The organism is Pseudomonas sp. P867 (assembly GCF_019891455.1).
GTDB classification, from domain to species: Bacteria; Pseudomonadota; Gammaproteobacteria; order Pseudomonadales; family Pseudomonadaceae; genus Aquipseudomonas; species Aquipseudomonas synxantha_A.
Genome location: NZ_JAFLXB010000023.1, coordinates 1 through 50773, shown reverse-complemented (window position 1 = coordinate 50773; position 50773 = coordinate 1). Strand labels below are relative to the sequence as shown.

At 57.9% G+C, this 50773-nt stretch carries 47 protein-coding genes and 5 pseudogenes; 27 read left to right on the top strand and 25 right to left on the bottom strand.

Translation table 11 applies throughout. The features are described 5' to 3' along the window. Nucleotides 1-143: 143 nt before the first annotated feature. Complete coding sequence (locus J1G33_RS27235; protein ID WP_223019133.1) at nucleotides 144-659, bottom strand: GNAT family N-acetyltransferase; 516 nt, start codon at nucleotides 657-659, stop codon at nucleotides 144-146. Between the two features lie 119 nt (nucleotides 660-778). Here J1G33_RS27235 and J1G33_RS27230 point away from each other — a divergent pair, with 119 nt between their 5' ends. Continuing rightward, nucleotides 779-1273 (top strand): GNAT family N-acetyltransferase, encoded by a 495-nt coding sequence (locus J1G33_RS27230; RefSeq protein ID WP_223019132.1) that lies wholly within the window; start codon nucleotides 779-781, stop codon nucleotides 1271-1273. Between the two features lie 6 nt (nucleotides 1274-1279). On the opposite strand, the gene J1G33_RS27225 is transcribed toward J1G33_RS27230, so the two are convergent. Next, a complete protein-coding gene (locus J1G33_RS27225) occupies nucleotides 1280-1513 on the bottom strand; it encodes a hypothetical protein (RefSeq protein WP_003192651.1) in 234 nt (77 codons plus the stop codon). Nucleotides 1514-1673: 160 nt separating this feature from the next. Between J1G33_RS27225 and J1G33_RS27220 the strand changes: the two genes are divergently transcribed. From J1G33_RS27220 to J1G33_RS27215, 3 genes and pseudogenes are all read left to right on the top strand, one after another. After that, nucleotides 1674-2216, top strand: coding sequence for a GNAT family N-acetyltransferase (locus J1G33_RS27220; RefSeq protein ID WP_223019131.1), 543 nt, complete (start codon nucleotides 1674-1676; stop codon nucleotides 2214-2216). Nucleotides 2217-2248: 32 nt separating this feature from the next. Further along, nucleotides 2249-2504: pseudogene (locus J1G33_RS28020) on the top strand (hypothetical protein). Nucleotides 2505-3169: 665 nt separating this feature from the next. Then, a complete protein-coding gene (locus tag J1G33_RS27215; protein ID WP_223019130.1) occupies nucleotides 3170-3535 on the top strand; it encodes a hypothetical protein in 366 nt (121 codons plus the stop codon). Between the two features lie 35 nt (nucleotides 3536-3570). On the opposite strand, the gene J1G33_RS27210 is transcribed toward J1G33_RS27215, so the two are convergent. Continuing rightward, nucleotides 3571-4287 (bottom strand): class I SAM-dependent methyltransferase, encoded by a 717-nt coding sequence (locus J1G33_RS27210; RefSeq protein ID WP_223019129.1) that lies wholly within the window; start codon nucleotides 4285-4287, stop codon nucleotides 3571-3573. 184 nt (nucleotides 4288-4471) lie between these two features. On the opposite strand from J1G33_RS27210, the gene J1G33_RS27205 reads away from it, so the two are divergent. From J1G33_RS27205 to J1G33_RS27190, 4 genes are all read left to right on the top strand, one after another. Beyond that, nucleotides 4472-4852, top strand: a complete 381-nt coding sequence (locus J1G33_RS27205; RefSeq protein ID WP_148852540.1) for a cupin domain-containing protein — start codon at nucleotides 4472-4474, stop codon at nucleotides 4850-4852. Between the two features lie 89 nt (nucleotides 4853-4941). Next, nucleotides 4942-5448 (top strand): sigma-70 family RNA polymerase sigma factor, encoded by a 507-nt coding sequence (locus J1G33_RS27200; protein WP_198716551.1) that lies wholly within the window; start codon nucleotides 4942-4944, stop codon nucleotides 5446-5448. Further along, nucleotides 5445-6407 carry a FecR domain-containing protein gene (locus J1G33_RS27195; RefSeq protein WP_223019128.1) on the top strand — a complete coding sequence of 321 codons (963 nt, stop codon included), beginning with the start codon at nucleotides 5445-5447 and terminating at the stop codon, nucleotides 6405-6407. The genes J1G33_RS27200 and J1G33_RS27195 overlap by 4 nt, the downstream gene beginning before the upstream one ends. A gap of 96 nt (nucleotides 6408-6503) precedes the next feature. Further along, nucleotides 6504-9341: a TonB-dependent receptor gene (locus J1G33_RS27190; protein WP_223019127.1), complete on the top strand. Its 2838-nt coding sequence runs from the start codon at nucleotides 6504-6506 to the stop codon at nucleotides 9339-9341. Between the two features lie 19 nt (nucleotides 9342-9360). On the opposite strand, the gene J1G33_RS27185 is transcribed toward J1G33_RS27190, so the two are convergent. From J1G33_RS27185 to J1G33_RS27155, 7 genes are all read right to left on the bottom strand, one after another. Beyond that, nucleotides 9361-10446, bottom strand: a complete 1086-nt coding sequence (locus tag J1G33_RS27185) for a GlxA family transcriptional regulator (protein ID WP_032880201.1) — start codon at nucleotides 10444-10446, stop codon at nucleotides 9361-9363. A 22-nt stretch (nucleotides 10447-10468) separates the two neighbouring features. Continuing rightward, entirely contained in the window at nucleotides 10469-11875 is a 1407-nt protein-coding gene (locus tag J1G33_RS27180; protein ID WP_032880200.1) for an amino acid permease, read from the bottom strand. A 138-nt stretch (nucleotides 11876-12013) separates the two neighbouring features. Next, nucleotides 12014-12754 (bottom strand): BPL-N domain-containing protein, encoded by a 741-nt coding sequence (locus tag J1G33_RS27175; RefSeq protein ID WP_078821881.1) that lies wholly within the window; start codon nucleotides 12752-12754, stop codon nucleotides 12014-12016. Nucleotides 12755-12864: 110 nt separating this feature from the next. Continuing rightward, on the bottom strand, nucleotides 12865-14595 hold the full coding sequence (locus tag J1G33_RS27170) for an OPT family oligopeptide transporter (RefSeq protein ID WP_223019126.1): 1731 nt from the start codon (nucleotides 14593-14595) through the stop codon (nucleotides 12865-12867). Nucleotides 14596-14781: 186 nt separating this feature from the next. Then, the gene (locus J1G33_RS27165) at nucleotides 14782-15408 is read right to left on the bottom strand and encodes a glutathione S-transferase (protein ID WP_223019125.1); all 627 of its coding nucleotides are present in this window, start codon (nucleotides 15406-15408) and stop codon (nucleotides 14782-14784) included. Between the two features lie 67 nt (nucleotides 15409-15475). Further along, a complete protein-coding gene (locus J1G33_RS27160; RefSeq protein WP_223019124.1) occupies nucleotides 15476-16171 on the bottom strand; it encodes a tRNA (adenine(22)-N(1))-methyltransferase TrmK in 696 nt (231 codons plus the stop codon). Between the two features lie 10 nt (nucleotides 16172-16181). Then, the gene (locus tag J1G33_RS27155; RefSeq protein WP_223019123.1) at nucleotides 16182-16895 is read right to left on the bottom strand and encodes a FadR/GntR family transcriptional regulator; all 714 of its coding nucleotides are present in this window, start codon (nucleotides 16893-16895) and stop codon (nucleotides 16182-16184) included. A 328-nt stretch (nucleotides 16896-17223) separates the two neighbouring features. Here J1G33_RS27155 and J1G33_RS27150 point away from each other — a divergent pair, with 328 nt between their 5' ends. Continuing rightward, nucleotides 17224-18585, top strand: a complete 1362-nt coding sequence (locus J1G33_RS27150) for an MFS transporter (RefSeq protein WP_223019122.1) — start codon at nucleotides 17224-17226, stop codon at nucleotides 18583-18585. 20 nt (nucleotides 18586-18605) lie between these two features. After that, on the top strand, nucleotides 18606-19931 hold the full coding sequence (gene gudD / locus J1G33_RS27145) for a glucarate dehydratase (protein WP_032880193.1): 1326 nt from the start codon (nucleotides 18606-18608) through the stop codon (nucleotides 19929-19931). A 197-nt stretch (nucleotides 19932-20128) separates the two neighbouring features. On the opposite strand, the pseudogene J1G33_RS27140 reads toward gudD, so the two are convergent. The 3 genes and pseudogenes from J1G33_RS27140 to J1G33_RS27130 all read right to left on the bottom strand — a co-directional run. Continuing rightward, nucleotides 20129-21130: pseudogene (locus tag J1G33_RS27140) on the bottom strand (chitinase); the annotation flags it as partial. 40 nt (nucleotides 21131-21170) lie between these two features. Then, on the bottom strand, nucleotides 21171-21806 hold the full coding sequence (locus tag J1G33_RS27135; protein WP_032880191.1) for a lytic polysaccharide monooxygenase auxiliary activity family 9 protein: 636 nt from the start codon (nucleotides 21804-21806) through the stop codon (nucleotides 21171-21173). Nucleotides 21807-22127: 321 nt separating this feature from the next. After that, nucleotides 22128-22502 carry an addiction module antidote protein gene (locus tag J1G33_RS27130; RefSeq protein WP_032880190.1) on the bottom strand — a complete coding sequence of 125 codons (375 nt, stop codon included), beginning with the start codon at nucleotides 22500-22502 and terminating at the stop codon, nucleotides 22128-22130. A gap of 361 nt (nucleotides 22503-22863) precedes the next feature. Here J1G33_RS27130 and J1G33_RS27125 point away from each other — a divergent pair, with 361 nt between their 5' ends. From J1G33_RS27125 to J1G33_RS27110, 4 genes are all read left to right on the top strand, one after another. Continuing rightward, nucleotides 22864-23475, top strand: coding sequence for a transferase (locus tag J1G33_RS27125; protein WP_223019121.1), 612 nt, complete (start codon nucleotides 22864-22866; stop codon nucleotides 23473-23475). 336 nt (nucleotides 23476-23811) lie between these two features. After that, entirely contained in the window at nucleotides 23812-24117 is a 306-nt protein-coding gene (locus tag J1G33_RS27120) for a DUF6124 family protein (RefSeq protein ID WP_046071914.1), read from the top strand. A gap of 176 nt (nucleotides 24118-24293) precedes the next feature. Continuing rightward, nucleotides 24294-25322: an alpha/beta fold hydrolase gene (locus tag J1G33_RS27115; RefSeq protein ID WP_032880185.1), complete on the top strand. Its 1029-nt coding sequence runs from the start codon at nucleotides 24294-24296 to the stop codon at nucleotides 25320-25322. A 134-nt stretch (nucleotides 25323-25456) separates the two neighbouring features. After that, nucleotides 25457-26848, top strand: coding sequence for a PLP-dependent aminotransferase family protein (locus J1G33_RS27110; protein ID WP_223019120.1), 1392 nt, complete (start codon nucleotides 25457-25459; stop codon nucleotides 26846-26848). Here J1G33_RS27110 and panB read toward each other — a convergent pair. Then, on the bottom strand, nucleotides 26836-27651 hold the full coding sequence (panB, locus tag J1G33_RS27105; protein ID WP_223019119.1) for a 3-methyl-2-oxobutanoate hydroxymethyltransferase: 816 nt from the start codon (nucleotides 27649-27651) through the stop codon (nucleotides 26836-26838). The two genes, J1G33_RS27110 and panB, sit on opposite strands and share 13 nt — an antisense overlap. Before the next feature lie 154 nt (nucleotides 27652-27805). On the opposite strand from panB, the gene J1G33_RS27100 reads away from it, so the two are divergent. Beyond that, a complete protein-coding gene (locus J1G33_RS27100; protein WP_078821893.1) occupies nucleotides 27806-27976 on the top strand; it encodes a DUF2986 domain-containing protein in 171 nt (56 codons plus the stop codon). On the opposite strand, the gene J1G33_RS27095 is transcribed toward J1G33_RS27100, so the two are convergent. From J1G33_RS27095 to J1G33_RS27075, 5 genes are all read right to left on the bottom strand, one after another. Continuing rightward, complete coding sequence (locus J1G33_RS27095) at nucleotides 27948-28943, bottom strand: helix-turn-helix domain-containing protein (RefSeq protein WP_223019118.1); 996 nt, start codon at nucleotides 28941-28943, stop codon at nucleotides 27948-27950. The two genes, J1G33_RS27100 and J1G33_RS27095, sit on opposite strands and share 29 nt — an antisense overlap. Nucleotides 28944-28947: 4 nt before the next feature. Further along, entirely contained in the window at nucleotides 28948-29490 is a 543-nt protein-coding gene (locus tag J1G33_RS27090) for an isochorismatase family protein (protein WP_223019117.1), read from the bottom strand. 91 nt (nucleotides 29491-29581) lie between these two features. Next, a complete protein-coding gene (locus J1G33_RS27085) occupies nucleotides 29582-30115 on the bottom strand; it encodes a GNAT family N-acetyltransferase (protein WP_223019116.1) in 534 nt (177 codons plus the stop codon). Then, a complete protein-coding gene (locus J1G33_RS27080; RefSeq protein ID WP_078821897.1) occupies nucleotides 30105-31316 on the bottom strand; it encodes a YeeE/YedE family protein in 1212 nt (403 codons plus the stop codon). The genes J1G33_RS27085 and J1G33_RS27080 overlap by 11 nt, the downstream gene beginning before the upstream one ends. A gap of 528 nt (nucleotides 31317-31844) precedes the next feature. Continuing rightward, complete coding sequence (locus J1G33_RS27075; protein ID WP_032880176.1) at nucleotides 31845-32462, bottom strand: TetR/AcrR family transcriptional regulator; 618 nt, start codon at nucleotides 32460-32462, stop codon at nucleotides 31845-31847. 135 nt (nucleotides 32463-32597) lie between these two features. Between J1G33_RS27075 and J1G33_RS27070 the strand changes: the two genes are divergently transcribed. Continuing rightward, on the top strand, nucleotides 32598-33038 hold the full coding sequence (locus J1G33_RS27070; protein ID WP_005789870.1) for a hotdog fold domain-containing protein: 441 nt from the start codon (nucleotides 32598-32600) through the stop codon (nucleotides 33036-33038). Between the two features lie 23 nt (nucleotides 33039-33061). On the opposite strand, the gene J1G33_RS27065 is transcribed toward J1G33_RS27070, so the two are convergent. Both J1G33_RS27065 and J1G33_RS27060 read right to left on the bottom strand, forming a co-directional pair. After that, nucleotides 33062-34123, bottom strand: coding sequence for an NAD(P)-dependent oxidoreductase (locus tag J1G33_RS27065; protein ID WP_032880175.1), 1062 nt, complete (start codon nucleotides 34121-34123; stop codon nucleotides 33062-33064). Nucleotides 34124-34154: 31 nt separating this feature from the next. Continuing rightward, a complete protein-coding gene (locus J1G33_RS27060; RefSeq protein ID WP_164699537.1) occupies nucleotides 34155-34307 on the bottom strand; it encodes a hypothetical protein in 153 nt (50 codons plus the stop codon). A 252-nt stretch (nucleotides 34308-34559) separates the two neighbouring features. Between J1G33_RS27060 and J1G33_RS27055 the strand changes: the two genes are divergently transcribed. Continuing rightward, nucleotides 34560-36422 (top strand): DUF3857 and transglutaminase domain-containing protein, encoded by a 1863-nt coding sequence (locus tag J1G33_RS27055; protein WP_223019115.1) that lies wholly within the window; start codon nucleotides 34560-34562, stop codon nucleotides 36420-36422. Between the two features lie 128 nt (nucleotides 36423-36550). Here the strand turns inward: J1G33_RS27055 and J1G33_RS27050 are convergent, their stop codons facing one another. Then, complete coding sequence (locus J1G33_RS27050; protein WP_032880173.1) at nucleotides 36551-37861, bottom strand: HAMP domain-containing sensor histidine kinase; 1311 nt, start codon at nucleotides 37859-37861, stop codon at nucleotides 36551-36553. Next, nucleotides 37854-38528 carry a response regulator transcription factor gene (locus J1G33_RS27045; protein ID WP_103733734.1) on the bottom strand — a complete coding sequence of 225 codons (675 nt, stop codon included), beginning with the start codon at nucleotides 38526-38528 and terminating at the stop codon, nucleotides 37854-37856. Before J1G33_RS27045 ends, J1G33_RS27050 begins: the two co-directional genes overlap by 8 nt. 136 nt (nucleotides 38529-38664) lie before the next feature. On the opposite strand from J1G33_RS27045, the gene J1G33_RS27040 reads away from it, so the two are divergent. Further along, nucleotides 38665-38838: a hypothetical protein gene (locus J1G33_RS27040; RefSeq protein ID WP_164365968.1), complete on the top strand. Its 174-nt coding sequence runs from the start codon at nucleotides 38665-38667 to the stop codon at nucleotides 38836-38838. Nucleotides 38839-39115: 277 nt separating this feature from the next. Here J1G33_RS27040 and J1G33_RS27035 read toward each other — a convergent pair whose 3' ends face one another. Beyond that, on the bottom strand, nucleotides 39116-40321 hold the full coding sequence (locus tag J1G33_RS27035; protein WP_223019114.1) for an MFS transporter: 1206 nt from the start codon (nucleotides 40319-40321) through the stop codon (nucleotides 39116-39118). 276 nt (nucleotides 40322-40597) lie between these two features. Between J1G33_RS27035 and J1G33_RS27030 the strand changes: the two genes are divergently transcribed. The 3 genes from J1G33_RS27030 (at nucleotide 40598) to J1G33_RS27020 (ending at nucleotide 42517) form a co-directional block, all read left to right on the top strand. Next, nucleotides 40598-41482, top strand: a complete 885-nt coding sequence (locus J1G33_RS27030) for a LysR family transcriptional regulator (protein ID WP_103733732.1) — start codon at nucleotides 40598-40600, stop codon at nucleotides 41480-41482. A 384-nt stretch (nucleotides 41483-41866) separates the two neighbouring features. Beyond that, on the top strand, nucleotides 41867-42148 hold the full coding sequence (locus J1G33_RS27025; RefSeq protein WP_194438812.1) for a BrnT family toxin: 282 nt from the start codon (nucleotides 41867-41869) through the stop codon (nucleotides 42146-42148). Nucleotides 42149-42151: 3 nt separating this feature from the next. Further along, a complete protein-coding gene (locus J1G33_RS27020) occupies nucleotides 42152-42517 on the top strand; it encodes a BrnA antitoxin family protein (RefSeq protein WP_103733730.1) in 366 nt (121 codons plus the stop codon). A 60-nt stretch (nucleotides 42518-42577) separates the two neighbouring features. Here the strand turns inward: J1G33_RS27020 and J1G33_RS27015 are convergent. After that, nucleotides 42578-42745 (bottom strand): annotated as a pseudogene (locus J1G33_RS27015) (DDE-type integrase/transposase/recombinase); the annotation flags it as partial. A 12-nt stretch (nucleotides 42746-42757) separates the two neighbouring features. Here J1G33_RS27015 and J1G33_RS27010 point away from each other — a divergent pair. From J1G33_RS27010 to J1G33_RS26985, 6 genes and pseudogenes are all read left to right on the top strand, one after another. Continuing rightward, a pseudogene (locus tag J1G33_RS27010) lies at nucleotides 42758-43219 on the top strand (TIGR03747 family integrating conjugative element membrane protein); the annotation flags it as partial. Nucleotides 43220-43506: 287 nt separating this feature from the next. Then, nucleotides 43507-45309: an N-6 DNA methylase gene (locus J1G33_RS27005; protein ID WP_223019113.1), complete on the top strand. Its 1803-nt coding sequence runs from the start codon at nucleotides 43507-43509 to the stop codon at nucleotides 45307-45309. Then, nucleotides 45306-46940 (top strand): restriction endonuclease subunit S, encoded by a 1635-nt coding sequence (locus J1G33_RS27000; RefSeq protein ID WP_223019112.1) that lies wholly within the window; start codon nucleotides 45306-45308, stop codon nucleotides 46938-46940. The genes J1G33_RS27005 and J1G33_RS27000 overlap by 4 nt, the downstream gene beginning before the upstream one ends. Before the next feature lies 1 nt (nucleotide 46941). Continuing rightward, entirely contained in the window at nucleotides 46942-48795 is a 1854-nt protein-coding gene (locus J1G33_RS26995; protein ID WP_223019111.1) for an AAA family ATPase, read from the top strand. Continuing rightward, nucleotides 48788-49897, top strand: a complete 1110-nt coding sequence (locus J1G33_RS26990) for a hypothetical protein (protein ID WP_223019110.1) — start codon at nucleotides 48788-48790, stop codon at nucleotides 49895-49897. The genes J1G33_RS26995 and J1G33_RS26990 overlap by 8 nt, the downstream gene beginning before the upstream one ends. Nucleotides 49898-50397: 500 nt before the next feature. After that, nucleotides 50398-50664 (top strand): annotated as a pseudogene (locus J1G33_RS26985) (TraC family protein); the annotation flags it as partial. Nucleotides 50665-50773: the final 109 nt, after the last annotated feature.

Here is a 50773-nt window from a genome sequence, read left to right as displayed (position 1 = left end):
GGTCACCGAAGGGCCGAAAAACCACTCAATGTGGTGAGTAGGTTCTCCAGTGGTGGTCGCGCTTGAGTTCAGGCAATCTGAAAATCCGACTTTTTCAACAGAATCGGCCGAAAGCAGGCCTCCGACCAACCTGATACCCAGAGTTAAACCACCGGTATCTGATACACAACCGACTCATATTTTTCCGACATCCGCCTCTCAATGACAACTCCCCCCAAAGTTTCGGCAATACGCCGACTCGCACGATTCTGCGTCGCAACAGGGTAGATAAAGTGCTTTGCCGCAAACCGTTTGTTAGCCCACTGAACAACCGCCCGCACCGCTTCACCACCAAACCCCAACCCATGTTTATCTTCACGGATCCAGATGCCCAACTCCGGTGTTTCACTGCCGGTATGGTGCAGCCCGACCAAGCCGGCAAAACGAGCATTCACCCGCTCCCTGACCGTAAACACAATATCGCTGCCATCCGCTATCGCAGGCAGCCACCGTCCCCAGACTTGCGCGTACTCTTCTAGCGAGGCAGGCGGTTCCCAGGACATGTAGCGAGTCAGAGTCGGCGTGATACAAGGGAAGGACTCAACAGCGTCCTGCTCGCAGAAGGGCTCGATGCTCAGGCGTTGCGAGAGAATGCGGATTGGGTGGGTGTCCACTGGCATTGCAATTTCCTTCCTGGGGGCCGTTACTCCATTTATGCCGTGAACATACCATGCGGGTCGCTTCATCAGTATCAGGCTCTCTATACTGGGCCCCCAGGATGGTAGTTGGAGCACACAATATGCCCGTCGCACCCAATCAAAATTCCCCGATCATTTTGGCCCCAGTTCAACAAAGCGACTTGGATAATCTTGTAGCCATTCGAATTGAGGCCATGCGCGAAAGTCTGGAGCGTGTTGGGCGATTTGACCCTGTGCGTGCGCGGGAGCGGTTTCTTGGTGGCTTTGAAGCTCGCGACACACGCTATATCGAGGCAGCTGGAGAGCGGGTGGGTTTCGTAGTGGTCAAACATCACCGCAATGAACTCTTGCTCGACCACTTGTATGTCAGGCCGAGCGCGCAAGGGTCAGGGGTAGGGTCCGCTGTTCTCACTCAGGTTTTCAAAGAGGCGGATGCGGCTGCGCTTCCTATTAAGGTGGGGGCTCTCAAGGAAAGCGCTTCGAATCGCTTTTATACCCGCCATGGCTTCCAGTTCATCGAAAGCAGTGAATTCGACAATTATTATGTTCGTCAGCCTATTCCGGCGATTGGCGCTCATTCCGGAACCATGGGCTGACTTGTACTAGCCCTTCAGTTCACCAGCCCGATTGCTCGCCGCGTCGTCATACGCCACGTACAACGACTCTGCAATTTGGCTTTTGATCGCCTTGGTGGCCTCCAGCCCCAGCACAAAGCCCTCGGCTTTACCGCCAGCACGGTTAAGTTCTTCATGGGTGGAGGCGCCAGTAATAGCGTCAAGCAGCTTGGCGGCGTGGGGGCCGACGCCTTTGGGGAGGGAGATCTGGTCGATGGACATTATCGCTACCTTGAAAAATGGAGTTCGGGAGCGAGTGGAACCACTGCCGGGGCTGGCATGGTAGACCTGTTTGCCATGAAAGGGGTCGCTTTACGCGCAACGGCGCTATTCTTTGCGGCTATGCAGTCAGATTGGGGAATTGATAAATCTGGAGCGGTTTATGGAGTATTGCATTGAGGGCTACTGCCTTCGGCCATTGTGCCGCGACGATTTCGAGAGGATCAGCCGTTACGAAAGCGTCAACCGCAGGCATCTGCAACCCTGGGAGCCGCTCAGGGACGAGGAATACTTCACCACTGGCAACGCCAAGGCCAGGGTCGAGCAGCAGGTAAACAATATGCAGGCTGGCAACGCTCTGTGTTTCCTCTTGCTTGAACCCGAGAGCGGAGAGGTTCTAGCGCGGTGTAACTACACGAACATTGTGAGGGGCGTTTTTCAGGCCTGTCATCTCGGCTTCTCGTTGGCGGAATCTGCCCAAGGCCGTGGCCTGATGAAAAAAACACTTCAGGTCACTAACCGGCATTGCTTTGAGCAGTTGGGGCTTCACCGGATCATGGCCAATCATTTGCCCCGCAATGTGCGAAGTGAACGCCTTCTGGAGTCGCTGGGGTTTGAAAAGGAAGGTTATGCGCGAGCCTATCTGAAGATTGCTGGCGTTTGGGAGGACCATACGTTGAGATCGTTGATCAACCCTGAAGAATAAGCGCACCACCCACCCTACTCAGGAAAAAGCTGATGTCTACCGAGCCCCTCTGCCTGGTTTTTGTCCCCGCCCTTGCCGCCGTGCTGACGGCCGCCGAATCGAAAAAAGGCGCCCCCCTAAACAGAAGTCGAAGTCTGCGATCTCCGCGACCAGGCCACTTGCATTGCGGTAACCTTCTCCACCGCGTTGGCGATGGAACAAGAACGGGGTTACCCGGATATCGTTGCCGAGGACTGCTGGAATGAGTGGCAACGCTTGCGTCCCTCGCTTCAATCGCGCCCGCTCTGATCAGCATAGGTATCTACACAACTCTGTAGCGCTCAGCGGTAACCACGATGCGAAGCGAGCCGCTGTTGATCTTGATCTGCTTTTGATCTTGATCTTAGGCGCCCCGTTAAACCACGCTGGCCGAACGCAGGCTTGAATTCGTGGGTAACCCGGCAGGACGCCGGGTTAGCCGCCCCGCGCCATGGATGGCGCGTGGCGGCGGCCCACGGATTCAAGCCTGTGTTCGGGCACACCGAGCCTAAGCGAGGTGCCGAGTGGTGGGGCAAGAGCGTTTTGCTTACTTTTGCGCTTTTCAAAAGTGAGCCGCTGTCAGAGCGGAACCCTAGGTGGCCGTTACCGCAGGAATGGATATGTACTCGGTATCACGGTGTCGAATGTAAGGCCGTCTTCGCAGGCAAGCCAGCTCCCACAATTGATCGTGGGGTGTCAGGTAGATTGGCGTCGGCTGTCAGGCCGTCTTCGCAGCGATGCGGCGACCCGACAAGCCAGCTCCCACATTTGTATTTCGGAGCGTCAGATGGACATGCATCGGCTGTCAGGCCGTCACGGGAGCAAGCTCCCTCGCCACAGATTTAGCGTCGTGCCGAAGTTGTGTAGATACCTATGCTCTGATCAGCCTCTCGCCTGCCCCCCCAACCCACTCCCAGAATTCACGGATTTCCCTTATGCCGCCTGCCTCACGCGACCACGCCCGTATCGAACGCCGTCTCATTGCAGCCCTGACCGACGCCTGCGAGATCGCAAAGGCGGAAATCCCGGGCTTCGACTGGTTGACCCACACAGTCGACTACCGCGCCTTCCCCCAAAGCCTGCGGGTGATCTGGGTATTCGACAGCCTTGCGAGTAAGGCTCACGCCCTCGCAACCGGGGCAGACGCCCGTATGCGCGAGCTGACCACCGCCGCGCTGGATGACTCTGACGTGCACGTCCCGAACATCGCCCGCTGCGTCAGTTTCGACTCCGAAGAGGAATGCCACCTTCGGCATGGCGGCGATTGGCGTCGGCGGCTGGCTACTCTCCGAGCGATCTGAATCGCGCCACGGGTTGTTGAGCAAGGGGAACATCGCTACCCCACCTTGCACGTCAACCAAGCCCCCCAGAAAAGGCTGCTGAAGAAACGGGTCGCGTCGCCGAAGCCGGCGTCGTGCAACAGCTTCTGAACCGCGGCCTCGGAATGGGGCGGGTCAGCGCCTTGAAGGATTTTGCCGAGCTTGGCCTTTACTTCGTCCGAGCTGGCGCCATGCTGACGCCACCGTTGCCCCCACGCCGCCAGCAGCAACGGCTGGCTGGCATACGCATAATGATTGCCCGCGACGATCAGCGGTGCCCCCGGTTTCAGGTGCGCCCGAATCGATCGCAGTATCCGGTCCTTGGCGTCGTCACCCTCCAGATGGTGGAGCACACCGATCAAGGTGGCGGCGTCGTATGACGCGTCTGCTGGCAGGTCTTCGAGCTGCCCGAGATGCAGGGTGGTTCTATCAAGCAAGTGGTTGGCTTCCAACTGCTGCCTTGCCGCGTCCAGCATCGGCTGGGAGGGATCAACCGCCATAAAACGCCAGCCCGGTTCAAGGCTGGCCATGGCGATGATCTCTTGCGCCGTACCGCCAGCGCCGACCACAAGTACCTTGGCCGAAGGGGTATCGCCAAGGCTTGCCGCCAGCATGCACGCTGCCAGGTCCTGGCACGCGTCATAGCCCGCCAATGCGATACGGCTTTGTCGTGCGTACTCGTTGGCTCTTGAGGTATCGAATTTGTCAGCAGGGTTGGGTGAGGATGAGTTCAAGGCGGTTCTCCGTGGCCTTGACGCAAATTACGTTAACCGTGGCAGCAAGAAAAATTCATTAATGTTATGTGCTGCATTCCCATGGGGAATGCGGGGGCGTGCGAGTGGAGGGGTTGCAGGATCGTACAAGCCTCTGACCTGTCGCCCGGATAGTCTGGCCTTCTCACCGACAGGAAGGCTCAGCATGACTCACCTACAGCAACCCGCCCAACCGATAAACCTCGCGCACAAAGCCTCGCTCATCGACCAACAATGGAGCCCAAGAGTGGTTGCCGAAATGAACGACTACCAGTTCAAGGTGGTGCGCATCGAGGGCGAGTTCATCTGGCATTCGCACCCCGAAACCGATGAAGCCTTCCTGGTGCTCGAAGGCACGCTGCGTATCGACCTGCCGGATGGCCCGGTGTATGTGAAGCCGGGTGAGTTGTATGTGGTGCCGCGTGGCATTGAGCACAGGACCGCCGCCGAGGGAGAAGCCAGGCTGATGATGATCGAGCCAAGGGGCATCTTGAACACCGGACACGAAGGCGGAGAGCGGACGGCAGTCAACGATCAGTGGATTTGAGCGCAGGCGTACGCTGCTTAGCGCTGTACAACCCTTAACCAAAACCCATAAGATGAGAAGAGTTATCATTTAAGCCAAGCGAATCTCACATGTTCAACGACAGCACCGCCTCGCCGGTCGAGCAGTTGTATATCCGCCACCGCACCTGGTTGCGGGGCTGGTTGCATCGACGTCTGGGGCACCGTGCCGATGCCGAGGACCTGGCCCACGACACCTTCGTGCGCGTGTTGTGCTCGCGCCAGGAGGTGGGCGAGCTGCGCCAGCCCATGGCGTTTCTGGCCAAGATTGCCAATGATTTGCTGATAAATCGCTGGCGGCGCCAGGCGATTGAACGCGCTTACCTGGAGGCACTGGCCGCTCGGCCCGAAGCGTTGGAGCCCTCGCCGGAGGAGCGACTGCTGACCATCGAGACCCTGCTGCAACTCGACTCATTGCTGGTGGGGCTGTCGATGCCGGTGCGGCGGATTTTCTTCTTGTCCCAGCTCGACGGCTTGACCTACCCGCAAATCGCCGCGCAGCTGAACCTCAGCGTGGCTCAGGTGCAGCGGGCCATGGGCAAGGCGTTCAGCGTGTGTTACGCGAGTCGTTTTGAATGAGCCTGCCGGTTGATCCGCAGGTCCGCGACAGCGCCATCAACTGGCTAGTCAAAAGCCAATCCGGGCTGATGAACGCTGCCGATTGTTTGGCTTTGCAGCAATGGCGCCAAGCCAATACCGAACATGAATACGCCTGGCAGCGCGTCAGCAGTTTGCCGTTGTCGTTGCAACCTGGAGCGACGCTGTTGGCGGATGCCACCACGCGACGGGCGCTGGAAGCTGCCGGCAATGATCCACAGCAGCGCCGCCAGGTGCTCAAGGCGCTGCTCTCCGTCGGCCTGCTCGGCGGGCTGTCGTGGCAGGGTGCGCAGTCCACCGTGGTGCGTTCGGCGTTGGCCACTTATAGCACTGGCACCGGCGAGCGGCGCGAATGGCGGTTGGCCGACGGCGGTTCGTTGTGGCTGAACACCGCCAGCGCGGTCAACCTGGACTTCAACGCCGCACAGCGCAGCGTGCAGTTGGTCGAAGGCGAGATGGCCCTGGACGCGCCCGTCGAATCGCGGGCGCTGCAACTGCTGACACCCGACGCGACGCTGCATAGCCCGGGCGCTCATCTGCTGGTGCGCCACGACCGCCGGGGTACCCAGGTGACGGTCCTGCGCGGCTTGGTGCAGGTGCATGCGCGAGGCCACCAACTGCCCCTGCGGCTGGACGCGGGCTGGCGTACCCAGGTCAATAGCCAGGGTATCGCCGCGCCGGCTCCTGTCGATGGGTTCCTCGCCCAGGCCTGGCTGCGGGGTTTGCTGCCCGCCGAACGCATGCGCCTGGACACGCTGCTGGCCGAACTCTCGCGCTATCGCCCAGGGATTTTGCGCTGTGGCGAAACCGTTGCAGGCTTGCGCGTTACCGGCAGTTTCCAGCTCGACGATACCGATGCAGCCCTGGCCCTGCTCGCCCAAGCGCTGCCGGTGCGCATTGAGCGGCGCACGCGCTATTGGGTGACCGTGGTGCCAGCCTGAAAATATTTTTGTCATACAGCGCAGTTTTTTCCACGTCGCTTGGCCTATGGGAATAACCCATCGAAACAGGTGGGCCTTCACCCTCAGGAGCCCTGCATGACCTCCCCCCTCCATGTTCTGCGCAGCCGCACGCTCGGCCTGCTGTTTCTTGGCTTGCAACCGCTGTACGGCGCGGCGGTGTTGGCAGCCGATGAGCGCCAGCACTTCCACATCGACGCCGGTACGCTGGACCAGGTGCTCTCGCGCTTTGGCGTGCAGGCGGGCATCAGCATGGCGGGGCGCGCCACGCTGACTGCCGGCAAGAGCAGCCAGGGCCTGACCGGCGACTTCACCACCGAAGCCGCGTTGACACGGCTGCTGGAAGGCACGCGCTTGAGTTATCAGCGCCTGGCCGATGGCAGCTACGAGCTGTACCCGGGCGGCACGGCGCTTGCGCTGCCCACGCAGAAAGTCACCGGCGAAGACCCGCAGAAACAGCAGGTGTATTCGGCGCCGCGTTCCTCCGTGTATATCTCCGGTGAGGACATGCAACGCTTCGGCGTGATCTCCGCCGGCGACCTGCTCAAAGGCCAGCCCGGCGTGCAGGTGGGCGACAGCCGCAACGGCGGCGGTTTGGATGTGAACATCCGCGGCATCCAGGGCCAGAGCCGCGTGGCGGTTACGGTGGATGGCGCGCAGCAAGCGCTGGATGTGTATCGCGGCTATGCCGGCACCCAACAGCGCAGTTACATCGACCCGGATTTGATCAGCGACGTGACCATCGACAAGGGCCCCAGCGTTGACTCCAGCGCCATCGGCGGCACGGTTAAAATGCGCACCCTGGGGGTTGAAGACATTCTGCGCGATGGGCAAAACATCGGCCTGCGCCTCAAGGGCGAGGCGTGGAACAACGGCGTTGCGCCCGCCTACCGCGACGGTCACTCATCCGAGGGCAGCCTGTACGCCGAACCGCACCGAAACCGTGGCGGGCTGTTCGGTTCCCAAGCCGAATCCGGCAGCGCCGCGTTTGCCTACACCCATGACCTGTTCGATGTGGTCGCAGCCTACGCCCACCGCAATCAAGGCAACTATTTTGCCGGCAAAAAGGGACAGGATCGCTACCGTACCTACGACCGCTATGGCGACGAAGAAAGCACAGTGGCCAGCACTTATAACGCCGGCGAAGAAGTGCTGAACTCGTCAGCCGAGACTGAATCCTGGTTGCTCAAGACCACCATCCGCCCCACCGACGAACACACCTTCGACCTCGGTTACCAGCGCTACAACGGGCACATCGGCGAGATCATGCCGTCGGATATTTTTCGGTTCGGCACCGGCGGCATCTACCAGTACCCGCTGGGCCATACCCGGATCGACACCTATACCGCGCGCTACCATTACCTGCCCACCAACAACCCGCTGGTGGACCTTACCACCAGCCTGTGGATGACCGATGCGCAAACCAGCCAACTGACTTCAGTGCTCGCGCCCGCTTCCCAAGCCTACCGTTCGGACCGCAACTGGAGCCGTCAGGCCAACCGTCGCATCGGCGGTGACCTGGCCAATACCTCACGGTTCACCAGCGACTATGGTGACCTCAAGCTGGACTTGGGCGGTGGCTTCCAGGTCGAAGAGCTGCGCCCGCAAAAAGGCGTGGTCACCACCCAGCACGACATCAACGCCAACCGCAGTTTGCGCGATGGTTCACGCCAGGAATTCAACCTCAACGGCAAGCTCGAATACCAACCCGTGGACCGCCTGACACTATGGGGCGGTGGCCGCTATACCTATTACCGCACACAAGACCATGTGCCGCTTTCAACGGCGCGCCGGGAAGAGCGCCCGTTGCGCTACGTGTCAGCCACGAACGCCGGGGCCTACGGCAACATGCTCTGGTTCCCCGACATGAACGGGGACTACACCGACGCTACCGACCCGCGCCTGAACAACGGCATCGTTTTCAGTAACACCAACTACCCATTTGAGGGCCCGCGCTATAACGATTTCGGGGCCACGGATACCACGGTGTATGAGCCCCAAGTGGGCGAAGTGGTCAGCGGTTATGACTACTCCGGAAAAAACCGCAACAGCGGCGGTGCATTTGCGCCTGCCTTCGGCATCAATCTGGAGGTGGCGCCCGACACCTTCGTCTACGCCTCTTACACCCAGGGCCTGCGGATGCCGTCGCTGTTCGAGACCAGCCAGGGCGTATTACAAACCCTACCCGGCAAAGGCTTGAAGCCCGAGCGTTCGAGCAACTGGGAAATCGGCGCCAGCACCCTCCAAAAAGGCCTGTTTGTGGCTGACGATGAGGCGGCGATCAAACTGGCGTACTTCAACAACACGATCAAAAACTACATCACCCGTTACTACGACCCCAGCCCCGGCCTGATGGGCCAGATGCAATTCAGCAACACCGACAGCTTCAAGACCAGCGGCCTGGAGTTGCAGTCCCATTACGATGCCGGCCGTGTGTTTGCCGACCTGTCATCCACCTACTACCTCAAGACCCAAACCTGCGACTCGGCGTTCGCCGCTCGCCTGCGTGCCAGCAGCAACCGCTATCGCGACACCAGCCAGACGCCCAACTGCACGCCCGGCAGTTTCATGGGCTCCTACACCAACACCCAGAACCCGCCACGCTTTGCCGCCAACCTGACCACCGGCGTGCGCTTTTTCGGCCAGTCGCTGACGGTCGGCACGCGCATCACCTACACCTCCGGCCCCACGGTGACCGCCGATAAACCCTGGCAGACAGGCGCCACCACGCCACAATTGGTCTATCGCGAAGTGACGCTGGTGGACTTGTTCCTCAACTACAAATTGCAGGACCACACCCAACTGAATGTCTCGCTGCAAAACCTCACCGACCGCTACTACCTGGACCCGCTGGCGCAAAGCTTTATGCCGGCACCGGGCCGAACCCTCAGGGTGGGTCTACAGACAACATTCTGACGCTAAGCTGAGCATCGCCTTAGCGCCGCTGAATCTGCACCGTGGCAAAGGTCGGCTCGTCGCGCGCCTGCTCCAGTGCATTCCTGGGCCTTTGCGGGGCCCGGGCTTGCACCTCGGGCCGTAGCTCAGGCGGCGGATGCAGGCGCATGTCCGAGCGCTCATCGCTGGGCGCCACGCCGAAGAAGTCCCGGTAGCACTTGGAAAAATGCGGCGTGGACACAAAGCCGCAAATCACCGCCAGCTCGACAATCGAAATCGGCGTCTGCATCAACAACTGACGCGCACGGGTCAGGCGCAGTTTGAGGTAATAGCGCGATGGCGTGCAGTACAGGTGCTTCTGGAACATGCGCTCCAACTGGCGTCGGGACACGTGAACATAGGCGGCCAGTTGGTCGAGGTCGATGGGTTCTTCCAGGTTGGATTCCATCAGGGCGACCACTTCTTGCAGCTTGGGCTGTTGCGTGCCGAGCAGGTGCTTGAGCGGCACGCGTTGGTGGTCGCGCTCATTGCGAATGCGCTCGTACACGAACATCTGGGAAATCGCCGCCGACAACGTGTGCCCGTGATCGCGGCCGATCAGGTGCAGCATCATGTCCAGCGGTGCAGTGCCGCCGGAGCTGGTGAAGCGGTTGCCATCGAGCGTGAACACGCTGGAGCTGACCTTGACGCGGGTAAACGCCTCCTGCATCGACGCCATCAGCTCCCAATGCACACTGCACTGGAAGCCATCGAGCAACCCCGCCTGGGCCAGTGCCCAACTGCCGGTGCACACCGCGCCGAGACGTTTGCAGTACAAGCGCGCCTGGCTGCGCAGCCAGGCGATGAGCGCAGGGCTGATAGCCTGTTGAATGCCGACGCCGCCGCACACGATCACCGCATCGAAGCCGCGCTGGTCCTGCGCGCACGCATCCGGGGTCACCGACACGCCATCGCTGGCCCAAACCGGCTGGCCGTCCAGGCTCAGGGTTTGCCAACGGTAGAGTTCTTCGCCCGCCAATTGGTTGGCCATGCGCAGCGGCTCGACCGCACACGACAGCGATATCAGGGTGAATTGGTCCAGCAGCAAAAAGCCGATGGTCTGGCAAACAGGTGCCTCGGTTTCCATCACCGCTACCCCGCAGGCGTGATCAGGAATGTTCCAGCGCCACCGGCTTGGGTGCCCGGTTGTGCTGGCGCGACGTGACCAGGCCGATGAAGGAAATCACCAACGCCAGGCCAATGGTCGAGGACACTTCGGTGCGGTGCTCGGGCGTCACCATCATCACCCCCAGGGCCAGGCAGATGAACACGATCACCAGGTAAGTCAGCCACGGAAACAGCCACATGCGAAAGGTCAACTCGACGTTTTGCCGAAGCAGCAAGCGACGCATACGCAGTTGCGAGATCGCGATCACCAGGTACACCAACAACGCGATGGCGCCGGAGCTGGCGAGCAGGAACTGGAACAGACCGGCTGGCATGAAGTAGCTCAGCAACGTGACGCCCGCACCGATGATGGTGCTGGCGATCACCGCCGCCCGGGGCACGCCCGCCTTCGAGGTGATTTTAAGGGCCGATGGCGCATCGCCGCGTTTGCCCAGGGAAAACAACATGCGCGAGGAAATGTAGATCGAGGAGTTCATGCAACTGGCTACGGCGATCAACACCACCACATCGACCATGAACTTGGCGTTGGGAATATTCATCAGTTCCAGTGCGCGCTGATAGGAGCCCACGGACGCCAGCAGCGGGTCGTTCCAGGGCACCACGGAAATCACGATGGAGATCGACAACAGGTAGAACACGCCGATGCGCCAGATCACCGAGCGGGTGGCCTTGGCGATGTTCTGCGCCGGGTTGCTCGATTCGGCTGCGGCGATGGTCACCGCTTCGGTACCGATGAAACTGAACATGATGGTAATGAACGCGCCCACCACCGCCGACAGGCCATTGGGGGCAAAACCGCCGTGTTCTTCCATCAAACGGCTCAAGCCGCTGGCTTCACGATCCGGGATCCAGCCCATGAGCACGCTGAAACCCAGGCCGATAAAGCCGACGATGGCAATCACCTTGGCCATGGCGAACCAGAACTCGAACTCGCCATATTTGGCCACGCTGAACAGATTGGTGATCACCAGCAACACGATTGAGACCAAGGCGAACAGCCACGCATCGACCTGAGGGAACCACTGGTTGAGCACATGCCCGGCGGCCAATGCTTCGATGGGAATGACCAGCACCCAGAACCACCAGTACAGCCAGCCGATGGTGAACCCGGCCCAGGGGCCAATGGCCTGGTCGGCGTAGGTGGAAAACGAGCCGGTGTCGGGGCGTGCCACCGCCATCTCCCCCAGCATGCGCATGACCAGCACCACCAGCAGGCCGGAAAACAGATAAGCCAGTAAAACCGCCGGTCCCGCTGCGGCGATGGCGTGTCCGGAGCCGACAAACAACCCCGCGCCGATGATGCCGGCGATGGACAACATGGTCACGTGACGCGGTTTGAAGCCCTGCGCCAGCTGACCGTTGGAATCGTTGCAGTTGAGGCTAGTCATTGTTTTTGTTGTTCTCGGGCGGCCAATGACCCTCACCTTAAGTGCCCGAGGCCAGGCGCAAGTAGCCTGGTTACGCCGCCATCGTGTCTGATATCGACATTTGCAAGGGTGGCCCTCTGAAGTGACGAGCGTGGCGCCCTACTCTTGCGCGCTACGTATCAACGACCCGAACAGCTCTCCACGCGGCATCTTGCTCAGCTCGATATCGGCATTTTCAAACCACTCTCGCCCGGCTTCCGGATGCGGCCCGCTCAGAACAACCACGCCACGTTCGTAGGTGTAGCGCGCCGCCGCCACGTCGCCATTGTGGTAGGTCGCGATGACCTTGTACGGTGCCGCGGCGCTGGCTTTGGGGAAGTAAGGGCCGTCCTGGTAAAACACATGGTCAGGCTGCCCGTCCCACGTCACCCGCACGGCGGCATCGTCGATACCAGTCACTTCAAAACCGGGGCGGCCGGCTTCGGTGTCAATGGCCTGAGGGATCAGGCCGAGGTTGTTGTCGTCGGCCAGGTAGGCGCCCATGCACAGGCCCAGGTAGCGGCCGCCGTTGGCGACGTAAGCGCGGATGGCTTCGGCACGTGTATCGCCCAGGCTGTCGAGAGCGGCCGGGATGTCCTGGCCGCCACCGGGTTGCACGTAGAGGTCATAGTGCGCCAGGTTCTCTGGCGTGATGTCGATGGGTTCGTCGGCGCCGACGAAGTCGATCTGGTAATTGGGGTTGAGACGCTGCAGGGCGGTTTTCACGTTTTCCGAGCAGTCCGGGCAACCTGCCGGGCCACGGTAGATGGCGACATGGGTGATGGGGCCTGCGCCGTGCACGGGTAAAGGGTGCAGCGTAGCAACGGCGAGAAACGTGGCAGCGAGGGCAGGCAGTTTCATGGGGCAGGCTCAACGCTCAGTTGAATGGGTTTGATCCAGTGATCGCAGCGCCAAGCCTATAACGATGAGCCTTTTGAATTCGTGAAGAGTTGTAAACCCACGTGGGCCATTCATCCACTCCCCAGCATCTGCCACAACGACGCGCCCACGCCGGTAATGCTCTCGCCGGCGATCAACCCCGCCGCTGCCGTGATCGCAAAGCGCTGCGTCACGCTCGGCCAGCGACAGCTCACGGCCCAGGTCATGATCGCGCCAAGGGCCATCATCAGCGACACCGACGCAGGCAACACAAACGCTAGTCCCAGGGCTGCCGCACTTGGCAGATAGCGGGCGCGATGTGTGGGTAATGTGCTGTCGAGTATGCCCAGCAGCACGCCGAACAAGCTTGCAATGCCGATGGCCCAGCGGATGCTGGGGGACAGTGAATCCAAACCGTTGGTCAGGGTTTGGGCCACGGCTTTCCAGGTGGCGACGGCCGGGGCCGGCCATTGTTCGGTGAGCAGCATGGTCTGAGGGTCAGGGATCAGCGCCAGGTACGCGAACACGCCGACGATGCTGCCGACGAAAATCCCGAGGATCTGGGCGATCACTTGCTTGTGCGGCGTCGCGCCAATCGCCTTGCCCACCTTGAAGTCATTCATCAGGTCGGTGCACTGCCCCGCCGAACCGCCGGCGGTGTTGGCGCTCATCAGGTTGATCGGCACCTGGCCCGGCGCAACAATGCCAAAGCTCAGCTGGGACAGTTGCCCGATGGCGCCAATCGGCGGAATACCGGTAGCTCCCACCACCCGCGCCGCCACGGCGGCCAGGCAGATCGCCAGGGGAATGGTCAGCAGCGCCATCCCAAGGTTGATACCGAACAACAGCGCTTGCAGGCTCACCACCAGCGCGATCGCCAAGGCAAACCCCACGGCAGGCCCGGGCTTGGGAATCGCCCACGGCGTGCCGCCAGACGCCCGGGTCGAGCGATGCAATGCCCACAGGCGAATCGCCAGGGACGCCAAGGTGGAACACACCATCAGGCTCACGCCGGGCCACAGCAGCCATTCCACCAGCGCGGCAAATTGCGGACCGTTGCTGTCGGCGGGCAGGCTCACCAAGCCGTTGGCCAACAGCCACGGCCCCAGCCCGCCCCATGCCAGCAAGGCGCCGAGCAGCAGGGTCAGGCCCACGCGAATGCCGATAATGCCGCCGAACCCCAGCAAAAGCAGCGAAGGGTCTGCGGTGAAGGTCAGGCGCTCCAACGCGGGACTCGGCGACCAGCGCGGGAAGGCCCACATAAACGTATCTACCCACTTGACCGATCCGGACAACAGCGCCGCGCCGAGCAGCACTTTCAAGCGCGTGGCGGCTTCGCGGCCATGGTTGTAGATGTGCAGCAGGGTTTCCAGGGTGGCCATGCCTTCGGGAAACTTCAGCGCCTTGTCATTGAGCAAAGAAGATCGCAGGTACCACGCGATCCAGATCCCCAGAAAACTCACCGAAAACACCCAGGCGATCATCGGCAGCGCCGCCAGTTGGTTACCCGTGAGCAGGGTATAGGCCGGGATGGGCGCGACCAGCCCGCCGGAAATGATCGACGCCGCGGCAGAGGCCACGGTCTGGTTGATATTGCTCTCGTGCAGGGTCCACGGCAGGTGCTCGCCGGAACGCCGGGCCAGGCCCTGCCAGATGCCATAGCCAATCAGCAAGGCGATGATCGACATGTTGAACGACCAGCCGATCTTCAAGCCCGCGTACACGTTGGAAGGGGTCAGCAGGATACCCAGCACGATCCCGGTGATGACTGCCCGCAGGCTCAGTTCACGCTCTACAGGCGGGATTGACGAGGTGGAGTGCATGCAGATTCCTTTCGAGAAAAACCAGTGCCACCTCTTAAGTGAGCGCTGGAGGACTCGAAGGTTCACCTGGTTCCAAATGTGGGAGGGGGCTTGCTCCCGATAGCAGTCTGTCAGTCAGCATTTTTGTAGCTGACCCACCGCTATCGGGAGCAAGCCCCCTCCCACATTGGTCCTCTTCACCTCTGGCTATTTGGCGAACGCATATTCCCCGCCCCGCTCCACCGCCTTGCGGTAAGCCGGCCGCGCCTGGAGCTTATGCAGCCACGCCGCCAGGTTCGGGTAAGCCTGCAATTTGCCCTGGGCCTGGGCAACTTCACCGATAAAGCTCATCTGGATATCCGCACCGCTGAGTTCGTCGCCCACCAGGTAAGGCGTGCGCCCCAGCACATCATTCAGGTAGCCCAGGTAGTTGGCCAACTCCGATTCAATCCGCGGATGCAGCGGTGCACCCGCTTCCCCCAGCCGCCCCACATAGAGGTTGAGCATCAACGGCAGCATGGCCGAGCCTTCGGCAAAATGCAGCCATTGCACATAGCTGTCGTAGGCGTCGGTGGCCGGGTCGGGTTGCAGTTGGCCGTTGCCGTGGCGGCGGATCAGGTAGTCGATGATTGCGGCAGATTCGATCAGCACGCGGGAACCGTCTTCGATCACCGGGGATTTGCCCAGGGGGTGAATGGCCTTGAGTTCAGGTGGCGCCAGGTTGGTCCTGGCGTCGCGCTGGTAGCGTTTGATGTCGTAGGGCAGGCCCAGTTCTTCAAGCACCCACAGGATACGTTGTGAGCGGGAATTGTTGAGGTGGTGAACAGTGATCATAGCGGGCAACACCTTGGGGGATTTAGGAGAAGACTACAGGGTAGCGGTGAAGTGCCGTGAATGTGGCTCAGGCGAGCAACTGATCGATCCACTTCACCTGCTGCACGATCTCCTGCACTTTCTGCTCGGGCACGGCCTGCCGTGCCTGTTCGAGGCTGGCCAGTGTCTTGCGTTTTTCGCGCACTATACGCTGCCACTTCGCCAGGAACTTCTCGCTACGCGCCTGCATTTGCAACGGGCCAAAGTACAGCTGCTCGGCGGTATAGGTGACCGCATCGGCGCGTTCGGCGACGATGATTTCGTAGTAGAAGCGGTTTTCCAGCAGCAGCTCCTCGTGCAGGATCCGGTAGCCGTTCTCCATCAACCATTGGCGCAGCGGCTGCTCGCCGCCGTTGGGTTGCAGGATCAGGCGTTCGCGGCCATTGAGGTGCGCCTTGCCGCTGTCGAGAATGTCGCGGATCGTTTCGCCGCCCATGCCGCACAGGCTGACGACAGTAATATCATCGCCCGCCTCGATTGCCGCCAAGCCATCAGCCCGGCGCACGGTGATGTGCTGCGCCAGACCGTTGTCGGCCACGGTACGGTTGGCTGCGTGAAACGGTGTAGCGGCCACTTCCCCCGCCACTGCCGCCGCAATAGCGCCTCGGAGCATCAACGCCACCGGCAGGTAGGCGTGATCCGAGCCGATATCGGCCAGGCGGGCACCGGCTGGCACGTGCGCCGCCACACGCTCAAGGCGCATGGACAAGGTGTGTTGGTTCAACGGTGGTTCCTTATGAGTGCCCGGAAAATCGATCCCGGCTGTTGGTCAAGTGCAGCACCATGGCCGCCCGTGCGGCGTCCGGGTCTTGGCGCTTGATGGCGTTGTAGATCGCCTCATGCTCCAGGTTCGCCAACTGCCCCAGCTGGGCAAAGTCCGCGCCGCCGCGTTCGGCGTCCTTGACCTGGGTGCGCGGGATCATCGCACTGCCCAGGTGCAGCATGATGTCGGTAAAAAAGGTATTGCCGGTGGCCTCGGCGATCAGTTGGTGAAAGCGCTTGTCTTCCTCCACGCAACTGTCGTTGTTGGCCAGCGAGGCCTGGTAGTCGTCCAGCGCCTGGCGCATATGGGCCAGTTGCGCTTCGCTCCTGCGCAGGGCGGCCAACGCCACGGCCTGCACCTCAAGGCCCAGGCGTAATTCAAGCATGTTGCGCACGCTGGCGACCGTGTCCACATGCAGGCGCAGGCCCGGCTGCGTGTGTTGCTCCAGCACAAAGGTGCCGATGCCGTGACGCGTCTCCACCAGCCCCGACGCCTGCAACTTGGACAAGGCTTCACGCACAACGGTGCGGCTCACTCCGTGCTCAAGCACGATGGTGGATTCAGACGGCAGTTTTTCACCGGGCTTGAGTTGCCCGAGCAGGATGCGCTGGGTCAGCGCCTCAACCACGCCCTGGGCCAGGTTGGTTGAGCGTTTACGCACAGGCGTTGGGCTTTCAATGGGCATGACTACAGGTCCGCAGGGTTGGGCAGGAGCAAGCTTATCACCCTGCCCGGAAGCACCGCCCTTTTGCAGCAAAAAACCTTTAACTTGTATGACAACACATCAAATTTTCACCAACTGTATTGCTGACCTGCTCAAAACACTCCACGCGAGCCCCGCTGCGACAACCAATGAAAACGCCTAAATAACCGAACCAACTGGTCAATCAAAGTACTTATAAAAACAAATTCACTCATCAGCGCATTGCGATTTCTGAAAAAGCACTTGTATGATGTCTGTCAACAAAACAACCAAACCCGCATAAAAACAATCAGGGGGAAGTTTTCAAATGGTGAGCCATTCAAGCCCAGCATCTGCCGTACCCGAAAGTGATTCAGTGCTCGCCCGCGCCGTGAGCAAAGTGAAGCGCCATGTGCTGCCACTGTTCGTGGTCATGTTCATCCTCAACTACATCGACCGCGTCAATATCGGCTTTGTGCGCACGCACATGGAGCATGACCTGGGGATCGGCGCAGCGGCCTACGGCTTCGGCGCCGGGCTGTTCTTCATCGGTTATGCGCTGTTCGAAGTGCCGTCCAACATGCTGCTGCAAAAGGTCGGCGCCCGTATCTGGCTGACCCGCATCATGTTCACCTGGGGCATCGTCGCCACGCTGATGGCGTTTATCCAGAACGAAACCCACTTCTACATCCTGCGTTTCTTGCTGGGTGTGGCGGAAGCCGGGTTCTTCCCCGGGGTGATTTATTACTTCACGCGTTGGTTGCCCGGCGTGGAGCGCGGCAAGGCCATCGCGATCTTCCTCAGTGGCTCGGCGGTGGCGTCGTTGATCTCCGGGCCGTTGTCGGGTGCGTTGTTGCAGATCGAAGGTTTTGGCTTGCACGGCTGGCAATGGATGTTCGGCATCGAGGGCCTGGCCTCGGTGGCGCTGGGCTTCTTTGTGTGGTTCTGGCTGGATTCCAAGCCCCATGATGCCAAGTGGATGACCCGCGAAGAACAGGACGCCCTGGTTGGCGCCATCGACCAGGAACAGCGCGAACGTGAAGCCCTGACCACGGTGAAACCGACCATCGGCAAGCTGCTCAAGGACCGCCAGATCCTGCTGTTCTGCGCTCTGTACTTCTGCATTCAACTGACGATCTATGCCGCGACCTTCTGGCTGCCGAGCATCATCAAGAAAATGGGCGACCTGAGTGATGTGCAGGTGGGTTTCTTCAACTCGATCCCCTGGCTGATCTCCATCATTGCCATGTACGCCTTTGCGTCGCTGTCGGGCAAGTTCAAGTTCCAGCAAGCCTGGGTCGCGGCGGCCCTGCTGATCGCGGCGGCCGGCATGTTCATGTCCACCACCGGCGGGCCGATCTTCGCCTTCGTCGCGATCTGCTTTGCGGCCATCGGGTTCAAGTCCGCGTCGTCGCTGTTCTGGCCCATCCCCCAGGGCTACCTGGATGTGCGCATCGCCGCCGCCGTAATCGCGCTGATCAACTCCATCGGCAACCTGGGCGGCTTTGTGGCGCCGACCACCTTCGGCTTTCTGGAACAAACCACGGGCTCGATCCAGGGCGGGCTGTATGGCCTGGCCGGCACCTCGGTGCTTGCGGCCATCCTGGTGTTTTTCGCCAAGACGTCGCCCTCTATCGTGCAGACCTCACATAGCGCTGCACCCTCAGGCGCCGCCATCAGCAAACCCCTTTGAGCGTATATAAGGACCTTGCCATGAATACCCCTGTAGTCACCCATTTCCAGGTCATCCCGGTCGCCGGCCACGACAGCATGTTGCTGAACCTCAGCGGTGCCCACGGCCCCTACTTCACGCGCAATATCGTCATCCTCAAGGACAGCAGCGGCAACACCGGCGTGGGCGAAGTGCCCGGCGGCGAGCGTATCCGTGAAACCCTGGAAGACGCGCGCAGCCTGGTGATCGGTCAGCCGATTGGCCAGTACCAGCGCGTGCTTAACCAGATGCGCAGCACCTTTGCGTCCCGAGACAGCGCGGGACGCGGCCTGCAAACCTTCGACCTGCGCATCACCATTCATGCCGTCACCGCCATGGAAGCCGCGCTGCTCGACCTGCTGGGCCAGTTCCTCGAAGTGCCGGTGGCCGCCTTGCTCGGCGAAGGCCAGCAACGCGACGCAGTGAAAATGCTCGGCTACCTGTTCTATGTGGGAGACCGCAACGCTACCGACCTGGCCTACCGCAACGAAGCCGACGCCGATGATGAGTGGTTCCGCCTGCGTCACGAAAAAGCCCTGACCGCTGACGCTGTGGTGCGCCTGGCCGAAGCCGCCAAGGCCAAATATGGCTTCAACGATTTTAAGCTCAAGGGCGGTGTGCTCAGTGGCGATGAAGAAATCGAAGCCGTCACCGCGCTGGCCGAACGCTTCCCGGATGCGCGCATCACCCTTGACCCAAACGGTGCCTGGTCGTTGAAAGAAGCCATCCGCCTGTGCCGCGACCAACACCGCGTGCTGGCCTACGCCGAAGACCCCTGCGGCGCAGAAAACGGCTATTCGGGCCGCGAAGTCATGGCCGAATTCCGTCGCGCCACGGGCCTTAAAACCGCTACCAACATGATCGCCACCGACTGGCGCGAAATGGGTCACGCCATCCAGCTGCAATCGGTGGACATTCCCCTCGCCGACCCGCACTTCTGGACGATGCAGGGCTCGGTACGCGTCGCGCAAATGTGCAACGAGTGGGGCCTGACCTGGGGCTCGCATTCCAACAACCACTTCGATATCTCCCTGGCGATGTTTACCCAGGTGGCCGCGGCCGCCCCAGGTGAGATCACCGCCATCGACACCCACTGGATCTGGCAGGACGGCCAGCGCCTGACCCGCGAACCGCTGAAGATTGAAGGGGGTTACGTAAAGGTGCCGGCCAAGCCGGGCCTGGGCGTGGATATCGATATGGACGCGGTGGCCAAGGCTCATGAACTGTACAAAGGCATGGGCCTTGGGGCGCGGGATGACAGTGTGGCGATGCAGTTCTTGATTCCGGGTTGGGGCTTTGATAACAAGCGGCCTTGCTTGGTGCGGTGAATCAGCTTTAGGAGCGCTCAGCGCAATTTGAGCGTGACGCAAAAAATCCGATGCCCAAACAGGCATCGGATTTTAGTCAGATCAGAAGCTTAGCTGTTTGACCTCTGGCACGTCTGCCAGAGGCCTCTTTTGCACTACTGCTGATTGGCGACCTCGAGATCCGCCGTATCCTCCTCAAGGCCAGAGAGAGCAGTGCCATTGACCAGCGGCCCATAACGACGGCTGAACTCCCAGTTGTAGGGCACGTGGTCTTTGTTGACCCCGTTATCCCAATTCACCGACCAGGTCATCAGGCCCTTGATCGACAATCCTTTGTCGTACAAACGCTTGAATGCATGGGTCACGGCTGTTGGGTTGATCACATAACCGGTGGCAGCCGCGTCGACGTTCGCGGGCAGGCCAATGACGAACTTGTCTGCCGGGATTTTGGTAAACCCCCGCGTTCCGCTCACCAGGCTTTCGGTCAGGTAAAACAGGAAGTCCTCTTTCATCGCGTCGTTGTTCTGGGCAATCCAGGCGCCATTGCCATTGTTGACCTCCTGCACCCAGATCCCGTCGCCACCCTGGTTGTAATACTGCGGGGCGATGAAGTCGTAATAGCCTTCCAGCGCCTGGATGTAGCCGACGTATTTGCCGGCGGTGGTCAGGTACGGAAATTCCGGCGCCATGCTGATGATGAAGTGTTTGCCTTGACCGGCGTAGTGGTCCTTGACCAGTTTCAACGCGGCGGGCAGGACAGTCTTGTTGTCGGCGAAATCAATCGCACTCTGTTCAAGATCGATATCCAGGCCATCAAAGCCATAGGTTTCCACCAGGCGGATAATCTCGTTGGCCAGTGGCTGTTCGTTGCCTTTATGCAGTTCGATGTGTGCATCGGCGCCGCCAAGGGAAATCAGCACCGCCCTGCCCTGGCTGTTCAGCACGCCCACCTGGCGACGGAACTCGGCGTCGGACAGGTTGTACGGCTTGAAGGTTGGGATACCGTTGCCCTTCATGAAGGCCACGGCCACCACGTTGTAATCCCTTGGTACGTCCGCCAGGCTCATATTGGCGAACTGGCCACGCTGGTAGCCATCGCTCGGGCCGGCAGGCCAGTTGTGCCAGAAGCCCATGAGGATCTTTTTGCCGGCAATGCTGGGCATCAGCGAAGCGGCATCGTTGAGTGGCGATTTCAGTGAGGTAAAGTCAATATTTGACATGTTCTAATCCTTCAGAACGTGTGGGTTTAACGGCGCGGGCTTATTTGAAGTCCACGTCGAAGGCTTGATAGAAGGCGTTGCCGGTGTTGGCGACGATCCACATCAATACGATCACATGCTGGCCCTTCTTGTTGGCCGGCAGTTTCACTTCATGATTGACCTTGGCCTTCAGTTCGCCGGCATGGCTGTAGTACGGCACCTGGGTATAGAAGTCTTCGGCGAACGGCTGGGTTTCCAGCTGTGCGCGGGTGATGCGCTGTTTCGGATCCCAGCCATCCTTGGTGATCAGCCAGCGATAGCCACGGGTGGTGTGCGGCGCGGTGTATGCCCAGGTGACCTTGAAGGTCTGACCCGGCTCGACATTGAGTAACGGCCAGGTGAAGGCGCGGTTGAGTTTCTTGGCCATTTCCTCGTTGGTGAAGTTGATGCAGTCACGCGCATCGGTCTTGCCACCGCTGAGGATGAAGCCGTCGGCTGGTGGAGTGACGCTGTCACTGTCGGTTTGGTAAGGCGCCGGGAACGGACCGGCCATCAGTGCCGGGAAGTTTTTGCCGCCTTCCATTTCATTGACCTGCCAGGTCTCCAGCAGGCCCAGATCCACGGCGACTGCACCACGGCTGGAAGGGGATGTGACACGACCATGGCGAAGCGGTGTCTGGGTTTGTGGTTTGTTCATTTTGTGACTCCATTGATTTGATTAAGAACTCTCCTTTCTTGAAGGAGAGGACCTCAACCTAACGGAGTCGCTTTTTTTTGCCACTGGCCCATTTTTCACTCATTTTCGTTTCATGAGCGCGAAGACCTGAAAACACTGGATATATAACCAGTATTATGGGAATAACCTTACGCTGCAAGAGGTCGATTTCCTACAAGACCAGGCGCGCATCAACACCGCTTCTCTCGTAAATCGCATCATCCCTTCGTAACGGATAGCCCTCTGTGGACAAAAAGGGACGTATCTATTTTCAATCAAATAAACCGTCCGATTTTTGGTCCATCAGGTTTTGCCGGTGACGGCCGTTTTTTTAATTGTTGTCGCGGCAATCGGTTGCACCGTCAGTTCCACCCCTAATGCCAACATCAGCTTCTGGACCGTCTCATAACGCGTCTTTGAGCCGCCTTTCAGGGTTTTATACAAGCTCTCCCGATTCACCCCTGCCGCTTCGGCAACCTTGTTCACACCCTGGGCCTTGGCAACCTCGGCCAGCGCCTTCATAAGGACTTGCGGGTCATGGCACGCCATGCTTTGCGCAAGATAGGCACTGATGGTTTGCGGGCTATCAAGGAAGCGTGAAGCCTCATAGGCGCTGGTGCCGGATGTATCCAGCTCGAGGATCGGCATGTCCTCTGGTTTGAATGTTGACTGACTCATGTCATTGACCTCTCAGGGCATCGAGAATCTTTTGTCCGCCTGTAGCCTACTGGCTACATCTTGCATCTGCCAGTGCTTTTTTAAAACCAGCAACACACAGCCAATGTGGGAGGGGGCTTGCTCCCGATAGCGGTGTATCTGCCATTGAGAGGTTGGCTGACCTGCCGCAATCGGGAGCAAGCCCCCTCCCACATTTGCACTGCGTTGTCGTTGAGGCAGCATTTTTGCGCACAACGGCGACCCGCGACTTTCTTTGGTATTAAGTAAACCGGGGCAGACGCTATTAAGATGTCGCCTGAGCCCACCACCCTATCGTCACAGCGGGCTCTACCCTCCCACCCCGACATCGGAAGCGCTCTGCATGAAGCTACCTGAGATCACTACATTCATTGCTCAATGGCCCTCCCTTGGCGTGACGCAGCCCGCCGCTTGGCGGGTATCTCAAGACTGCGAAAACCAGGTTCTGGCCTTGCTGTCACGCCTCGGCACGGGCTACCGGCGCCACGGAGACTGTGCCATCCACGAAAGTGCCATTGTCGAAGAAGGTGCGGTGTTGAAAGGTCCGATTATCATCGGCGAAGGAGCATTTGTAGCAGCGGGAGCCTACCTGCGCGGCGGCGTTTATCTGGGCAGCCATTGCATTGTGGGCCCAAGCTGCGAACTGAAAAGCACCTTCATGCTGGCCGCAAGCAAGCTGGCACACTTCAACTTTGTCGGCGATTCCTTGATTGGCGAAGGGGTAAATATTGAAGCCGGTGCAATCATCGCCAATTACCGTAATGAGTTGGATGGGGCGGATATCAAGATCCGCTATGCAGACAATGTGATCGACACAGGGGTAAACAAATTTGGTGCCCTGGTAGGCGACGGCTGCAAAATCGGCGCGAATGCCGTCATTGCTCCAGGCGCAATATTAAAGCCGAACAGTCGTGTTCCGCGTTTGGGGTTGATTGACCATTTCGCCTACGAGTAGCGATAGCCCGTAGACATGTCCTACAGCGCTCTGCACCACCTTGCTCCATTGCCTACAGTTGCGTCAGAATCCGCCGGCTTGTGCGCTTGGATGGGCGTCTCTAAGGTGGCTCGGTCGCTGACAACTCAGTGATCGGGTTTAGCAGCCCGAGTGACAACATAAAGTGCATGAGCCTCATCGATCAGATGTTCTTGTCTGTGCTTGATGGTGGCTGTGCGCAGGGCGCCCTCGGGCGCGCCGGCTTTGTGTGTTTCCCCGGTCTACTAACCTGCGTACAGCCGCCACCCCATCGTTTAGTAGCGATGAGGTGTTGGCCCTAAAACAGGTACAACACACATGTATAAAGTCACGCCTAACCCTCCAAACGATCCAAACCTCAAGCTTGATCAGGCATCCCTTAACACCCACGCCGAACCACCTCCCTCACCGCTGTTCAGCGTTGCCGACGACGCCAGCAACGAAATGCTCATCGCCAATAGCTACGAAACCTTTTCCTCGGTGACAGCGTTATTGCTTGACCTGTCGGATGAACTGTCAGGCAAACAGCGCGATGTCGCGCTGGCGATTCATCAGCTGAGTGAATTGGGGGTTTTGTTGGTGGACAAATTGATGGCGAGGGAAAGTGCTTCAAGGGTTAGCTAGTCTTGCAGCCACCCGATAGACCGCCGCGTCGTCATGATCGACTTCACGACGACTCGGCAGCGCCTAGGCGCCGGTCAGGCCCTCGGAGCCTGGTGGGCGCCCTTTCTCTTGGACCCTCTACCTGAACCGACCGTTTCAGGTCATGCTGCGCCCTCCCTTTCAAGGACGAAAACAGCATGAAAGCCCGCCTCGCCGCTCTGCTGCTGATGTGCCTGAGCGCTCCCGCATTCGCCAGCGACAGCCCCGTCGGCTTTCAAACCACCACCCTGCCAGACACCCACAACAACCGCCCGCTGGAAATGGCTGTGTGGTACCCCGCCGCCGCCACTGCCAAACCCAAGCTGATCGCCGACAATGTGGTGTTCATCGGCGTGCTGGCCGTTCCCGATGCGGCGCCGACGCCCGGCAAGCATCCTTTGGTGGTGCTCTCCCACGGCTACGGGGGCAATTGGGGCAAACAGGCGTGGCTGGCCAGTGCGTTGGCGCAGCAGGGTTATATCGTGGCGGCGGTCAACCACCCGGGCACTACCAGCCAGGATCGCAGCGCACAGGCCGCTGCGCAGTTATGGCAACGGCCTAGGGATTTAAGTCGGGCCATTGATGCGCTATTGGCCCAGCCCGAGCCATTCGGTGCGGTGGATAGCGGCCGGATCGCCGTGGTGGGGCATTCCCTGGGAGGCTGGACGGTGATGGAGACGGCCGGTGCGCGTTTTGACCCGGCGCTGTTTGCCCGGGACTGCAGCGCTCATCCGACGTTGGTCGCGTGTACCGCCTACCGTGAGATGAACCCTGAAGGCACTGCGAACGGGAAGGAGCAATTGGCGGCGGACTTGAGCGACAAGCGCGTCAGCGCCGTGGTGTCTTTGGACCTGGGCCTGTCGCGCGGGTTTACCGATGCAAGTCTGGCGGCGCTGCCGGTGCGGGCCTTGGTGATCGCCGCCGGTGTACCGTCAGCGGATTTGCCGGCGCAGATGGAATCGGCCGACATGGCCAAACGGTTGCCAAACGCCTCGACGCAGTACGTGGAGATCCGCGACGCCAATCACTTCAGCTTTATGTCGCAATGCAAACCGGGCGCGGCGGCGGTGCTCGACGCGGATGTGCCCGGCGACAGCATCATTTGTCAGGATGGGCCGGGTGCACGGCCACGACCGATTATCCAGCAGCAGGTGATCACGTTGATCAGCCAGTTTTTGGCACGTTGATCAGGGTTTGATGATGTAGGAGCGAGCTTGCTCGCGAAAAATCTCAACGATAACGCGCGCTTCCAGGTAAAACGTGGCGTGCTGAAGTGCTTCGCGAGCAAGCTCGCTCCTACAGAATAGCGGTTCAAATAAGTATGAAAAGAAGCAAAGACACCTTTGCCTATCAGGCGGTGTACCGCTACCTCATCGAGCTGATCGAGGCCTGCCCTGCCGACGGCGCACGCAAATTGCCGTCCCTGCGCCAACTGGCCCTGCGCCTGGGCGTGTCGGTGTCGACCACCAAGTACGCGTATGCATTGCTTGAGGAACAAGGGCGGATCCAGGCCAGGCCCAAGCTCGGTTTTTTCATCGTCCCGAACTCGGCTCCCGCCATCAACCCAAATTCATCCCCCCTGCTCGACCAGGTCTTCGCCAACGCACGCCAACCCGGCATGCTGGCCCTGAGCAGTGATGCGCCGGCGATGCTGCTGTCGCTGGAGCAGCCTTTGTTGATGCTGGAACGCGAACTGACCCGGCAGTATCCGCGATCACTGGCACCCCTGTATCTGCCAATGGGCGAGCCCGAGTTGCGCGCCGCCTTGGCCGAACGCTATAGCCGCTCTACTGACCATTACTGGCAAGCCGACCAGGTGTATATCGGCTCGGATTTGCAAAGCGTGTTAGAGGTCTCGCTCAATGCCTTGGAACTGGCCGGCACACTCGCGTTGGTGGAGTCACCCTGTTCGTGGGCGATCCTGCGGCAATTGCAGGCGGCGAAAATCCGTGTGATCGAGATGCCCCTCGGCGCAGATGGGCGTTTTGACCTGGGCGCTCTGAACACGCTGCTCAAGCGTGAGCCGATCCGCCTGGCGGTGCTGTCATCGACGGTGAATATGCCCCAGGGCGGTGTGATGCCCGCGCAGGATAAACAGCAGATTTGCCAGTGGTTGGCCGAGCGGGATATCTGGCTGTTCGAAAACGACACCTACGGCGAGCTGTACTTTGGCCCGCAACCGGCGCGTTATCGCGACTACGCCGCCCCGCACAAACTGCTGGTGTTTTCGACCTTCGACAAAGTCATCGGCTCGGAAGCACCCTACGGCTATGTGCTGTGTCGCGGTGCTGGGGCGCCGTTGCAGCAGCTGTTCCTGGAGCGCGGCTTTCGCCTCTCGCCGATCCGTCAGAAAGCCATCGCCAAGCTGTTTGCGTCCAAGCGTATCGACGCCCATCTGAAGGCGTTGCGCGCACGGTTACTGGCGCGCATGACGCAGCTCAAAGCCCTGCTGTTAACCCACGGCAATGGCCAATGGCAGGTGGTCGAACCCCACGGCGGCGCAAGCTTCTGGCTCCGGGCCAGCCGCCCGGTGGATATGCGCCAGGTGTTCGCGCACTTGCTAAGCCAGCGCATCGTCATCGCCCCCGGCGAACTGTTCAGCCAGCAAGGCGCCTGGCCAGATCACCTGCGCCTGAGCTACACACTCGACTGGAGCAAGGACATTGCCCAGGCCGTCCAACTACTGGCCCAGGCGCTGCGTCAAAGCCCGTAGCAGTGCCGGTCTTCGGGAAAACGACCCTGGCGCACATCGTCGGCGAAACGCTCGCAGGCATCGCGAATCACCGCCCCCACATCAGCGTATTGCTTGACGAAGCGCGGCATCGAGCCGCCGCCCAGGCCCAGCACATCCTCGGTGACCAACACCTGGCCGTCACACGCAGGCGATGCGCCGATGCCGATGGTGGGTTTGCTTGAGTCCAGGGTGATCTGCCGGGCCACACCTTCGGCCACCCCTTCCAGCAGCAGACTGAAGGCCCCCGCTTCCAGGTTGGCGCGAGCATCGGCGACAATCACCGCAGCGCTTTCAGCGCTCAGGCCCTGAGCCTTGAACCCGCCCATGACGTTGACGAATTGCGGCATCAGCCCCACGTGGGCCATCACCGGTACACCTCGTGCAACCAGGAACTCCACGGTGCCGGCCAGGGCCTGATTGGCCTCCAGCTTGACCGCGTCGCAACCGGTACGCGCCAATACTTGGGCACAGTTGCGAAAAGCCTGCTCATACGACTCCTGGTAACTGCCAAACGGCATGTCTGCGATCACACAGGCCAAGCGTGTACTGTCGACCACCGCACGGGTGTGGCCGATGATTTCTTCCAGCTGCATGCTCAGGGTCGACGCCCGGCCATAGCCGACCATGGCCGTGGAGTCACCGACCAGGATGAAGTCGACGATCGGATCGATCAGCTTGGCGATAGCGCTGGAGTAGGCGGTCAGGGAGACGATTTTCTGCTGCCCCTTCATGGCGACCAATTGAGGGACAGTCATGCGTTTGGTACGGGTGTGAATGCTCATCGGGGCTTTTCCGTTTGCGCTGGATACTCGGCCCGATTATTGGCGAAACGAAGGACGATTCAATGCACAGATCAGCGCTAAAAAGCGACCCAGGGCCCGGTCACATTTGCTGAAACTGGTATCATCCGCGCCTTTCCCTCTCAGGCTCCGCGACATGAACCGCCAGAAAAAACTTCAGCAGCTCTTCAAGGCCAAAGCCAAAAAGGCCAGCGCCAAACTGGCGCCGAAAAGCAAAGACAAATACATCAGCAAGGCCGACCGCTTGAAGCTGGCGACCGAGGCCGGTGAAAACCCTGTCACGCCCCTCGAGACGCCTGCTGAGTAAGGCGCATGGCTGAAGGGGTGGCCGCTTCATATTTGCCCCAGATACGCCGCAGATGCCGCGCCGAACCAAAGCCTGCGCGCTCGGCCACGGTTTCAATGCCCAGGTCCGACTCGGCCAGCAGTTCACGGGCCACCGCCAGGCGCAGGCGGTGCAGGTAGTCCAGCGGGCTGATGCCGACATGCTCCTGGAACAAGCGCCCCAGGTGGCGGCTGCCGGTGCAGGCCAGGGCGGCCATGCGGGTTACGGTCCAGTCCTCACAGGGCGCCGCGGCGATGGCGTCCTGCACCCGATGCACCGCCGGATGCAGGTGATTACGCCCGGTTATCCAGGGCGACAACTGCGGGTCGCTGCCGCTGCGGCGCAGGTAAACCACCATGTCCCGCGCTACCGCGCACGCCAGCCGTGGCCCGGCCAGCTCGGCGACCAGGTGCAGCATCAGGTCGATACCGGCCGTGACACCGGCGCTGCAACTGACCGGACCATCGGTCACGTACAAGCGGTTTTCCAGGACCCGGGCCTTGGGCGCCATGGCTTGCAAGGTGGTGCATAACGAGTGGTGCGTGGTGCATTGGCGCCCATCGAGCAGCCCGGCCCTGGCGGCACTCAATGCGCCGGCGCATACGCAGATAAGGCGTTCAGCCGAAGGCGCGAAGACGCTTTGCAACCAATGGGTCAATTGGTTGCTGGCTGACTCGAACGCCTGCTGTTGCGCCTTGTTGGCCTTCATCGTTGAGCCCACCAACACCACCAGGGTGCCGGGGGCCAGGGTCGGCGGCAGTGGCGCCAGCCCCGTCAGCGGCAACCCGATGGAGGTGTGCAGCGTTGCCACCGGGCTGACGTACTGCAAGTCGAAATCCACCGCTGCCGGGTCATCGACCTGGGCGGCCAGGCGCAGCACTTCGGCAGGCCCGGCCAGGTCGAGCATCAGTACGTTTGGCAACAGCACAAACAGCACCGGCACACTCATCGATTCACCCCGCCAGGGCCTGGGCGACCGTCACGATGCGGGCGAAGCGGTCATCGAGGACCAGCTCCGTGCGTTCGCGAATCTCGGCCGGCGTATAGACCCGGCCGCTACGCGCGTGGGTCATCGGGAAGGTCAGCGTCGCCTCGCTGACAAAATCCACCTTGAAGCCACTGTCGCAAGCCTGCCGCGTGGTGGTCTCGCAGCATTGCTCGGTGCGGATGCCGCTGATGATCAGCGTGGCGACGCCCATCTCCACCAGGCGAGCGGCCAGGGGCGTACCCGCAAAGGCACTGTGGTAGCGCTTGTGGATCACCAACTGCGGATTGATCGACAGCTCGCTCAGTGCCCTGACGTTGCCCGATTGCATGGAGAAATGCCCCTGGTCTTCAACATGGAAGACTTGTACCACCGGGACGCCCCGCTGAACACAACCATCGATGAGGGCCTGCTGTTTTTCCAGATAGTCGGGCAGGTCATTTTCGGACCAATAGGTTGAATGACGGAACGAGTGCTGGGCGTCGATAACGATCAGGGCTTTACGGCTCATGGGCAGTCCTTTTGGCTTGCATCAGTGGGTGAACGATGCAAGTCATGGTAAGGACAACCCACAGCGCACGACAGGCGCAAGGCAGACTACTTCAGGACGGATTCGGACATGTCACCGGGCACGCCATGGCACAACGACTGCCGGGTTCGAAGCCATGGGCGTACTCATCCGCCAGGATCGTTTCCAGACGCGGATCACTGTGAGTAGCGAAGCCCAGGCGCCGGTAGAACGGTGCATTCCACGGTACATGCACAAAGGTGGTCAGGGTCACTGCATGCAGTTGCTGGGCGCGGGCGTGGTTCATCGCCGTTTCCACCAGCCTGCGCCCCCAGCCCTGGCCTTGCAGCGGCCGGACCACGGACACTTCATGGATATGCAGCTCGTCGCCAAAGCGTTCTGCGCTGAGAAAACCCTGGGGTTGGTCGTGGTGATCAACCACCACCCAACAGGTCGATAGCGCGATCCACTGCCGATGGCACTCGACGCCAATCGACGCGGCATCCGCCAGCCAAGCCAGCCCTTCGATTGCGCGAAACGCCTGAGCCGCGCACTGCTCGATGGCGGGCAACAAACCGGCGTCTTGCGTACGCGCCAGGCGAATGTGGGCGGACTGCTCAGCAACCACTCAATGCCACCTGGGGCCGTTCGCCGGCAAAGAAGAAGGGCCGCAGGCGCACACCCACGCCATTGCCGATAAACGCCGCCACCAGCCACACCCAGCCATGCAGGCTGCCCGAGGCGATGCCGCTGAAATAGGCGCCGATGTTACAGCCGTAGGCCAGACGCGAGCCGTAGCCGAGCAGCAGGCCGCCGATCACGGCGGCGATCAACGAGCGTGCCGGAATATTCAGGCTGGGAGCGAAACGCCCGGCCAGGCCAGCGGCCAGCAGCGCGCCAAGGACAATGCCGATATCCATGACGCTGGTGATGTCTTCCCAGACCGGCGCGGCCAGGGCCTTGGCATTGCCCGGCATCTGCCAGAACGCCCAACTCGCCACATCCACACCCAGCCCGCTCGCCACTTTGGCGCCCCACAGCGCGAACGCCGAGGTGATGCCCCACGGCCGCCCAGCCAGGGCCAGGGTGGCGTAGTTGAGCAGCGCCAGGCCAATCGCGCCCCACACCAGCGGCCAGGGCCCACGCAGAAAACGACGCAGCCCTTGATGCTCGCTGTGCACGCCTTGTTCAAGCTGGCCGTGACGGCGCTTTTCCAGACGCACGGTCGCCACCGCAATCAGCGCGAACACCGCCAGGCTCAGGACCAGCGCCGGCAGCACACCGAAACTTTTGACGATGGAAACCGCCGGCAACGACGGCAACGCAAACCACCAGTCGACGTGGTGGGTGGCGATCAACGAGCCACAGATAAAGAACAGCAGCGTCACCAACATGCGCGCATTACCGCCGCCCACGGTGAACAAGGTGCCCGATGCACAGCCGCCACCCAGTTGCATGCCGATCCCGAAGATAAACGCCCCGAACACCACCGACACACCGGCCGGCGCCACCAAGCCCACGACCGGCTGGCCGAACAAAGTGCCCGCGCCCAGTGCCGGGAAAAACAGCAGCACCGCCACCGCCAGCATCACCATCTGCGCACGCAAGCCGGCGCCACGCCGATCATTGATAAACACGCGCCAGGCCGAGGTAAAACCGAAGGCAGCGTGGTACAGCGTCAGGCCCAGCGCGGCGCCGACCACCAGCAACAACACTTGGCGTGCGCCAACGGTGTTTTGCAGGAACAGGGCGCCCGCCACCAGGATGATAAAGGCTATCAGTGGCGCTGCAGGCTTGCGTGCAGGCGCCAGGGAAAGGGAGGTGCTCATGGGGATCTCGATGGGTTGGAAGGAGGCCAGTATAGCCCCAGACGGAACTTGATCAGGCGCAGGCATTGCCGAGAGGCTCATCGTTTGAACCACCGCCTTCGCAGCCTCGCTGGGGCTCGACAGCTCCCACAGGGATTAGCAGTGCTGAGTTGATCTCGATTGGCAAGGCCATTGCGCCAAACACAACTCCCGACAACAACACCGCCCAAATGTGGGAGCTGTCGAGCCCCAGCGAGGCTGCGAAGGCGGCGGCACAGGCACCCTCTTCATCGCCTGAACTACCGCTTTCGCAGCCTCGCTAAAGCTCGACAGCTCCCACAGGGGATTGGCAGTGCTGAGTTGATCTCGATTGGCAAGGCCATTGCGCCAAACACAACTCCCGACAACAACACCGCCCTAATGTGGGAGCTGTCGAGCCCCAGCGAGGCTGCGAAGGCGGCGGCACAGTCAACCCTTCATAGCCTGAACCATCGCTATCGCAGCCTCGCCAAAGCTCGACAGCTCCCACAGGGGGATGAGGAGGAATGACTAACGCTGGCTGATCGAGGTCCACGCCGCTTCAGCCAGCAGCTCACGGTACTCAAAGGGGCTCTTTTTGACCTTCGCCGACAGCCACGCACGGGAGTAGCTTTCCGCCGCGCCAATGATCAACGAAGGGATAAGTTCTGCGGGCAAATGGCTGAAGTGTTCCTTGCGCCCTTCCCCGCCCATCCACTCCTTCAACTGCTGGTTGCGCTGCTTGTTGCGCGCAATCAACTCGTCCTTGAACGGGCCGTTGGACACGGCAAAACGGCTTTGGAAAACAAACCGCGCCCAGTCCGGCTGGGCGGTGACCCATTCAACGTAGCTGTACACCAGGCCGACCACACCGGCGTGGGCCGTATCCGCCGCTTGCAGGTAGTGGTCACGCAGGCTGGCCTGGTCTTCCAGCGCAGCAAAGAACAGCGCGGCGACCAGCCCTTCCTTGTTGCCGAAGTGGTGATAGATAGCGCCCACGCTGGTGTCGCAGCGCGCACGGATGGTCTCGATGTTGGTCGCCTCGATGCCTGCCTCGTTAAAACAGGCCAGCGCCTCACGCAGGATGGTGCGCTTGAGGTCGCTGCGCCTGCCGGGGAAGGTGCGCTCGATGAGATCGATGGAGTGCATGGGGGGAACGCCAAATCAAAACAGTTTATAGGCTGAGCGACCGCCAGAGAAAGCTCGGGTTGACAGGCACGGAATCTACAGAATATTGTTCTGTTACGGAATATTATTCCGCAACTAAGCCTTGAGGATATTCGTATGAGCCAAGCACTGAGCATGTTCAATAGCGTAGGCCCTGCCGCATTCAGCAACCTGGCGTGCCAGATGGCACCCTACTTCAGCACCATCACTCCCGAGATCGCGGAACTCAAGCCCAACCATGCAGTGGTCACCGTGCCGTTTCGCAAGGAAATCACCAACCACCTGGCTTCGGTGCATGCCATTGCGCTGTGCAACGCCGCCGAACTGGCCGGCGGCATGATGACCGACGCGTCGATCCCCGCTGGCGCACGCTGGATTCCCAAGGGCATGAGCGTGGAATACCTGGCCAAGGCGAAAACCGATATCCGCGCCGTCGCCGATGGCAGCGCTATCGATTGGCAGACCGCGGGCGACAAGATCGTGCCGGTAGAGATCTTCGATGCGGGCGGCGTCAAGGTCTTCACTGCCCACATCACCATGAATGTGAAGCTCGCTTAGCCCCTCAGCCGGCACAGGCGGTATCAGCGACACGGCATCTGCAAGGCGTGACTGAACGCGTGGATGTGGTCGACGATGCGCTGCGAAGCGGTGCGGATTGCGGTGGTGGTATTGCCGGCGATATGCGGCGTCAATTGCGCACCGGCAATGCCCGCCAACGGCGAGCTGAAACGGTCTTTTTCCAGGGCGAAGGTGTCAATGGCGACCGCCTTGATATGCCGGGGAAACCGGATCATGAAGGCGGCCAGTTGCTGCTCGTCGACGATGCCACCGCGAGCGGTATTGATCAGTATCGAACCCTGGCGCATGCGCTTGAACTCGGCGCTGCCGAATAAGCCGCGAGTCTGCGGGGTGAGCGGCACATGGATCGAAACGATATTGGCCTCATCCAGCAACTGTTCCAGGGTTTGCCTGCGTTGCAGCCCGAGGCGGCGCGCCTCCTGCTCGGTGAAGCGCTCGGACCCGGTGGCAATCACCTTCATCCCCAAGGCGCTGGCTTTACACGCCACCTGCTGGGCAATGCTGCCGGTGCCCACCAGCCCGAGGGTGAGTTCGGCGTATTCAGCAGCAGGCGCCAAGGTGCCTTTTGACCAGTGGCCTTGGTGGGTTTGCGCGTTGTAGTGGTCCAGATCCCGAGACAGAAACAACGCCTGGGCCAACACGTATTCAGCGACAGCGGTCGCGTTGGAACCCGGCGTATGCAGAACCGTCACTCCCGCCTGCTCGCACGCCTGTCGGTCGATATGGTTGAGACCGGTCCCGGCCTGGGCGATGGCGCGCAGCGGTATGGGCAACCCGGGTGAGCTGGCGGCGCGAATCAGTTCGCCGCCCAGCGGGATGTTCAAGCGCGTCTTGAACACGCTGTAACCCCCAGCCTGATACACCGCTGCGATAAAACCCCGCTCATCATGGCCGTTGATATCGGCATACCCGATGCGTGCGCCGTAGCGCTGCTGGATGCTGTGTTTATCGGTGAAGTAATAGAGGTTAAGGACGACCGCCAAGCCCAGTTCAAGGAATCGATCGATTTCCTCATAGAGCAGCGGCGGACCGGGCGCGTCAAGTATCAGCGTGGTGAATGCCATGGGGTTTGATCCTTTTGAAGGCATCGATAACTCAAACAATGGTTGCTTGATTGCCGCTTCGAAGACCGCATTGCCCAAGGCAGCCGCCCGCTTCGACCAATAAAGCATGGTCCTGATTTTTCGGTAAAAGACCTGTTTGGAATAAAACGAAAGGGAAAAAATCATTGGCCGTCAAAAAGAACACGCCTGCGCTCCATGACCATAATCGAGGCGTTTAACTTTTTGATTAATCAGGGCTAAATAAAATAATTCGAAAACGTCTTACTCAAAGGAAAATCTCGGCCCCCATAGCGTGCGAGAGAAACCTGAAAAAATCTTCATAACCCTTGAACGTCAGCCAAATGAATAGGCGAAGCGCTTGCGAGTCCTATCCATCGGCATATTCAGGAACATACGCCCCGGTGAAACGGCGCGCCCCTAGCTCAGAAGGATCTCTATGCAAAGCCTCCCGTTCTCTGCGTTACGCCTGTTCGGCGTGCTGGCAGCCATGGTCTGTGCGCTGTTGACGACGCAAGCCCGTGCCGATTACACCGACCTTTCCCTGACCCATGAAAAAAATATTCAGTCCTACGTCGTGAATGCCGACGGCAGCTTTGTACTGGATGTCGAACGGGTTATGCGGATCAATGAAGAGCGCGCGATCACCTCCAACGCCCAGCGCTCGGTCACCTACAACCGCACTCTGGAAACCCTGGATATCGTCGAGGCCTACACCCTCAAACCCGATGGCCGCAAAGTCGTGGTAACACCCGACCGGATCAAGGAGCAGCAGGAGCTTGAGTCTGCCCAGGCGCCGATGTTCCAGGACTCGCGGGTCAAGGTGGTGATCTTCCCGGAGCTGCAAGTGGGCGATCGGATGGTGTTGCGGTACCAGCGCCATCGCAATACGCCATTGTTTGCGGGGCAGTTCGAAGACCTTTTCTCGCCAGATTTCTACCAGAATGAACAGGTGCGCCTGAGCTACGACATGCCCGCCGAAATGAAGCTGTACGCCGACTCACGGGGTTTCAAGGCGTCCACGCCAGCCAACGCCAACGGGCGAACGGTGTACCGCTGGGACTTGGAACAAACCAAGAAAAACCGCGTGGAAGAAGGCTCCGTTGCCTACACCGACTACGGGCAACTGCTGGCCGTATCGACGTTCACCGACTACAAACAGTTTGCCCAGGCCTACGCCGCACGCGCACAGGTAGAAGTGACCCCGGCCATGACCCAACTGGCCAAGGAACTCACCGCCAACCTCGACAACTCACGCAGCAAGGCCCTTGTGCTGAGTGATTGGGTACGCAAGAACATTCGCTATGTGGCGGTGTACGTCGGTGCCGGCGGCGTAGTACCGCATTCAGCGCAAGCGGTGCTGGATAACCGCTATGGCGACTGCAAGGACCATGTGGCCCTGCTTGAAGCGCTGCTCAAAGCCGTCGCCATTGAAAGCTCGCCCGCCCTGATCAACGCCGGCAACGCCCACGTACTGCCCAAGGTGCCAACCCTGGGGGTGCTCAACCATGTGATCACTTATGTATCCAGCCTCAATCTGTACCTGGACTCCACCGCGACACCCATCGCCGCTGGCTACCTGCCTCTGCCCGAACTCGGCAAACCGGTGTTGCTGACACAGACCGGTGAACGTACACAAACGCCGTCCGGCCAACCTGGCAAAGTGAACACAACCATAGCCTTCAAGGTCAACGCCAAAGGCGCTGCAGACTTTACCAATGACTCCACCATCGACGGTTGGGGCGCAGAGTTTAACCGCTTCATGCTCAAAGCCATGCAGCCGGCCGACCGCAATCAGTTGGTGCAGCAGATTCTGAGCATGTATGGGCAATCCGGCAGCGGGTTGATCGAAACTGACGCCTTGGACGGCACTGCCAATACCTTCAAATTCGCGATTAAAGGCCACACCAGCAACCTGGTGAACCTACCTGGCCCGACCGGGGTGCCTACCCTCTCCAGCCTGGCCGGCGGTATTGGCCAGAGCGTGTTTTCCTTGATCGTCGAAAAGGAACGCACTCAGGCCTTCACTTGCCTCTCAAGTGAGATCACAGAGGTAGCGCGCCTGGAGTTCCCCGCCAAGGTGAAGATCCTCGCGGTACCCAAGGTTGTGTCGGTGAAACAGGCAGGCTTCGACTATCGCTCGACCTATGTGAAGAAGGCCAATACGGTGCTGATCACCCGCCAATATGTGTTTAGCAAGCCAGAGATTCTCTGCACCCCGGAGGATTTTGCGGCCATGCAACCGGCGATTGAAAGTATGGTCAACGACTTGAAAAGCCAAGTCATTGTGCAGACGCTGTAACGCCCTCGCCCTTCTTGCGTGTCAGTGCTGACGCACTGGCGCGCGGGAATCGTGGGCTGCGATGCTGAGGCGCGGGTATAAAAACCGCTCCCCACCCAGCCGTCGCTATTGTGAAGCGCTATCTGCCTTTAATGTTCTGACTCGACAGCCCGCACGCTCGTAAAATCAAGAATGACCGTAAACCTCTGTTGCTCACGGATCACTTCAATCTGCCAGCCCAGCTTTGCGCACAATTGCCGCATCAACTGCAACCCTAGCCCATACCCAAAATCGTCGGACTCCTGTCGCGGCTTGGCCTCGCGGACGTGATTGGCAATCATCAGCCGCGGGTATTCGAAACTGATGTCTACCGTGCCCTCTTCTGCGTATTGCAGCGCATTGCGCAGGAAGTTGCCGATCACGATACGACACGCCGTAGGGGGCAGTCGGCAAGGTTCGGTGTGGATGTCGATGCTTAGCTTGATATCCCGATTACCGATCAGGTAGCGGTGCTTCTCAATCAGTTCGCCGACTACCTCGCTCAGATTAACGTCTTGCTCGGGCAGCGATTCGGAACGCTCGCGGCTCATCCACAGCAATGTCTCGGCAATCAGCTGCATGTTCATCACAGAGCGTTCTATACGTTGCAAGGAAGGCGGCAGCACACCGCCCGATTGCAGGGCCAACAATTCGATATTGGCCTTGAGCACCGCCAGTGGCGTGCGCAGTTCATGGCTGGTGTAGCGCAACAGGCGGCCTTCACGCTGGCTGGCGGCCTGCACCTGCTCAACACTTTTGGCCAGGGCATCGGCCAGCATATTGAACTCCTTGAAACTGAAACCCGGCCGTGTGCTGGCCAGGGCATCAGGGTCTTTGAGTGTGCCGGACCATTGCACCAGACGCCCCAGCGGCCGAACCAGCCACCAGACCAGCAAGGCGATGATGATCAGCGCCGGCACGAATACCGCCAGGCTGATGAACTTGACACTCTCTATGACCTGATCGAAATAGGCGTCAGACAACGGCGTCTCGACCTCACCCCCGGCTTCCTTATCGTGGTCGATGTCGTACATGTAGAGGGTTTTGCCGTCACCCAGGGGCTGTTCGAGGATGATCTGGAAAGGCTCGTCGTCGTCATCGGAATAGAGATCGCCGAAGATATTCACCGCACCGAAGGACAGGCTCGGTGGGGTATCGAGCAACTCACGCACGTCCTGCGGCAATGCCTGCTTGCCGATGACGCTGGTATAGAAGTAATTGTGCGGCGTCGGCGTGGTCGGGTCCTGCTTGTAGTGCCGGAGAAAATATTGGGCTTCCTCCTCCATCATCGCGCTGGCGGTATAGAACAGGCCGCGCACGGTAAATTCAGGCAGCAGCTTGCTGTAGATCACCAGCACCACCGCAATCAAGCACAGGAAACTGCCGCTGATTACCCACTTCAGACTCAGGCCGTTACGCATGGGGTTTTACCTGAATGCCGACACCCGCCAGGGTATGGATCAGCGGCCGGCCAAAAGGCTTGTCCACGGCCTTGCGCAACCGATGCATATGCACCTTGAGCGTATCAGTGTCGGGTGGCTCGTCGCCCCAGATCTTCGCTTCCAGGCGTTCTCGAGAGACCGGCTGTGGGCTTGCGCGCATCAGGTTTTCCAACAAGGTCCAGCAGATGGGCGACAAATGCAGCTCCTGCCCTGCGCGGCTGACCTTGCGGGTGGTCAGCTCCATTACCAGGTCATCCACTTGCAGGCGACTGGTCTGGCCGCTGCGGCGCAGGCTCAGGGCGCGAATCCTGGCGACCAGCTCGGCCAGCTCGAACGGCTTGACCAGGTAGTCGTCGGCTCCGGCAGCGAAACTGGCGAGCTTGTCCTGCAGCGCGTCCAGCGAGGTCAACATCAGGATGGGCGTCTGGATGCCCTGCTGGCGCAACCGATCACATACCTGCTGGCCGTTCAGTCGCGGCAGCATGATGTCCAGGAGGATGACGTCGTAATGCTGATTGAGCGCCAGGTTAAGCCCGGTCTGACCATTACTGACGTGGTCGCAGACAATGCCGCTGATCTCCAGATACTCGATGACGGTGGTGGCCAGATCAAGGTTGTCTTCGACCAGCAGCAAGTGAATATGCACGGGGAAAACCTCGAACAGGGAGTGCGCAGAGGTTTGCAGGATAACGGAACTCGAGCTGCTTTCTGCTGACGTTTACCTGACGTTAACCCACTGCTGCTTAAGCTAAGGCTTCTCTTATCCAGAGCTCGCCCTCGCCATGAACCTGTCTTCGATGATCAAAGGTGCCCTGCTAGCCTTGATTTTCCTCGCCCTGCTGGTGGGTTTCCTGCCGCCGGACGCTCAGCGGGGGCGCATGGGCGGCAGCGGCTGGTTTCCGATTGGCCAGAATGCCGAGCGCACGGGATCGAGTTATGTCGCCAGCGCGTCCTGACGACATCGGCGCCAGTTATGCCGCCCAGTTGGTCGCGTGCGTGGTGCTGATTGTTGGCGTGTCGGTTTCGGTGGGTATCTATATTGCTCGCTTGAATGCCCACGTCGATAAGCAACGAGAGCTGGCGCCGGTGTATCTGCACGCCTGCCCCGAAGGTCGCGGGGGCTTTATTGTCTACCCGGATGGCAGGCGCAGCGGTGACAGTTGTTATAGAGCCGATGAAGGGGAACCAACAGGCATCGACGAGGCGCAGAATCTACAGGCTCGCACAGGGCTCTCAAGCGCGACGAGGTGTGGGGAGCGCCTTGTTCATCGAGAAGATCACACCTGCCAACGAAACCGCCAAAATAGCGATAATGACCCATGGAAATGACGTCGACCCAGCCTGCGCCAGCAAAACGCCCCCCACGACGCCACCACCGGCAACCGCAGTATTCCAGGCCGTGGTGTACATCGACTGGGCGACATCGACGGAATCGCCAGCCAAGCGAGACAATGCCGTCTGGGTAATCGTTGCAAATCCTCCGACAGCCAACCCCCACACTGCAACAGAGGAATAGATCATCGCAGGGACACTACCCCATAGCCCGAGCGACAGAGAGGCTAAAGCAAAGATGAGAACGCTGGCGATGATGAGAAATTGCAACCGACGATCAATGGTTGCGCCTACAAGCCACAGGCCAACGATGGAACCTAGCCCGAAGACAAACAGAACGACATCCAACTCTCCAGCCAGCCCCGACGTGTCCAGAAATGGCTCGATGTAGATGTAGAGAACGTTGTGAGCGACAACGAACGTGAAAACAACGAAGAGCACTGATCGAATACCCGACTTCAGGAACACATTAACAAGGGACTGACGTTGCTCCTTGGTCTGCCCAGGAAAATCCGGCACGGTGGCCATCACCCATACGATGAGCAATAACGCCAATACGGTCATCAGGCCAAAGGCGCCTTGCCAGCCAATTGCTCGCCCCAGCAGGGCTCCCAGTGGAACCCCCAACACGAGCGCGATCGTAGCCCCAGCACCGGAAATGGCGATTGCCCGTCCACTCAAGTGACTGGGCGTCATGCGCACCGCATAGCCTGCCAGCAGCGACCATACAACGCCGCCAAATACACCCGCAAAGAAACGCGCCACCAGAGAAACCATGTAATCGTCAGACAGCGCAGTGACCAAATTCACCACGGCAAAGCCAGCGATTGCAGTCAACAGCAGCGGGCGACGACGCATGCCCTGTGTCAAAAGCGTCAATGGGATAGCGGCGATCAACGCGCCCACCGCATACACGGTGATGAACTGCCCCGCCAGGCTTTCCGATACGCTCAGCCCTTGCGAAATTGAGGAGAGCAACCCGGCAGGCATAATCTCCGTCAGAAGCGTGATAAAGGCTGCCATCGCCAACGCCAAAAGGCCGGCCAGGGGTAGCCCTGGGCTCAGAGTGTCAGGGCTGGAAAAACCAGCCGTATTGTTAGACGTCATCAGATATCACTCCTTTATTCACCCAAACCACACCCATTTCCCGACAGTCGCTGCGGACGCGAGTACAACCGCAAACCTGCGCGCGCGCCGCAGCCCCGTCTAAATCTACATAATCCATCGGGATGTCCTTCTAACGGTTGAAGACGCCGTGCTGCCCCTTTTGCCGGCCACCTGCATCCTATTGGGCAAATATGAGTGTGGCCTACCTCATGGAAGTGAAAAACAGGGTAAGGTTCCGAACATCTATGACAGGTAAGTCAATAATAGGCAGGGTTTATGGAGAGTTTGGGTGTTCTGGATGTGTTTGTGCGGGTCGGTGAAACGCGAAGTTTTACCGCTGCCGGGAAACAGCTCGGCATATCGGCATCGGCAGTGAGCAAGGCAATCGGCCGTCTGGAAGAACGACTGCGTGTACGGCTATTTCATCGGTCAACCCGTACGGTCAGTCTGACGCCTGAAGGGGCGCAGTTCCTGGAGCGCTGCCGGCGAATCCTCCACGAGGTCGAAGCGGCAGAAAATGAATTATCTCGATCGCAAGCCACCCCCTATGGAAAGTTAAGAGTCAGTGTGCCGTCCGTGGGCATGCTGTTCATGCCGGCGTTCGCAAAATTTAAACAGCGTTATCCAGACATCGAACTGGATATTGACTGCACGGATCGATTGGTAGATGTGATCGAGGAAGGTTTCGATGCGGTTATCCGCACGGGCGATCCGACAGATTGCCGGTTGATGGCACGTGAAGTCGGCACCTACCGACGTGTCATTGTCGGATCCAGCGCATACTTCAAGCGCGCAGGCGTGCCCCATAAGCCGGAAGACTTGAGGCAGCACGCGTGCATGTTATATCGCTACCGCAGTACCGGGAAGTTGGCCAACTGGCCGTTAGGTCCCAGCTTCCCGGCCAACCTCGAGCTGCCCATTAGCATGATAACCAACACCTTGGAACCGTTGGTCACGTTTGTTGAACATGGCCTTGGGATAGCGTGCGTGCCTGATATTGCGATCAAACGTCAGTTGGCCGACGGAACGCTGGTATCGGTATTGGAGAACTTCAATGAGGACGTTACTACCTTTCGGGTGTTATGGCCTTCGAGCCGTCTCTTGCCGCCTAAATCAAGAGTGTTCATCGACTATATGGTAGATAACCTCTTTCCTCTATAAATAAACAGAAGCTGTACACGCTATGCGCCAACCACGGTTTGTCCGGCTCGACGCTGACTGAAACGACTGCTGCGACGTTCATTGGCTTACCTCTGAAATCAGAGGATTAGAGATGGCGTCCAAATCCAGACAAAAAAGCCTGCATCCCTGCAGGCTTTTCTCTATCTGGCTCCACGACCTAATCCTACCTTCCGGCAATGGAAACGGAATCCGGCTACGCAACGGGTCTCCCGTGGCGCACGTACATTCCTGGGCAATCTCTGCAAGATCACACTCCAACTGATCGAGTGGGAAATAGCGTATCCACAACAAAGCCGTCCGGGCTGATCTCTTCCTTGATTGTCGATCCATTCAATCGATTTCAATACATATAAAATATGCATAATGAAAACATTCATGGTTCAATTCGATAACGCAAAAAGCATCTCCAACCAGCGCAAGCACAGAGGTGTAAGCCTTGCTGATGCAGAACCGGTGTTTTACGACGAGGCAGCCCTAACCATGCAAGACCACGATCACGGAGAAGAACGCTGGGTGATCATGGGCACAGATGCAAAGGGACGCGTATTGGTGGTGGCCTACACCTATCGCGATCCCAATTTCGTACGCATCATCAGTGCCCGGCTTGCATCCAGAAATGAACGGCGCCAGTACCTGGAGGTTTGAACCATGAAAGACGAATACGACTTCAGCAACGCCAAGCGCGGCGCTATCGCGCAGAATAAAGGCAAAACCCGCATTACGATCATGCTGGACGATGCAGTGATCTCAGCTGCCCGTGAACGTGCGGAAAATGCCGGCACCGGCTATCAAACTGTGATCAACAACCTGCTGCGACAGGCGTTGGTTTCCCAGGATGCACATAACCTCGCGCCTGCCTCGAAGAAACAAGCCAAAACCCTGCAGGTCATCAACAATGGAATCAGCGTCTCGGAGGTCAAAGCCTTGGAACAGCAGTTGATAGCGCTCGCTGGAGAATTAGATCGAATACTTGCCAGCCCAAAACCTACCAAATCAAAAAGCAAATCTATCTGAGCCGAAGGATTAGCGATGGCGTCATGGGAAGCGCGCTATGCGGTTGGGTTATCGGGCCAAACAGTATTGGGCTCCGCGGTCTGAGTGATGGATCAGTGGCAGCGTGCTTCGGCGTTCGCCAACTGCCTTTTCCATCGCCTTGATCACCGACTCGGTATGCAAGCTCTCATGCACATGATGGCCTACGATCTTGCGCGAGTAGGCGTCTGTCACCAGACTCACATAAACCACGCTTTCGTATACGAATGGTGTTTCGAGAAAACGGGGTTGATTGAATGGATCAAGATTTCATCCGTTCAAGCAAGGATGCACAGCTCAAAGGGTGGAGATCTTCAGTACTACCTAGGATTAGCCTACGTTCAAATCGAGAGCTACGGCCTGGCAGCGATTTATGCGGCACTTACCTATCTAGCGAGGCTCTTGATTCTGACGCTGACCATCCCCCTGTTCCTGATGGCAGCGTTCACAGGCTTGGTGGACGGCCTCGTACGACGTGACCTCCGACGGTTCGGTGCCGGGCGAGAGTCAGGATTCATTTACCATCGGGCCAAGATGCTAATCATGCCACTGATGGTTGCGACCTGGATCATCTATCCCGCCCTTCCGATGACCGTAAACCCGATCTTAATATTGCTCCCCAGTGCTGCGGCGCTCGGGTTTATCGTGAGCATCTCCGCAGGAAGCTTTAAAAAGTACCTCTAACAGCAACGCATGGAGATCTCCTCAGTTTTTTTGTCCCGCGCTACTCCCTGAGCGTATCGCGCACGCCAACGTCTTGCGTATAGAAAGTGCTGGCGCCTATGAGCTTGCAAGATGTCCAGAGTTTCCGGGACAGCTCACTCCTCCCCTCCTTATTCCTCATACTTTCGGCTTTTCTCGCTTTTTTTTGCTTTCAAAAACGTCACAAAACCTATTTTTTGATGCAAAATTCCATGAATTGCTAGGCATCAATACCGAGATGCCAAGCCCTAATATCGCAAAGGACTACGATGCTTTCTCCTGAAGTCAAAAAAGAAGTCGCTAACCTCTGGGATATTGTTTCATCCTCAGGGCTAGCTCCCTCACCCTTTGTAGCGCTTGAGCAAATTGCGTGCTTAATATTTCTCAAACACTTGCATGTGATTGATATCAAACGGTTGAAGGCTGGCATGCCCCAAATTGCTCAGAGGACTTCGCTGTACGACGCAAGGCATCCTTCAGGGCAGCTATCGTGGTGGGAGGACTTACTTGCGCAAAAGGACACTGGAAACCACCTTACTATGGTCACGTTTCCACAGCTCCGGGCCCTTGAGAACTCCCTGTCAAATCTAAAGGAACACTCAAGGCCGTTTGAGCTTAACGGTTTGATGAATGATGCCTACTTTCAACTTGATCCGACCAAAACAGAAGCTCTCCGCCGATTAATCAATAGCATTGATACGCTATTTAGCGATTCCGCTTCTGATAAAAATAGCCGCCACACGCTAAGCGAGTTGTTTGAACATTTATTCTTGGAAGCTTCGCAGAATAACAAAATCGGGCAGGTTTGTACTCCGCCGCACATTGCACGATTTATGGTATCTCTTCTAGCCCCTGCTCCGCATCAAACTATTATTGACCCTGCTGTGGGCACAGGCACTTTGCTAGTTAGTGCGCTTCATTACTTACGCGAGAGCGATCCAGATCCTGCTGACAGTTCAGACTTATTAGTTGGGATCGACCTAGACCATATCCAAACCCGTATAAGCTGGGTCAACCTTATGTTGCAGGGGGTCAATTCCCCTAGATGTTTACAGGGTGACAGTCTCTTAGAACAGTCATCAGAAGAGCCATCAGGGGCTTTACTTAACAAACAGTATGACTTCGTCTTAGCCGACATACCATTTGGCGGCCGACTACCAGCCCAAAGCTCAACGTCCTCATCTACAAAGACCAAAAGTACCAATCGGATAGAATTACTTTTTATTATACGCGCATTGAACTTACTTAAGCCGGGAGGCCGTGCGGCGTTGATAGTACCACAAAGTTTCTTGTCCGGCGAAGCCGAAGCCCAAGTCAATGTCCGCCGCGAATTACTGTGCCACCATAAAGTCGAGGCGGTAATTCTCCTACCGGGCAAGGTTTTCGCTCCATATATTAATAATAGAGCTGCTGTATTGGTAGTCAGAAAATTTATGGATGGGCATATCCCACCGACACGTTCAAATGAAGCCCCTAAAACTCGTGCCGTGTGGTTTTACGAAGTAAGCGATGATGGAACTTCTAATAGGCATCGCAAAGACGGTACAGCCAAGATTGAAAATGATCTTCAAGACGCAACGACCCACTTTAAACATCGAAAGTTAGACCCTAAAGTTTGGCAAACCAACAAAAATATCTATTTCCAATCTCAAGACAATACTCCATCTGAATCTTTGTTCCCTCAGACGACTAATACAGCCAGACGCGACGCGAAAAGAATCAAACAATGGGAAATCCCTGTACGCTCCTGGCTGGAAAACCCTGAATTTCTTAGTAAAGACGGTCAATTTCTTAGTTCACATGACGAAACGGGGCGCGTGCGAGCCGAATATGAACAACAGATGACTCCTAAGCTTTACCTATCGGACACTCTCGATAGCACGCTGCTTCAGAAGGATTGCATCGAAGCGCAAAATTGGAGTCTAGAACTGAGTCGATACAAACCTATGGAACAACCACTCTCAGTGGATGATAAATCAGTAATTGAACTTATAGACGAACTAGAATACATCGAACAGAATATTCTTTCTAGCCTTAGCGAACTTCGCCAAAACTTAGGCTACAAGATATGAGCCTTCCATCCTCATGGAGAGAGGTCAATCTACTGGAAGTTTGCGAACTCAATCCCAAACTAAGTCGGGCAGACTATCCTCCACCAGAAACCGAGATTAGCTTTGTACGGCATCGTCATATCCAGCCAAATACAAGCAACGGCATTGACTACCAAACGCAGCCATTTGGAAAATCTTTTACTAACGGCGTGTGGTTTCGCAATAATGATATTCTAATAGCGACTCGCGGATCTGGAACACTGACTTGCGCGCTTGTTGCGAATATGCCCACAGCATTAGGAATCGCAGAATACTTTATCAATCTCCGGCATGGCGAAGACCTAATGCCTGAGTACCTACTACACTTCGTACAACAACCTTGGTTTCAAACTGCAGCAAAGGCAAACAACCGCGGCACGACCCACCAACTAACAATTCCCATACAATTCTTTCGCGACATGAAACTTCCACTACCCCCTCTTAATGAACAGAGGGTTTTGGTGGAATTATTCAAGAAAGGGTCACTGATTCCCTATGATACGGCATTAACTCGAGCACGCGAACTAATAGAGCTACTGGCACAGGCGCTTATGCTAGCTGGCAGACAAGCGGCTACATGGCCAAAACAAAAATTATCCGAAGTCTGTTCTCTTAACCCCACCAGGGCTAGACCGAGGGAAGTCAACCAGAATCCTAATGTTCATTATTATGCGGCTTCCTGTGTGCACCCGCTGACCCACGTTGTGACTCCTGAAAAGACCACCACAGATGTTCTTTCACAGTCTTGTAGCGAAGTACGTGGATATGACGTGCTTTTCGGTACAATCGCTAATTCTCTTTCTAGCAGTCCCGCAGGCGTCGTCCCTCCACAGAAGGGAGTGCTACATTTCGCTTCGAGCGCTTTTCAAATATTACGTCCTTCTGACGTAATTCTTCCGGATTATCTCGCAGCCTTCATGCGCCTCCCCTGGCTGCGCGATCAGACGCGAAGCATTCGTGGAAACCAAGGCCGCTTGTCTCGAGCCCTATTTGATCGCATTGAACTGCCTCTTCCTCCAATTGGCGAGCAGCGCGAGATTCTCGATTTGCTGAGCAAAGTCCCGACAACACTAATGCAAGATGCGGTTGAAAAGGCCAAACTACTTGCGCAGGCAATGTATAGAGAAGGCTTCACTGGTCAACTGTCTCGGTCATGGCGCGAGGCTTACAATCAAGTATCGACACTAACAGCCTCAGTACGTGAATTGATACCCTCTGCTACACCTGCCCCTGAAGAGCTATATAATCCTGCGTCACGCACCGCGCGACACAAAGTGTTAGACCAGCTCTCCACAGTTCAACTTCGAGTGTGGGCATTATTGTGCGACCGACGTCATCCTCTTTTGATAGACGATCCCGATACGGTTGCTACGTTCTGCTTGGGCCTGCAGGCGGACCAGGAAATTACCCCTGTTGCCCTTCGACGAACATTGCGACAACTATCGGCGTTGGGGCTGATACGGCATACCAGCATTCCTACAGCACAACGCACCTTCATAGCAGCATTCCGCCGATGTCGTGTCGATGAGTTCGGACGCGCTGGCGAAGATAGTACACACCGAGATGCTCAACTGTTTCGCGATGCCATCGAAGCCTCAGACAAAGGAATGTAAATTGCGCCTTCGCTACTTGAATTTAAGACTATACGCCCCACTTAGCGATATTAAGGTCTGTTTCGCTAGTGATACCGCATGGACCGCTTTCTCCATCGACCCTCCGGATCCTTGCGCAATTCATTTCGTGGTGGGCTTGAATGGCAGCGGTAAGAGCCATCTGCTGCGGGCCTTAGCAGCAATTTTTGTTTCGCTTGCCGATGGACGTCTACCGGGCTTTTCTTTCGCTTTGATATATGAACTGGGAGCAGCCAACAACCAACGGACCGTGATATTTAACAGTCCAGGAGCGAGCTCTGAAGCCAGCGTTTGGCAAGCAGAAGACACTATATTTGACAAGTTCGCAGACGAGCAGACCTTCGATACTGCTATTGATGCATTAACTAGTGGCGAAAATGAAAGTTTCACGGCCCGAATTGCCCCTGGTGATTATCCACAAGCTGTAACTGACCTTTTGCCTAAAGTCTTAGCTTATACCTCTGGTTCTTGGGACGCTTGGAGTGAGGTATGGAGACCCCCACTTGAACTTGACGACGAAGGTTTCCGCTTTCAGGAAGGGGAAGACTTTCCATTTGACCTAGAGCGCCCTCCTGGCTGGACTCAGCAAGATGAGGAAAGTCTAGACAACTTCGAAAATGAGTCAGAAACCCTGCCTGCCATGCCACATACCTATGTCGACGCTAGTGACCTCCTCAATCGACCTATCTTGTTAAGTGGAAACCTACCCGACGCTGCCCTGCTCTCTGTCGTATTACAAGGGTTACGGGGTGAGCAAGAATATGGGGAATCTCCATCATTGCTCGCAGGCCTCTATCAGAAAGCCGGGGTGCACTCCCTAGTGAGTGTACGTTTGCGCCTAGATCTTAGTCGGGCACTAGCCGCCCCCCGTGCAATGCTACAAAAAATACACGATGCATTACTGGCCGCAGGTGAGGTAATCGCGCTGCCCGATCCAAATGATCGTCTACGCGCGCTGCACTTTGACATAGGAGCTCCTGTTCCAGCGAGCGCGGACTTCTACGATCAACGTCTTAGACATGCAAACTCACAGGACGAAGCACTCACGCTGCTACTTGGTGAGCAAAGCCAAAGCGCATACAGCCGTTTCAACGAGTTGTCGAGATGGCTGGCAATGGGATTGATTGAAGGTATAGAACTATCTATCCGCCGCAGTGAAAAACCGATAGTCGACGGTGAACTAGACATCGGAATTATGAGTTACTCAGACCTTTCAGATGGCGAGCAAATGGTTTTACGCCGATGGGCGCTTTTTCAATTATTAGCGGAGCAGCAAGATGCGCTTCTACTTCTTGATGAGCCGGAGACACACTTCAATGACGCTTGGAAAAGAGAAATCGTCCACTTCATCGAAGGAGCAATGGGCAAAGATGCAAGCCATGTTTTGATCGCAAGCCACTCGGCCATTGTTCTATCTGATGTATTCGACGAGGAAATCATCCATATCGTCAAGAAAATCGATGGTTCTTCAATCGCACAGAAAGTCAAAAAGCGCACATTCGGAACCGACCCAAGCGCATTAATGATGGATTTATTCCTTACGGACGACAGCATTGGTATGCGGGCCCAACACCGAATCGAAACAATTACAGATCATATCCGTGAGCAAGAGACTCTCACGACCAAACAGATTGCAGATATTAAAAATCTAATATCGCGATTAGGAACTGGCTACTACCGTAGTGAACTTCAGACTTTGATCAAGAGGCACGAGCAAGATGATGAAGAACGCGCGCTAAATCAGACAATCATGAAACTTGGCTCCACTGAATTACGGACGGATCTATTGAGCTTCCTAAATAGTAGGACTCTACAGAAAGGTGATGATAATGCTTAGGCCAATCAGAAAAACCGATTGCGCCGCAGCGCTGAATGCAACCCAAAAGATGATTCAGGGGTTCTCCCTTTGGCTATGCAAACCCAAGTCCTCAGGAGCTACGCTGAACAAGGCTAAAATTGACCGATTAATGCAAACACCTTATGAGTCATTGTGGCTGTGGAACTTCCTTAACTCTACAAAGGAAGGTAAAACGCACCTAGAGCGAGCACAGCACTTAGCCGACTTACCCACGGATAAAAAAAGACACCTTAAAAAATGGATCATAGCGTCAACAAATGTAGAGGCGTATTTTGACTTGATACCGACAGGAAAAAAAATTCCCATCACTCTACCGTTTGCCCAATACACAGATGGAGATATCCACTGGAAAAACCTTAAAGACCTAATGGAGGCGTTTTATATAAAAGGCCTCAAGGAGGGCCTAGCGTATCAACCGAACGGTACTGCAGCCACGAACAAGAAAGAAGCTCTGAACTATCATGCCTTTCGAGATAGTTTCATTGCACTCCACCAGAAAGATAGACATGAATATGCCAGAGAAATTTGTGTAATCTGCAACGGCGAACTGCGCAATGTATCTGTCGACCATTGGATTGCCAAAGCAGCCTATCCATTACTTTCGGTATGTGCCAACAACTTGGTGCCAATCTGCAGCGAGTGCAATCAGTCACCAAACAAGGGAGCGAAGTCGGTGCATACCGATGGCTCGTTCGAAGATTGGTTTCATCCCCACCTCAGACATCCGGATGGGACACTCAATATAACCTACGAGCCAACGAAATTCGGTGTAGTACTAACGAGCACCCGTCCCAGTGACACGAAACGTGTAGAGAACCTCAATACACTTTTCAATCTGGAGCAGCGCTGGACCCGTGAGTTCAAAGGGGAATATAGAAAATTGTACAACTCAATTTTGACCCGCCACCGAAAGACCGGCCAGGAACTAACACTGAAAGCTTTATGTCAGCAGATTGATTTCTGGGCCGATGGGTTGACTATTGGGCAACCTCATTTCGAGGTACATAAAGCACTGGCAGATTCACTTCGCGATGCGAACAGACTGATGGTTTGGCACACTGACTTAATCAAGGAGCTCTAAAGGAGTGTTGGTGCGCTAATCAGTTAACTGCGGAAAAACTTCATATATGCCACTACCCTGGCTGGATATAAGGTGATTAACATTCATTTACCTTATAAATATAACCCTCCTATCTACATCCCAATCACAGCTATCAACAATTTCATTAGCCTAATTGCGCCCCCCATCAATAATCCTCATTCGCCTATCGGCGAATTAAAGTCTTATGAGCATATTGCAGGCAAAGGCAACTCCCCCCTCCGGCCGCAAAACACTGCATTTTCATCCCGTATACCATGCTCAACGCCACCAGCTAAAACCTTCACACAAATTGGCACTTTACGATCATCGTTGCCTTCTGAAATGAAGCGGAAATCAATAGCAAAGTAAAGGCGAAACCGAAAAACCCTAAGCCCTAAATTCTGTTTTCATACTGGAAGCATCACCGCCATGCGAGACACTCAGAACACTCTTCTGCGCATGGATGCCACCGATGCTCTTTTCCTACTCTCTCGGGTTCTCGCCGCGGGCACTCCAGCGAGCAGGCACTCAACAGTACTTGCGATCGTCTGGTTGCCGGAATGGGAAATGCTGGCGTGAAATCTCGCCGAATGAACGCCTCGTACATTCACAACTGGCTATTGCGATGGTTCAACCCAAACCCGCGATTACTGGGCGATTCCGCTGAAGCACGAAGAACCTTTTACCAATTGGCGGCGCTGCCAGAAGAGGAACTAGACGATGAACTGGAGCTCGCCAGCTGTACCGACTTTGCTGAACAACTGTTTGAATCGCCCCGGATTCTTTAGACACCTTGCAAACTCATTGCGTAACGTTTTTCAAACTCTACCGGTGACAGCTGATTGTTGAAACCATGGCGGCGTTTTGCGTTGTAGA

Excerpts from the sequence above, each read along its gene's own strand:
- J1G33_RS27095 (WP_223019118.1), bottom strand. The coding sequence starts at position 28,943 with ATGAGTGTGCCGGTGCTGTTTGTGCTGTTGCCAAACGTACTGATGCTC.
- gudD (WP_032880193.1), top strand. The coding sequence starts at position 18,606 with ATGAATACCCCTGTAGTCACCCATTTCCAGGTCATCCCGGTCGCCGGC.
- J1G33_RS27130 (WP_032880190.1), bottom strand. The coding sequence starts at position 22,502 with ATGAGTCAGTCAACATTCAAACCAGAGGACATGCCGATCCTCGAGCTG.
- J1G33_RS27235 (WP_223019133.1), bottom strand. The coding sequence starts at position 659 with ATGCCAGTGGACACCCACCCAATCCGCATTCTCTCGCAACGCCTGAGC.
- J1G33_RS27115 (WP_032880185.1), top strand. The coding sequence starts at position 24,294 with ATGAAAGCCCGCCTCGCCGCTCTGCTGCTGATGTGCCTGAGCGCTCCC.
- J1G33_RS27190 (WP_223019127.1), top strand. The coding sequence starts at position 6,504 with ATGACCTCCCCCCTCCATGTTCTGCGCAGCCGCACGCTCGGCCTGCTG.
- J1G33_RS27120 (WP_046071914.1), top strand. The coding sequence starts at position 23,812 with ATGTATAAAGTCACGCCTAACCCTCCAAACGATCCAAACCTCAAGCTT.
- J1G33_RS27165 (WP_223019125.1), bottom strand. The coding sequence starts at position 15,408 with ATGATCACTGTTCACCACCTCAACAATTCCCGCTCACAACGTATCCTG.
- J1G33_RS27195 (WP_223019128.1), top strand. The coding sequence starts at position 5,445 with ATGAGCCTGCCGGTTGATCCGCAGGTCCGCGACAGCGCCATCAACTGG.
- J1G33_RS27035 (WP_223019114.1), bottom strand. The coding sequence starts at position 40,321 with ATGACGTCTAACAATACGGCTGGTTTTTCCAGCCCTGACACTCTGAGC.
- J1G33_RS26990 (WP_223019110.1), top strand. The coding sequence starts at position 48,788 with ATGCTTAGGCCAATCAGAAAAACCGATTGCGCCGCAGCGCTGAATGCA.
- J1G33_RS27110 (WP_223019120.1), top strand. The coding sequence starts at position 25,457 with ATGAAAAGAAGCAAAGACACCTTTGCCTATCAGGCGGTGTACCGCTAC.
- J1G33_RS27125 (WP_223019121.1), top strand. The coding sequence starts at position 22,864 with ATGAAGCTACCTGAGATCACTACATTCATTGCTCAATGGCCCTCCCTT.
- J1G33_RS27025 (WP_194438812.1), top strand. The coding sequence starts at position 41,867 with ATGAAAACATTCATGGTTCAATTCGATAACGCAAAAAGCATCTCCAAC.
- J1G33_RS27065 (WP_032880175.1), bottom strand. The coding sequence starts at position 34,123 with ATGGCATTCACCACGCTGATACTTGACGCGCCCGGTCCGCCGCTGCTC.
- J1G33_RS27205 (WP_148852540.1), top strand. The coding sequence starts at position 4,472 with ATGACTCACCTACAGCAACCCGCCCAACCGATAAACCTCGCGCACAAA.
- J1G33_RS27050 (WP_032880173.1), bottom strand. The coding sequence starts at position 37,861 with ATGCGTAACGGCCTGAGTCTGAAGTGGGTAATCAGCGGCAGTTTCCTG.
- J1G33_RS27230 (WP_223019132.1), top strand. The coding sequence starts at position 779 with ATGCCCGTCGCACCCAATCAAAATTCCCCGATCATTTTGGCCCCAGTT.
- J1G33_RS27040 (WP_164365968.1), top strand. The coding sequence starts at position 38,665 with ATGAACCTGTCTTCGATGATCAAAGGTGCCCTGCTAGCCTTGATTTTC.
- panB (WP_223019119.1), bottom strand. The coding sequence starts at position 27,651 with ATGAGCATTCACACCCGTACCAAACGCATGACTGTCCCTCAATTGGTC.
- J1G33_RS27100 (WP_078821893.1), top strand. The coding sequence starts at position 27,806 with ATGAACCGCCAGAAAAAACTTCAGCAGCTCTTCAAGGCCAAAGCCAAA.
- J1G33_RS27075 (WP_032880176.1), bottom strand. The coding sequence starts at position 32,462 with ATGCACTCCATCGATCTCATCGAGCGCACCTTCCCCGGCAGGCGCAGC.
- J1G33_RS27215 (WP_223019130.1), top strand. The coding sequence starts at position 3,170 with ATGCCGCCTGCCTCACGCGACCACGCCCGTATCGAACGCCGTCTCATT.
- J1G33_RS27030 (WP_103733732.1), top strand. The coding sequence starts at position 40,598 with ATGGAGAGTTTGGGTGTTCTGGATGTGTTTGTGCGGGTCGGTGAAACG.
- J1G33_RS27155 (WP_223019123.1), bottom strand. The coding sequence starts at position 16,895 with ATGCCCATTGAAAGCCCAACGCCTGTGCGTAAACGCTCAACCAACCTG.
- J1G33_RS27185 (WP_032880201.1), bottom strand. The coding sequence starts at position 10,446 with ATGGAAACCGAGGCACCTGTTTGCCAGACCATCGGCTTTTTGCTGCTG.
- J1G33_RS27055 (WP_223019115.1), top strand. The coding sequence starts at position 34,560 with ATGCAAAGCCTCCCGTTCTCTGCGTTACGCCTGTTCGGCGTGCTGGCA.
- J1G33_RS27170 (WP_223019126.1), bottom strand. The coding sequence starts at position 14,595 with ATGCACTCCACCTCGTCAATCCCGCCTGTAGAGCGTGAACTGAGCCTG.
- J1G33_RS27200 (WP_198716551.1), top strand. The coding sequence starts at position 4,942 with ATGTTCAACGACAGCACCGCCTCGCCGGTCGAGCAGTTGTATATCCGC.
- J1G33_RS27090 (WP_223019117.1), bottom strand. The coding sequence starts at position 29,490 with ATGAGCCGTAAAGCCCTGATCGTTATCGACGCCCAGCACTCGTTCCGT.
- J1G33_RS27225 (WP_003192651.1), bottom strand. The coding sequence starts at position 1,513 with ATGTCCATCGACCAGATCTCCCTCCCCAAAGGCGTCGGCCCCCACGCC.
- J1G33_RS27070 (WP_005789870.1), top strand. The coding sequence starts at position 32,598 with ATGAGCCAAGCACTGAGCATGTTCAATAGCGTAGGCCCTGCCGCATTC.
- J1G33_RS27000 (WP_223019112.1), top strand. The coding sequence starts at position 45,306 with ATGAGCCTTCCATCCTCATGGAGAGAGGTCAATCTACTGGAAGTTTGC.
- J1G33_RS27020 (WP_103733730.1), top strand. The coding sequence starts at position 42,152 with ATGAAAGACGAATACGACTTCAGCAACGCCAAGCGCGGCGCTATCGCG.
- J1G33_RS27135 (WP_032880191.1), bottom strand. The coding sequence starts at position 21,806 with ATGAACAAACCACAAACCCAGACACCGCTTCGCCATGGTCGTGTCACA.
- J1G33_RS27005 (WP_223019113.1), top strand. The coding sequence starts at position 43,507 with ATGCTTTCTCCTGAAGTCAAAAAAGAAGTCGCTAACCTCTGGGATATT.
- J1G33_RS27180 (WP_032880200.1), bottom strand. The coding sequence starts at position 11,875 with ATGACTAGCCTCAACTGCAACGATTCCAACGGTCAGCTGGCGCAGGGC.
- J1G33_RS27175 (WP_078821881.1), bottom strand. The coding sequence starts at position 12,754 with ATGAAACTGCCTGCCCTCGCTGCCACGTTTCTCGCCGTTGCTACGCTG.
- J1G33_RS27080 (WP_078821897.1), bottom strand. The coding sequence starts at position 31,316 with ATGAGCACCTCCCTTTCCCTGGCGCCTGCACGCAAGCCTGCAGCGCCA.
- J1G33_RS27220 (WP_223019131.1), top strand. The coding sequence starts at position 1,674 with ATGGAGTATTGCATTGAGGGCTACTGCCTTCGGCCATTGTGCCGCGAC.